This is a genomic window from Streptomyces sp. BA2 (genome assembly GCF_009769735.1).
Lineage (GTDB): Bacteria > Actinomycetota > Actinomycetes > Streptomycetales > Streptomycetaceae > Streptomyces.
The window spans coordinates 171980-226706 of sequence record NZ_WSRO01000002.1 but is presented as its reverse complement, the minus strand read 5'-3'; the positions used below and the strand labels follow the sequence as shown (position 1 = coordinate 226706).

General features: G+C 68.3%; 58 protein-coding genes and 6 pseudogenes (1 of these 64 only partly in view). 26 read left to right on the top strand and 38 right to left on the bottom strand.

From position 1 onward, the window contains the following. Positions 1-182: 182 nt before the first annotated feature. On the bottom strand, positions 183-749 hold the full coding sequence (locus tag E5671_RS46910; RefSeq protein WP_160502405.1) for a cytochrome P450: 567 nt from the start codon (positions 747-749) through the stop codon (positions 183-185). 778 nt (positions 750-1527) lie between these two features. Between E5671_RS46910 and E5671_RS03630 the strand changes: the two genes are divergently transcribed. The 3 genes from E5671_RS03630 (at position 1528) to E5671_RS03620 (ending at position 4817) form a co-directional block, all read left to right on the top strand. Next, positions 1528-2421: an NAD-dependent protein deacetylase gene (locus tag E5671_RS03630; RefSeq protein WP_160502404.1), complete on the top strand. Its 894-nt coding sequence runs from the start codon at positions 1528-1530 to the stop codon at positions 2419-2421. Between the two features lie 414 nt (positions 2422-2835). Beyond that, a complete protein-coding gene (locus E5671_RS03625) occupies positions 2836-3660 on the top strand; it encodes a PP2C family protein-serine/threonine phosphatase (protein WP_160502403.1) in 825 nt (274 codons plus the stop codon). A 92-nt stretch (positions 3661-3752) separates the two neighbouring features. Beyond that, a complete protein-coding gene (locus E5671_RS03620; RefSeq protein ID WP_160502402.1) occupies positions 3753-4817 on the top strand; it encodes an MASE1 domain-containing protein in 1065 nt (354 codons plus the stop codon). Between the two features lie 184 nt (positions 4818-5001). Here E5671_RS03620 and E5671_RS03615 read toward each other — a convergent pair whose 3' ends face one another. The 4 genes from E5671_RS03615 to E5671_RS03600 all read right to left on the bottom strand — a co-directional run bounded on the left by E5671_RS03615 (position 5002) and on the right by E5671_RS03600 (position 7693). After that, positions 5002-5346 (bottom strand): hypothetical protein, encoded by a 345-nt coding sequence (locus E5671_RS03615; RefSeq protein ID WP_160502401.1) that lies wholly within the window; start codon positions 5344-5346, stop codon positions 5002-5004. A gap of 280 nt (positions 5347-5626) precedes the next feature. Beyond that, positions 5627-6409, bottom strand: coding sequence for an SDR family NAD(P)-dependent oxidoreductase (locus E5671_RS03610; RefSeq protein WP_160502400.1), 783 nt, complete (start codon positions 6407-6409; stop codon positions 5627-5629). A 147-nt stretch (positions 6410-6556) separates the two neighbouring features. Continuing rightward, positions 6557-7315, bottom strand: a complete 759-nt coding sequence (locus tag E5671_RS03605; RefSeq protein ID WP_160502399.1) for an SDR family NAD(P)-dependent oxidoreductase — start codon at positions 7313-7315, stop codon at positions 6557-6559. Between the two features lie 111 nt (positions 7316-7426). Continuing rightward, complete coding sequence (locus tag E5671_RS03600) at positions 7427-7693, bottom strand: Atu4866 domain-containing protein (protein ID WP_160502398.1); 267 nt, start codon at positions 7691-7693, stop codon at positions 7427-7429. Positions 7694-7832: 139 nt separating this feature from the next. Here E5671_RS03600 and E5671_RS03595 point away from each other — a divergent pair, with 139 nt between their 5' ends. The 4 genes and pseudogenes from E5671_RS03595 to E5671_RS46905 all read left to right on the top strand — a co-directional run bounded on the left by E5671_RS03595 (position 7833) and on the right by E5671_RS46905 (position 10482). After that, positions 7833-8669 (top strand): helix-turn-helix transcriptional regulator, encoded by an 837-nt coding sequence (locus tag E5671_RS03595; protein ID WP_160502397.1) that lies wholly within the window; start codon positions 7833-7835, stop codon positions 8667-8669. 344 nt (positions 8670-9013) lie between these two features. Continuing rightward, positions 9014-9192, top strand: a pseudogene (locus E5671_RS46000) (MmyB family transcriptional regulator); the annotation flags it as partial. 346 nt (positions 9193-9538) lie between these two features. Continuing rightward, positions 9539-10066 carry a secondary thiamine-phosphate synthase enzyme YjbQ gene (locus E5671_RS03585; RefSeq protein ID WP_160502396.1) on the top strand — a complete coding sequence of 176 codons (528 nt, stop codon included), beginning with the start codon at positions 9539-9541 and terminating at the stop codon, positions 10064-10066. Positions 10067-10347: 281 nt separating this feature from the next. After that, positions 10348-10482: a hypothetical protein gene (locus E5671_RS46905; RefSeq protein WP_272902814.1), complete on the top strand. Its 135-nt coding sequence runs from the start codon at positions 10348-10350 to the stop codon at positions 10480-10482. Between the two features lie 390 nt (positions 10483-10872). Here E5671_RS46905 and E5671_RS03580 read toward each other — a convergent pair whose 3' ends face one another. The 4 genes from E5671_RS03580 to E5671_RS47700 all read right to left on the bottom strand — a co-directional run bounded on the left by E5671_RS03580 (position 10873) and on the right by E5671_RS47700 (position 13629). Beyond that, complete coding sequence (locus E5671_RS03580) at positions 10873-11373, bottom strand: lasso peptide biosynthesis protein (protein WP_160502395.1); 501 nt, start codon at positions 11371-11373, stop codon at positions 10873-10875. After that, positions 11370-11672 (bottom strand): PqqD family peptide modification chaperone, encoded by a 303-nt coding sequence (locus tag E5671_RS03575; RefSeq protein ID WP_160502394.1) that lies wholly within the window; start codon positions 11670-11672, stop codon positions 11370-11372. Before E5671_RS03575 ends, E5671_RS03580 begins: the two co-directional genes overlap by 4 nt. A 64-nt stretch (positions 11673-11736) precedes the next feature. Further along, positions 11737-13449 (bottom strand): asparagine synthase-related protein, encoded by a 1713-nt coding sequence (locus tag E5671_RS03570; RefSeq protein WP_160502393.1) that lies wholly within the window; start codon positions 13447-13449, stop codon positions 11737-11739. A gap of 66 nt (positions 13450-13515) precedes the next feature. Then, a complete protein-coding gene (locus tag E5671_RS47700) occupies positions 13516-13629 on the bottom strand; it encodes a lasso RiPP family leader peptide-containing protein (protein WP_443032774.1) in 114 nt (37 codons plus the stop codon). 188 nt (positions 13630-13817) lie between these two features. Here E5671_RS47700 and E5671_RS03560 point away from each other — a divergent pair, with 188 nt between their 5' ends. Further along, positions 13818-14864: an ATP-binding cassette domain-containing protein gene (locus E5671_RS03560; protein WP_160502391.1), complete on the top strand. Its 1047-nt coding sequence runs from the start codon at positions 13818-13820 to the stop codon at positions 14862-14864. Continuing rightward, the gene (locus tag E5671_RS03555) at positions 14861-15730 is read left to right on the top strand and encodes an ABC transporter permease (RefSeq protein WP_336605650.1); all 870 of its coding nucleotides are present in this window, start codon (positions 14861-14863) and stop codon (positions 15728-15730) included. Before E5671_RS03560 ends, E5671_RS03555 begins: the two co-directional genes overlap by 4 nt. A gap of 2 nt (positions 15731-15732) precedes the next feature. Here the strand turns inward: E5671_RS03555 and E5671_RS47695 are convergent. The 4 genes and pseudogenes from E5671_RS47695 to E5671_RS03540 form a co-directional block, all read right to left on the bottom strand. After that, positions 15733-15837 (bottom strand): annotated as a pseudogene (locus E5671_RS47695) (IS982 family transposase); the annotation flags it as partial. Positions 15838-15925: 88 nt separating this feature from the next. Beyond that, the gene (locus E5671_RS03550; RefSeq protein WP_160509963.1) at positions 15926-17227 is read right to left on the bottom strand and encodes an RICIN domain-containing protein; all 1302 of its coding nucleotides are present in this window, start codon (positions 17225-17227) and stop codon (positions 15926-15928) included. 100 nt (positions 17228-17327) lie between these two features. Next, a complete protein-coding gene (locus E5671_RS03545; protein ID WP_160502390.1) occupies positions 17328-18770 on the bottom strand; it encodes an endo-1,4-beta-xylanase in 1443 nt (480 codons plus the stop codon). 247 nt (positions 18771-19017) lie between these two features. Continuing rightward, complete coding sequence (locus E5671_RS03540) at positions 19018-21168, bottom strand: glycoside hydrolase family 9 protein (RefSeq protein WP_160502389.1); 2151 nt, start codon at positions 21166-21168, stop codon at positions 19018-19020. Positions 21169-21982: 814 nt separating this feature from the next. Between E5671_RS03540 and E5671_RS03535 the strand changes: the two are divergent. Continuing rightward, positions 21983-23467, top strand: a pseudogene (locus tag E5671_RS03535) (non-reducing end alpha-L-arabinofuranosidase family hydrolase). A 437-nt stretch (positions 23468-23904) separates the two neighbouring features. Here E5671_RS03535 and E5671_RS03530 read toward each other — a convergent pair. Together E5671_RS03530 and E5671_RS03525 are read right to left on the bottom strand one after the other, a co-directional pair. Next, positions 23905-25983 carry a SpoIIE family protein phosphatase gene (locus tag E5671_RS03530; protein WP_160502388.1) on the bottom strand — a complete coding sequence of 693 codons (2079 nt, stop codon included), beginning with the start codon at positions 25981-25983 and terminating at the stop codon, positions 23905-23907. Positions 25984-26292: 309 nt separating this feature from the next. Further along, a complete protein-coding gene (locus E5671_RS03525) occupies positions 26293-27201 on the bottom strand; it encodes an alpha/beta fold hydrolase (RefSeq protein WP_160502387.1) in 909 nt (302 codons plus the stop codon). Between the two features lie 112 nt (positions 27202-27313). Between E5671_RS03525 and E5671_RS47320 the strand changes: the two genes are divergently transcribed. From E5671_RS47320 to E5671_RS03510, 3 genes are all read left to right on the top strand, one after another. Continuing rightward, positions 27314-28594, top strand: coding sequence for a nucleotide disphospho-sugar-binding domain-containing protein (locus E5671_RS47320; protein WP_160502386.1), 1281 nt, complete (start codon positions 27314-27316; stop codon positions 28592-28594). A gap of 4 nt (positions 28595-28598) precedes the next feature. Beyond that, positions 28599-29003 (top strand): hypothetical protein, encoded by a 405-nt coding sequence (locus E5671_RS03515; protein ID WP_160502385.1) that lies wholly within the window; start codon positions 28599-28601, stop codon positions 29001-29003. 73 nt (positions 29004-29076) lie between these two features. Next, a complete protein-coding gene (locus tag E5671_RS03510; RefSeq protein WP_160502384.1) occupies positions 29077-29472 on the top strand; it encodes a transposase in 396 nt (131 codons plus the stop codon). A 209-nt stretch (positions 29473-29681) separates the two neighbouring features. On the opposite strand, the gene E5671_RS03505 is transcribed toward E5671_RS03510, so the two are convergent. Continuing rightward, positions 29682-31163 carry an MFS transporter gene (locus tag E5671_RS03505; protein WP_160502383.1) on the bottom strand — a complete coding sequence of 494 codons (1482 nt, stop codon included), beginning with the start codon at positions 31161-31163 and terminating at the stop codon, positions 29682-29684. 618 nt (positions 31164-31781) lie between these two features. Here E5671_RS03505 and E5671_RS03500 point away from each other — a divergent pair. The 4 genes from E5671_RS03500 to E5671_RS03490 all read left to right on the top strand — a co-directional run bounded on the left by E5671_RS03500 (position 31782) and on the right by E5671_RS03490 (position 33962). Continuing rightward, positions 31782-32885: a DNA alkylation repair protein gene (locus E5671_RS03500; protein WP_160502382.1), complete on the top strand. Its 1104-nt coding sequence runs from the start codon at positions 31782-31784 to the stop codon at positions 32883-32885. A 111-nt stretch (positions 32886-32996) separates the two neighbouring features. Then, positions 32997-33125: a hypothetical protein gene (locus E5671_RS46900; RefSeq protein WP_272902938.1), complete on the top strand. Its 129-nt coding sequence runs from the start codon at positions 32997-32999 to the stop codon at positions 33123-33125. Further along, entirely contained in the window at positions 33122-33322 is a 201-nt protein-coding gene (locus tag E5671_RS47315; protein ID WP_336606033.1) for a zinc-binding dehydrogenase, read from the top strand. The genes E5671_RS46900 and E5671_RS47315 overlap by 4 nt, the downstream gene beginning before the upstream one ends. 154 nt (positions 33323-33476) lie before the next feature. Beyond that, entirely contained in the window at positions 33477-33962 is a 486-nt protein-coding gene (locus E5671_RS03490; protein WP_336605649.1) for a LysR substrate-binding domain-containing protein, read from the top strand. A gap of 73 nt (positions 33963-34035) precedes the next feature. Here the strand turns inward: E5671_RS03490 and E5671_RS03485 are convergent, their stop codons facing one another. The 6 genes from E5671_RS03485 to E5671_RS03460 all read right to left on the bottom strand — a co-directional run bounded on the left by E5671_RS03485 (position 34036) and on the right by E5671_RS03460 (position 39069). Beyond that, positions 34036-34638, bottom strand: a complete 603-nt coding sequence (locus tag E5671_RS03485) for a hypothetical protein (protein ID WP_237330086.1) — start codon at positions 34636-34638, stop codon at positions 34036-34038. A 192-nt stretch (positions 34639-34830) separates the two neighbouring features. Next, positions 34831-36174 carry a diacylglycerol kinase family protein gene (locus tag E5671_RS03480; RefSeq protein ID WP_160502380.1) on the bottom strand — a complete coding sequence of 448 codons (1344 nt, stop codon included), beginning with the start codon at positions 36172-36174 and terminating at the stop codon, positions 34831-34833. Between the two features lie 235 nt (positions 36175-36409). Next, positions 36410-37126, bottom strand: a complete 717-nt coding sequence (locus E5671_RS03475; protein WP_160502379.1) for a GAF and ANTAR domain-containing protein — start codon at positions 37124-37126, stop codon at positions 36410-36412. A gap of 85 nt (positions 37127-37211) precedes the next feature. Then, positions 37212-37970: an ANTAR domain-containing protein gene (locus E5671_RS03470; protein ID WP_160502378.1), complete on the bottom strand. Its 759-nt coding sequence runs from the start codon at positions 37968-37970 to the stop codon at positions 37212-37214. Further along, positions 37970-38584 carry a hypothetical protein gene (locus E5671_RS03465; protein ID WP_237330085.1) on the bottom strand — a complete coding sequence of 205 codons (615 nt, stop codon included), beginning with the start codon at positions 38582-38584 and terminating at the stop codon, positions 37970-37972. Before E5671_RS03465 ends, E5671_RS03470 begins: the two co-directional genes overlap by 1 nt. Positions 38585-38631: 47 nt before the next feature. Further along, entirely contained in the window at positions 38632-39069 is a 438-nt protein-coding gene (locus E5671_RS03460) for an STAS domain-containing protein (protein ID WP_160502377.1), read from the bottom strand. Positions 39070-39429: 360 nt separating this feature from the next. Between E5671_RS03460 and E5671_RS03455 the strand changes: the two genes are divergently transcribed. Further along, on the top strand, positions 39430-39855 hold the full coding sequence (locus E5671_RS03455; protein WP_443032562.1) for an Asp23/Gls24 family envelope stress response protein: 426 nt from the start codon (positions 39430-39432) through the stop codon (positions 39853-39855). A gap of 115 nt (positions 39856-39970) precedes the next feature. On the opposite strand, the gene E5671_RS03450 is transcribed toward E5671_RS03455, so the two are convergent. The 5 genes from E5671_RS03450 to E5671_RS03430 all read right to left on the bottom strand — a co-directional run bounded on the left by E5671_RS03450 (position 39971) and on the right by E5671_RS03430 (position 42583). Then, the gene (locus tag E5671_RS03450) at positions 39971-40153 is read right to left on the bottom strand and encodes a hypothetical protein (protein WP_160502375.1); all 183 of its coding nucleotides are present in this window, start codon (positions 40151-40153) and stop codon (positions 39971-39973) included. A 540-nt stretch (positions 40154-40693) separates the two neighbouring features. Beyond that, positions 40694-41074 (bottom strand): hypothetical protein, encoded by a 381-nt coding sequence (locus E5671_RS03445; RefSeq protein ID WP_237330084.1) that lies wholly within the window; start codon positions 41072-41074, stop codon positions 40694-40696. 35 nt (positions 41075-41109) lie between these two features. Beyond that, a complete protein-coding gene (locus tag E5671_RS03440; protein WP_160502373.1) occupies positions 41110-41736 on the bottom strand; it encodes a hypothetical protein in 627 nt (208 codons plus the stop codon). A 130-nt stretch (positions 41737-41866) separates the two neighbouring features. Further along, complete coding sequence (locus E5671_RS03435) at positions 41867-42040, bottom strand: CsbD family protein (RefSeq protein WP_160502372.1); 174 nt, start codon at positions 42038-42040, stop codon at positions 41867-41869. Positions 42041-42325: 285 nt separating this feature from the next. Beyond that, positions 42326-42583 (bottom strand): hypothetical protein, encoded by a 258-nt coding sequence (locus tag E5671_RS03430; protein WP_160502371.1) that lies wholly within the window; start codon positions 42581-42583, stop codon positions 42326-42328. A 278-nt stretch (positions 42584-42861) separates the two neighbouring features. Between E5671_RS03430 and E5671_RS03425 the strand changes: the two genes are divergently transcribed. The 4 genes from E5671_RS03425 (at position 42862) to E5671_RS03410 (ending at position 44849) form a co-directional block, all read left to right on the top strand. Beyond that, positions 42862-43131, top strand: a complete 270-nt coding sequence (locus E5671_RS03425) for an MFS transporter (RefSeq protein WP_160502370.1) — start codon at positions 42862-42864, stop codon at positions 43129-43131. A gap of 85 nt (positions 43132-43216) precedes the next feature. Then, positions 43217-43543 carry an ANTAR domain-containing protein gene (locus tag E5671_RS03420; RefSeq protein ID WP_237330083.1) on the top strand — a complete coding sequence of 109 codons (327 nt, stop codon included), beginning with the start codon at positions 43217-43219 and terminating at the stop codon, positions 43541-43543. A 46-nt stretch (positions 43544-43589) separates the two neighbouring features. Further along, the gene (locus E5671_RS03415; protein WP_160502368.1) at positions 43590-43946 is read left to right on the top strand and encodes a PRC-barrel domain-containing protein; all 357 of its coding nucleotides are present in this window, start codon (positions 43590-43592) and stop codon (positions 43944-43946) included. Between the two features lie 66 nt (positions 43947-44012). Continuing rightward, positions 44013-44849 carry a DUF1206 domain-containing protein gene (locus E5671_RS03410; RefSeq protein ID WP_336605648.1) on the top strand — a complete coding sequence of 279 codons (837 nt, stop codon included), beginning with the start codon at positions 44013-44015 and terminating at the stop codon, positions 44847-44849. A gap of 514 nt (positions 44850-45363) precedes the next feature. Here E5671_RS03410 and E5671_RS03405 read toward each other — a convergent pair. The 8 genes and pseudogenes from E5671_RS03405 to E5671_RS03370 form a co-directional block, all read right to left on the bottom strand. Then, positions 45364-45603, bottom strand: coding sequence for a hypothetical protein (locus tag E5671_RS03405; RefSeq protein WP_160502367.1), 240 nt, complete (start codon positions 45601-45603; stop codon positions 45364-45366). A gap of 261 nt (positions 45604-45864) precedes the next feature. Then, positions 45865-46434 carry a hypothetical protein gene (locus E5671_RS03400; protein ID WP_160502366.1) on the bottom strand — a complete coding sequence of 190 codons (570 nt, stop codon included), beginning with the start codon at positions 46432-46434 and terminating at the stop codon, positions 45865-45867. A gap of 160 nt (positions 46435-46594) precedes the next feature. After that, positions 46595-46954, bottom strand: coding sequence for an ANTAR domain-containing protein (locus tag E5671_RS03395; protein WP_160502365.1), 360 nt, complete (start codon positions 46952-46954; stop codon positions 46595-46597). A gap of 262 nt (positions 46955-47216) precedes the next feature. Continuing rightward, entirely contained in the window at positions 47217-48584 is a 1368-nt protein-coding gene (gene dctA, locus E5671_RS03390) for a C4-dicarboxylate transporter DctA (protein ID WP_160502364.1), read from the bottom strand. Positions 48585-48782: 198 nt separating this feature from the next. Further along, positions 48783-49835, bottom strand: coding sequence for a tartrate dehydrogenase (locus E5671_RS03385; protein WP_160502363.1), 1053 nt, complete (start codon positions 49833-49835; stop codon positions 48783-48785). Positions 49836-49907: 72 nt separating this feature from the next. Then, entirely contained in the window at positions 49908-50795 is an 888-nt protein-coding gene (locus tag E5671_RS03380; protein ID WP_160502362.1) for a LysR family transcriptional regulator, read from the bottom strand. A 159-nt stretch (positions 50796-50954) separates the two neighbouring features. Further along, positions 50955-51155 carry a zinc-binding dehydrogenase gene (locus E5671_RS03375; protein ID WP_160502361.1) on the bottom strand — a complete coding sequence of 67 codons (201 nt, stop codon included), beginning with the start codon at positions 51153-51155 and terminating at the stop codon, positions 50955-50957. Continuing rightward, positions 51070-51420 (bottom strand): annotated as a pseudogene (locus E5671_RS03370) (ATP-dependent DNA ligase); the annotation flags it as partial. The gene E5671_RS03375 and the pseudogene E5671_RS03370, both read right to left, overlap by 86 nt. Here E5671_RS03370 and E5671_RS03365 point away from each other — a divergent pair. From E5671_RS03365 to E5671_RS45985, 3 genes are read left to right on the top strand one after another with little or no spacing between them, the layout of a single operon-like run. Continuing rightward, positions 51419-51619: a hypothetical protein gene (locus E5671_RS03365; protein ID WP_237330082.1), complete on the top strand. Its 201-nt coding sequence runs from the start codon at positions 51419-51421 to the stop codon at positions 51617-51619. The pseudogene E5671_RS03370 and the gene E5671_RS03365 sit on opposite strands and share 2 nt — an antisense overlap. A gap of 29 nt (positions 51620-51648) precedes the next feature. Further along, positions 51649-51903 carry a hypothetical protein gene (locus E5671_RS03360; protein WP_237330081.1) on the top strand — a complete coding sequence of 85 codons (255 nt, stop codon included), beginning with the start codon at positions 51649-51651 and terminating at the stop codon, positions 51901-51903. Then, entirely contained in the window at positions 51858-52127 is a 270-nt protein-coding gene (locus E5671_RS45985; RefSeq protein WP_237330080.1) for a transposase, read from the top strand. Before E5671_RS03360 ends, E5671_RS45985 begins: the two co-directional genes overlap by 46 nt. Here the strand turns inward: E5671_RS45985 and E5671_RS03355 are convergent. From E5671_RS03355 to E5671_RS03345, 3 genes and pseudogenes are all read right to left on the bottom strand, one after another. Continuing rightward, positions 52057-52827, bottom strand: coding sequence for a trypsin-like peptidase domain-containing protein (locus tag E5671_RS03355; protein ID WP_160502360.1), 771 nt, complete (start codon positions 52825-52827; stop codon positions 52057-52059). The genes E5671_RS45985 and E5671_RS03355 overlap by 71 nt on opposite strands. Before the next feature lie 583 nt (positions 52828-53410). Continuing rightward, positions 53411-53530: pseudogene (locus tag E5671_RS03350) on the bottom strand (IS5/IS1182 family transposase); the annotation flags it as partial. A gap of 233 nt (positions 53531-53763) precedes the next feature. Then, entirely contained in the window at positions 53764-54603 is an 840-nt protein-coding gene (locus E5671_RS03345) for an SDR family oxidoreductase (protein ID WP_160502359.1), read from the bottom strand. Between the two features lie 92 nt (positions 54604-54695). Here E5671_RS03345 and E5671_RS03340 point away from each other — a divergent pair. Beyond that, positions 54696-54727 (top strand): annotated as a pseudogene (locus E5671_RS03340) (winged helix-turn-helix transcriptional regulator) (its annotated part continues 130 nt past the right edge of the window); the annotation flags it as partial.

Below are 54727 nucleotides of genomic sequence, written 5' to 3'. Positions count from 1 at the left end.
ACCATCAGGCTCTCCGTGGTGTGCGGGACATGCGCGGCCGACTCCTGGGTCAGGCCCTCAGCGATGGTGACGCCCGCCGCGGCGCCGGGCGCCGGGTCGTCGAGGACAGCGCTGCGTACGAAATCTTGTCATTCTCCATCTCGGCGCGGTTCCAGAAGGCACCCGACTCGTCGCTCATTCACTCACGCCCATCTGCGCGGCCTCTTAACGCGCCGAGAGCCGAGGCGTTGGGCGCCGGTCGTGTGGTCCCATTTGACGGGCAACTTCTGGGGGCCGCGGACCGTGGCACTGGCACTCCAGGTCACGGCGTCGTCGGCAGCAGCCAGCCGAAGACCCGGTAGGCGGTTGAACAGGACAGTCAGCGCCGTGCGAAGTTCTGCGCGGACGAGCTCGGCGCCGAGGCAGTGGTGAGGGCCCCGTCCGAAGGACAGATGGTGGGGTGCGGCGCGCAGGGGGATGAAGCGGTCGGGCTCGTTGAACACGTGCGGGTCTCGGTTCGCTGTGCCGAAGGCCACCGCGGCACGGGACCCGGTATGTGTCAATCGAGTCATGCCTATGGTGATGGACGGGCTGTAGCGCAGCGTCTCCTCGACCGTCGCGTCCAGCAGCGCAGGGTCGGCCAGCAGGCGGGCCAGGTGGCTGGGGTGGACAAAAAGGCAAAGCAGCGCGTTGGCCAGCTGATTCGAAGCCAGGATGTGCCCGTCAAAGAACAAAGAGGCGGCCAACCCCGTCAGCTCCTGCCCGCTCACAGCACCACCTTTGTGAGCTTCGGCCAATTCCCCCAAAAGTCCGCCAAGGCGACGGGAAGAGAGAAGCAGGTCGCTCACAGCGCGATGTAGACCCGTCTCCGCCCGATACAGCTGCGGTCCGCTCGTGTCGGGGCCAGCCGATCTCGCACACGACCAGCGGTACAGCTCCCCTCGCACTTGTTCCGGTACTCCGAGCACGTCGCAGTGCGTCGCGTAGGCGAAGGGGATACAGAATTCGGTCATCACGTCACAGTTGGCCCCCGACCTGCGCATGCGTTCGGTCAGAGCATGCGCACGCCGTTGCAGCATCGGAACGCGCCGCGTGATCGCGCGGGCAGAGAAGGCGGAGCTCACCAGGGTACGGATGCGCGTGTGTTGCGGTGGGTCCATCTCCGTCACCGACATCGCGGAAGCCGGTCCGGACGGTACTTGCAACAGACGGGCGCGGCTGTTCCGCGGGTCGACCAGGAACCGGCGTGCCTCGCCATAGGAACTGACGAGCCGGCGGTCCGCCGGAGCGGGCCCGTCCAGGGCACTGTGGCAGGAACCCGAGGTGTACGCGTGCCCCCCGCTGCCGTGCACCACAGATCCCACGTTGCCTCCCATTTCGTTGTCACCGTCCACTGCGCTGACGTCCAGTCGGAAATCGGAGACCCGCCCCTGTCGATGCTGGATTGAACGCCAACAGTTCCACAGCGCGCATCAGCGGCCTGGTGGGATTCGCGCTGATGTCCGTGTGATCGCCGTACGCGGGCGTCCGAAACGTAGGCTGGCAGTCATGCGGACACGCCCCACGCTGACCTGGGAGCCCACTGGCGGCTTGCCCCCGGCCCTGACCGACCTCACGGCCGTCGTCGAGGCGGTGCGCGGAGGCGGGGTCGCGGTACTGAGCGGGGCCGGGCTGTCCACCGAGTCCGGCATCCCGGACTACCGTGGCGAGCACGGCTCCCTGCGTCGGCACACTCCCATGACGTACCAGGAGTTCGTCGGCGCCGAGCAGGCCAGGCGGCGGTATTGGGCTCGCAGTCAGCTGGGGTGGCGGGCCATGACGCGCGCCCGTCCGAACGCCGGTCATCGGGCCGTGACCGCCTTGGCCGAAGCAGGTCTGGTCACCGGTGTGATCACACAGAACGTCGACGGGCTGCAGCAATCCGCCGGGGCCCGGGATGTCATCGAACTCCATGGAAGCCTAAGCAGGGTGGTATGCCTGGCCTGTGGGCAAGGCAGCGCCCGTTCGGAGCTCGACCAACGGCTGCGTGAAGTCAATCCGGGGTTCGAGGCTGCCGCCGAGCGTTACCGTGCGGCGCGGGTCAATCCGGACGGTGACGTCGAACTGCCCGAGGAGGCGGTGCGCGAGTTCCGGGTGGTGGCGTGTTCGGCCTGTGGCGACGGGGTCCTCAAGCCTGACGTCGTTTTCTTCGGAGAGAATGTGCCCCTCGAGCGGGTTGCGGCGTGCCGACACCTTGTCGAGGAGGCTGCCGTCCTGCTGGTGCTCGGCTCCTCCCTCACCGTCATGTCCGGGCTGCGTTTCGTGCGCCAGGCGGCGGATTCCGGCACGCCGGTCCTGATCGTCAATCAGGGCCCGACCCGAGGTGACCGTTGGGCCACCCAGCGAGTCGAGTTGCCCCTCGGGGAGGCGCTGCCCGCCCTGGTGACGCGGGTGTGTCCCTGAGGGCGACAGGCCTGGTGGCCATGGCATCACCTGCCGCGCGGCACAGCTCCGCACAGTCGCCGGCGTGCCCACAAGATGCCGTCGGCGGCTTGGATGAGGTCGGCGACGGTGCGCAGCGCATGGGCGATCCCCCGCCGCTCGGCTCGGCCGGGGCGGCGTAGCGCGTCTGCCGGGGCAGGAGCATCAACAGGATGCCGCTGCGCAGGAACAGCGGCACCGGTCACCACGGCCGGGCCGTGACGATCTGGTGGCACGCCGCTCGCTCAGGGAGCCGTATGGATTTTCGGGGGAGGCGTGACAGGGTGCGATGGTCGCCCTTTGCGGGCAGACTTGAGCGCGAGGTTGTGCCAGTGGTGCATGTGGCGGAGACCAGCTGAACTGACGCGGGGTGCTCTCGCGGAACCGGGGCGATCAATGTTCCGTACGCAGGCGGCCGACGACAGTGACGAGCTGCTCGCCAGGCTCGGGGCGCTGACTGCCCGGGCTCGGGAGCTCGCTGAGATGCAGCGCTCCCGGGTTGAGCTGGCAGTGGCGCTGCAGCGCGGCATGCTGCCTCATGATCTTCCGCAGCCTCCTGGCGTCCGGCTGGCCGTGGGCTACATGCCCGCCAATCACGGGCTCAACGTCGGGGGAGACTGGTACGACGCCTTCACGATGCCCGACGGCCGTATCGGCCTGTCCATCGGTGACGTGCAGGGGCACAACATCAAGGCCGCCGCGTTCATGGGGCAGGTCCGTGTGGCCTTGCGTGCGCTGGCCTCCGTCACGGGCGACCCAGGGGAACTGCTCATGCGTACCAACGATCTCCTGGTCGCCCTGGGCGCGGACCTCTTCGCGACGTGTAGTTTTCTCCGGCTTGATCCGGCCACCGGCGCCTTGGAGTGCGCTCGGGCCGGCCACATCCCCCACATCTGGGCCACGGCCGACGGCCGGTCTGGTATCGACGAAGGTGAGTGCGGCCCCCCGCTCGGCGTGCTCGAAGGCGCCGAGTACCCCGTGGTGTGCCGCCGTCTCACCACGGATGGTGTCGTCGTGCTGCTGACCGACGGAGTGGTGGAAGGGCCGTCACTGAGCCTCGATGACGGCCTGCGGCGGGTGATGCGCCTCGCCGAGATCACTACCGCTGCCGGGCTGGGCATCAACGCTCTTGTAGGCGGTGTAATGCGGCTGGCGGACACGGTGGGGCATGAGGACGATGCCGCCGTCCTCGTCGTCGGCCACGACGCCGGCGCCCTGTAGTGGTGCCCCCCCACCGCACGCCCGTGGACTGAGGCGAGGGGGGAAGACGCCCGAAGACTGCGGACGCGCTCGGACATGGGCAGGGCCTTCGCATGGCCGAAGCGCGCCGGTCGGTGTCTGATGGCTCTGTGTTGGTGACTCGGCGGTTCCGGCAGTCCTCGGAGATAGTCCTCAAGGCGCTGGCCGTGGCTGCCTGCTATTACGTGTCCGGGCGTCTGGGCCTGCACGGTCGACTCACCGTCGAAGGAGTGATCGTCACACCCATTTGGCCGCCCACCGGCGTCGCCGTCGCCGCACTGTTTGTCTACGGCGTGGCGGTCTGGCCCGGGATCGCTGTTGGTTCCTTCCTCATCATCGCGTCCCTCACCACCCCTCAGCTCACCACACTGGTCACCGTGGCGGGCAACACCATCGCCCCGCTCTGCGCCTATCTGATGCTGCGACGGGCTGGTTTCCGGGTCGGAATCTCACGTCTGCGGGATGGCCTTGCCCTGGTTTTCATCGGCGGGCTCGGAGCCATGCTGATCAGTGCTACGGCGGGGGTCGGGCTGCAGGTGCTGACCGGTGGACTGGGGACAGGGCAGTTCTGGTCCGTGTGGCTGGCCTGGTGGGTGGGCGATGCGATGGGTGTCCTGCTGGTCACTCCGCTCCTGCTCGTGCTGTTGGGCGCCGCTGGACCACTGCAACTGAGGCGCTGGAAGGAGATGCTGTTCCTGGGCCTTGCGGCCTTGATCGTCGTGCCTGTGGCTGTGGTCGGCGAATTGAGCCTGCTTTTCCTCGTCTTCCCGCTGCTCATCTGGGTGGCTTTGCGCTTCCAGCTGGCAGGGAGCATGTTGTGCGCGTTGTTCGCTTCGGTGCTGACCACATTCGAGGCAAATAGGCAGCAAGGGGCCTTCCTCCACCTGTCGCCCATCGAGGTCATGACCAAACTTCAGGCGTTCAACGGTGCCACCGCGCTGACGGCGCTCTTGTTGTCTGCCATGGTCGCTGAACAGCGTGCCACCCGACGATCGGTGCGGAGTGCCTGCCGGGAACTCGCAGAGGTACTGGAGCACCTCGCCGCAGGGAAGACCCCGCCTGAACTGTCCGCCAGGCACGCCGCCGGCCTCAGCACCGACGACACGGCGTCGGCGACGGACAGCCCTCGGGACGTTTGACGCGCTCTGCGGCCTGAAGTACGTCGCCGACAGACCTCTGCCCTTCGTGAACGGTCAGTCGGCGGACCCGCACAGGCTCGGCCACCACACATCCAGCGGTCGGAACGAACGTCACCGCCCAACCAACCGCTCCACCCGCCGACCCGCCGTCCCGGCGTCCCGGCGTCCCGGCGAACCTATGCGGTCACAGCACCAGCTGTCGCCCCGGATGCGTGCCCGCGGCGGGTGGCGGTTCGGTCACTCGGGCGCGCCAGGACAGGTCTCCCGGCGGATCGATGCGGGGGACGTGGTTGTCCAGGGCCTCGCCGGTCTCCATTACGTGCGCGATCATCTCCAGGTACGCGGTCAGCAAGGGCCATTCCCCGCACTCGGAACCGAGTTCATCCATCCAGGTGCCCACTGCGCCGTGTCCCTGACCCGGACGCTGGTCGATGAAGCAGCAGGTCGGGGCGGTCGCCTCGGCGAAGTTGACCGCGCTGTCCTGGTCCAACGTGAACCCGTACGGCACCTTCCGCCTTGATATGGACAAGCGCCTCGACCTGGCGCCAGCCGCCGCAGCCGTGCCCCGCCCCCGCGCAGCGGCGGATACGGCCGATCGGTCGGCTGCGCAGACGCGATAGCGCAGAACTGTCCGCGATACCGCCGGTGGTGGTCCCCGTCGTGGAGTGCTGGAGCCAGCGGCTGCGGTCAGGCACCTGACTATGGCGCTGCGCGACTCGGGCACCTTCCGATTGCATCATTCGGTGGAAGGTGCCGACGACCGGGGCCTGGGGGCCGTGGTCGCCAGATGTGTGCTGCCTGATGCGCCGTTAGATCGCGGTGAAACCGCCGTCAGCGGCGACCACGGCCCCCGTGACGAAACTGGAGCGGGGCGAGACAAGGAAGCACAGGACCTCGGCGATCTCCTCAGGCTGCGCCACACGTCCCAGTGGCTGCGCGGCGGAGAAGGACGCCAGGTAGGCGCGGCTGTCGGGGCGGATCGTGTCGAGGAAGTCCGTCTCGATGACGCCCGCGGCCACGAGGTTCGCGCGGATGCCCAGCGGGCCGCCCTCCACGGCGAGCACCTTGGTCAGTTGGGCCAGAGCGCCCTTCGACGCACTGTAGGCGGCGCCTTCGGGCAGGGCGACGGTGGAGGCGTACGAGCCGGTGCTGACGATGGCGCCGCCGGCGCGGCTCTTCATGGCCCGGAATGCCTCGCGGGCCAGGAAGAAGGAGCCGCGGGCGTTGACCGCCATCACGGTGTCCCAGTCCTCGGCCGTGGTTTCGGTGACGGGCTTGTTCTGGGTGCGCCCGGCATTGTTCACAAGGATGTCAAGGCCGCCGAAGGCGTCCAGGGCCGTTGCCACCGCGCGGTGGGCGGTCTCCTCCTGGGTGATGTCACCGTTTGTCGCGACGACGCCGGGAAACTCCTCCGCCAGGTTCGTGACGTCGGAGCGGAGGTCGAGGGCGACGACCTGGGCGCCGCGGGCGTGGAGGAGCGCCACGGTCTCCCGGCCCACCCCTCGCGCGGCTCCAGTAACGAGGGCGATCTTCCCAGCGAACTCGGTGGATGCGGATGCGGATGCGGATGCGGATGTGGTTGCAGGTGTCATGGTGCGGTCCCTGGAGAAGGTGACTGTGAGTGCAGGTGTCGGTGCAGGACACCTGAAGTGCTGTGCAGTGGTGGTGCGCGGACCGGGCGGGCCGTGCCGTTGAGGCATCCACGGCAGGCCCACGTGGACGTCGTACGGCGGGATTGTTCAGTGCGCGGTGAGCCCGCCGTCGACCACCAGCTCCGCGCCGGTGACGAACGAGGAGTCGTCGCAGGCCAGGAAAAGGATCGCGGGGGCGACCTCGTCGGCGCGGCCGGCTCGGCGCATGGGGGTGCGTTGGATGTCCGGCTGCTGGTCGCCTTGGTCGTCCAGGAGATCCTGGATCATCGGCGTGGCGATCACCCCAGGGTGCACCGAGTTGATCCGTACTCCCTGCCGGGCGTACTCGACCGCGGCCGTCTTGCTCAACAGGCGCACGGCCCCCTTGGACGCCTGATAGGCCGCAGCCGCACCGCTTCCCACCAGGCCGAGTACTGACGACGTATTGATCACCGACGCGTTGCCGCTCGCACGCAGGAGCGGCATCGCCGCCTTCATGCCGAGCCATGTACCTTTCTGGTTCACGTCAATGACGCGGTCCCACGCCTCTTCCCGTGTGTCCTCGATACCTGGCCAGTCCACGATGCCCGCGAGGTTCACGAGCACGTCCAGCGTGCCGAACCGGTCGCGTACGACGGTGATCACTTCGTCCCACTCCCGCGCGGAGGAGACATCGAGGCGGGCAGCGACGACCTCCGCACCACGTGCCTCGATCCGGTGGGCCAGGTCCCGCAGGGGGCCTTCGGCGACATCGGTGATCACCAGCCGGGCGCCTTCGCTGGCGAAGAGCTCGGCGGTCGCTGTGCCGAGGCCGCCAGTCGCGCCCGTGATCAGCGCGACCTTGCCGTCAAGTCGTTGTCCTGTCATGGGTATCGTCCTTGCTTCTCGTTGATGCTGGTTGACTGGTGTGTGGGGACTCATGGGTCCGCCGACGGCGGCTTCGCCTTCCGGTGACCAGGCGCCGCGGCCCGGCCTCCTCTACGACGACTTCCGCTCCCGGCGGAGCACGAGGTGCTCGTGATAGAGCACTCCGTCCCGGATGTCGCCCGTGGCGGTGAACCCGGTGTCGTCGACGTAATCCAGGCGGCTGCCGGTCACCGTGTACCGGCCGGTGTACGCGCTGCGCCGCTCGCCGCGGGCTTCGTCGTAGCGGCCGTCCGGCAGCAGCTCCTGACGGATGTGACCATCCGCGGTCACCCACATCCCGACCACGTCGACGTGGTCGCCCTCAACGGGCCCGGCCATGGCGAACTCCTTTCCTCGAATGGTGCGGTCCTTCCCGCTCCACCGAGTCTGGGCAGGTCAGCGGCCACCAACCAGGACGCGTGCTGCCTGGGTGTGGCACACCCAGGCAGCACACCGGACCGCCGCCTAGCCTGAAGACATGGACGACAATCACCTGGGAGATTTCCTGCGCACACGCCGCGCCGGTCTGCAGCCGCAGGACGTCGGCATGGCGAGCTACGGGGCCCGCAGAGTCGCCGGACTGCGCCGCGAGGAGGTCGCCGTCCTGGCCGGAGTGAACGCCGACTACTACACCCGCCTGGAACAGGGCCGCGAGCGCAACCCCTCACCCCAGGTGATCGACGCGCTCAGCCGCGCGCTGCGCCTCGACGCGGACGCCCGCGCGCACCTGTACCGGCTGGCCGGGGCCACGTCGGACGACCGGCTCGCCGTCCACGCCGCCGAGCGGGTCAGCCCGGCGCTGCGACAGCTGATGGACGGCTACCCGAACACTCCAGCGTTCGTCATGAGCCGGACCCTGGACCTTCTCGCCATCAACGCCCTGGCCGATGCCCTCTACGCCCCGTTCGAACCGGCGGACAACCTGGCCCGCATGACCTTCCTCGATCCTGCGGGCCGCACCTTCTACACGGACTGGGACCGGGCAGCACAGGCCACCGTCGCCAACCTGCGCGAGGCAACCGGATTCGCCCCGGACAACCCACGGCTGCGCGAACTCGTCCGCACCCTCACTGAGCACAGCGCGGACTTCACTAGCCTGTGGAACTCCCACACCGTGCGCGGCAAGACCCAGGACGCCAAACACTTCCTCCACCCGGACGTCGGCCCCCTCACCCTCACCTACCAGGCATTCGACGTACGCGATGCGCCTGGCCAGCAGCTCGTCATCTATCACGCCGAACCAGGCAGCCCCAGCGCCCAGTCCCTCAATCTGCTCGGTTCCATCCACGCCACACGACGCCAGCCCCACCGCTGACCAGCCGACGGAACGTGGAGATCGGCGGCGATGGGTCGGCTTCGCCTCCGTGTGTTTCACAGGTGGTGGACGGGCGTCTGCGCTGGCGGGACGGCCGCGCTCTGCCGCCCGCCTCGCTGCGGTTCGACTCCCTTATGACAGTGATGCGCATTACTGCGTCAAACGCCATCCACGACGAGCTCGCCGAACGGCAGTTGCTGCCGGCATCCACACGGCTCTGGAGGAATGCCTGCATGAGTGGGGCAGGGGGCACTGCAGGCGACATGACCTGGGAGCCGAAGTGCACGACGACGAGGTCGAGTCGGGGTGAGATGAACAGGCGTTGATCGTGGATGCCGCTGGCCAACGCTGTCGGTGACCTCACCCTCGCTTACGAGGGGGCTGGAGACGGCCACAGAATCCGGCCTCACCCTCACCGTCTACACCGCCGAACCCGGCTCATCCCACGAAGAGGGCCTTCACCTCGTTCACCTCCTGGGCCGCCACCCAATACGCTGACGCTGCCCGGACCACACCCACGGGCCAGCGCGGCCTGCCCACACTTCAGCGGGACACCTGCCCCTGCGTCGTGCCACGCAAGTGTGAGCACCGCAGGCCACAAACTCGGTGTGCCCACACCTATTTGGCACAGGACATCTAGGTGACCCGCAGGGAAGCGACGCGGTCAACGGTGAGCTCACCGCGCGAGGCATTCCGTTCGGACGCGCGCTGCAGGCGTTGACGCGGCACAGGTGCGCCCGCGTGCCGTTGTGCGCCGCCACGCGCCCCCCTGACCCCGTGAAGGGCGCCCGGCATGCTGAGTACGTACCTGCGCGCCCTGCACCGCCTCATGGACAAGCACCACCGTGCTCTACCTACCTGGAGGCAACATGACGACCGCATCAGGCACACGCGTGGAGATAGCATCGCGCAAGGTTCCAAATGAAGGCTCGATCGCGTTGTCGGCGCGGCTCGCGGTCACCATTGAAGCGGCGCAAACCGTCGTTGATCTCACACCCTGGGTGCGGCAGCTCGTCCAAGAAGCGAAGGTCACCGAAGGGGACGTGCACATCTACTGCGCACACACAACGTGCGGCCTGATCATCAACAAGTACGAAGACCTGCTGGCGTCGGACATCAACGACGCGTTGGAACGGCTCATACCGAACACCAGCATTCAGTACTACGCACACGACAAGCAGCGCAGCGAGACCATCCGGGCAACGCACGGTGACCGCCCCAACGGCCACACACACGCCCGTGCGTGGCTCGTCACCCACCCCGAGCTCACCATCCCAGTCACCGACGGCGCGCTCTACCTGGGAACGTGGCAGTCCATCATGCTCACCGAGTACGACGGGCCCCGCGACCGCGAGCTCCTCGTTCGCGTGCGCAGCGGCACCTCGGCCACGGCCTGAGGCTTTACCGCATTCTCCGCACACACGGATGAGGGCAGCAGGTGTGACTGAGCGCTTCAGTTGGCCCGTTTGGCCAACTGAAGGGGGACTCTGAGGTGGGGCGGCGACGGTCGTTGGCAGCCTGTTGCGGTACCGAGGTTGTTGAGCTCGTCGACGGCGTTCTGCGGCGCAGTTGTAGTGATGCGGCGGCGAGGCGGATCGGCTTGGAGATGGCGCTTGGGGGAGGCTTGCCACGCCCGAGACCATAACTCTCCGCACTTGACTGTCACTCATGGTAACTAGTGGGTTACGCCGCGGGCCCGGACGACGACAACGTCGTCATCAGCAAGCAGACCTGGGGACCCGGCACCATGGTCGACAACTTCACCCGCGTCACCAACAACTCTTCCAATCTCGGCGACATGGATCTCGGCTGATCACGAGCCGGACCTGGAGCAACGCGCCCCTCCTGACGATACGGCGACCCCCTCACACTCAAAGGTGAGAGGGGGTCGCCAGCTCACTCCAGCACGCCAGGCTCTGCGCCTGGCTGGCAGCGCGGATGGACAAGTACGGCGCTAAAGGGCCAAGTAGAGCGCTAAGTCTCACCTGCTGCGACCAGCCACGGCTCTGCTGTGCCCGCGTACCGGGCGCCCCCGCTGACCTAGAGGCCCTCGGCTGTCCCGGGATGCAGGGGCGCAGCCGCCCGAAAACTCTCGCGAGCAGCGCCGCGCCCTGGCCGACTTCCTGAGACTGGGACGCGGCGGGCAGGACGTAGACCCTCCGGCTCCTGCATGCCACGCCGCACGAAGCAGCGAGGGAGCGGGTCACACGAGGGCGGCGCACCTTACCCGGTGGAGTACCGTATGGCCGCTCTGGACGGCCGGGACGTCGTTGAGGACCTCACCGTGCAGTTCCGTCCAGGAGTGGAAGGCGAACCGTGCGCCGATCGACGAACGCTGCCGGGCGATGACAGTCTCGGCCGGAAGGCCGAGTGCCGACAGGTGGACAGCCAGTGCGAACGACCTGGACAGGCAGAGCGCGTCGGGGTCCAGTAGCCGCACCACGAGCTGGCAGCGGGGCAGTTCGCGGCGGGCGAGGCGGATCGCTGTGGCCTCCGGCAGGTCGCGGTGGGCGCCCTGGGGGAGTTGCAGTTCCCTCAGATGGGACTGCGCCACTCCCCAGCCGCGCTTTCTCAGGGTCCGCAACGCGCGTGCCGTGTGCGTGGCGGCGGCCAGCCGCGCCGTGAGGGGCGTATGGGGCACGGGCCCGGCCGCGTCGTCGCCCCAGAGCAGGAAGGCCCAGCCCGCGGTCGCCGCGGACCTCATGGCCCAACCCTTGGTTGATTGCCGCCCGGGTCTGTGAGACCGCGCTCGGTGAGACCGCTCTCGGAGAGCTGGGCGGCGAGCGACCGTATGCCCTCCCGCAGTTCGCCGTCGGCGGCGTCGATGCGTGCGGTGAGGTCGCGGACGGCCTCGTCGTACGTCTCGCAGTGCAGGGCCGCCGCCAGCATGAGGGTCGCTGTGGGGTTCAGCTCGAAGTAGACGCCTTCGGCGGTGTCCAGGAGGACTCCCGTGCCGTCGGCGGGGTCAAAGACTGTCTGCTCTGCCAGGTGAATCAGCGGCATTTCGGTCTCCTCTCGCGGGGTACGGGCCACGGCACCCGCCCATCGGTCCATGGGCGCGGGGCGTTCACTCCCTGGGGACCGGAGTGAGCTTGTGCGCCAGGTCGCGCAGGAACAACTCGACCATGGCCGTGCACAGCAGGTTCTCCGCGTTGCGTCGCAACGCGCGCGGGTCGGTGATGACCGCGGCCAGGCGGCGCGGATCGACGACGCCCAAGGCGGGCAGTCGTGCGTCGGGACCGCCGAGTACGTCCGCGACGGCGTCCGGATGGCGCAGGCACCACGTCTCGTCCGGCGCACCGAGCCAGTCCCGCCCGTAGTGCCGCCACACGAGGGAGGGAACACCCCGGCGGGCGGCGGCGAGACGCAGCACGGGCTTGTCGATGGTCCGGCCGGCGTAGGGGATCACCCGGTAGGCGTTCGGGAGCCGGGCTGCAAGTCGGCGCAGCTCCCGGCCGCCCCAGGGCTTGGCGCAGTGGATGCCGTAGGGCCTCCAGACCGTCAGGTTCAGGGTGTGTTCCTGGGCGGCGGAGTCCGGTTCGTAGCGTTCGGCACCGGCGCCGGGGACCGGGACGAGGAAGTCACTCGCGCGCTCGGTCTCCTCGGTCGCTTCGGGGTCGTCGTAGAGCGAGTGGCCGGGGCGGACACTGCGAACGATCCGACTCAGCTCCCAGCGGGAACTGAGCAGGCCGTTGACCATGGCCCACCGTTCGCGCCACGGCACGCCCGCGACGGCGACGTCGTACAGGCCATAGCGCAGCGGTCCGAAGACGATATCCCCGTCCAGGCCACTGAGTACCGTGCGCACCCCGTCTTCGGCGATCCGGCGGGCCGTCAGGTCGAGGCGGCGGAACCAGACATGGTTGAAGGGCAGTGGGTGGTCGTGCCCGACGGGGAAGTAGGACTCGTCCTCACCGGGCGGGTCCACTGTCACCAGCGGGACCGACAGCGCACGGCACACCTCACGCGCGCGTGGCAGCTCATCGGCGAGGGGGTCGGGGCTGTGCATGTGATACGCGGTCACATCGGCCCCGTGGTCGGCGAGTCCGGCCAGCACGACGGCCGAATCGACGCCTCCGGAGAGCAGGACACCGATGCGGCCGGCGGACGCGTAGGGGCGGGTCTCCTCCAGCAGCAGTTCGTAAGCGAGGTCGGCGTACCGGTGCAGCGGGGTGCGCTGCGGCAGGGGCAACGCGCTGATGCCGTCATAGGTCTCGGCGCGCGCGGACGAGCCGTCCGCGACAGCGAGCCCTCCGGGAGGCAGCCGGTCCATGCCCGGGAAGACGAAGACGTCCTCGCCACGGCAGGCCCGCCACAATGTTTCGCGGTCGAACTCCGGTGGGCCGTCGAGCAGATCGCGTGGGTCGCTCGACCACTCCGTGAGGCCCTCCGATGTACGGAAGAAGAGCTGGTCGGCGCTGCACACACCGCGGAAGAGGACGACTCGCCGGGGCGTCACGACGGCACCGGCGAGTTCGGGGGGCAGTTGCCGGAGTACGGCGTAGTGCCCGCGCTCGACGTCCCGGATCACCCGCTCTGCCAGACCCGGCGTCAGCTCGCACGGCAAGGGGCCGGCGAGGGCGAGGACGGCGTTGGGTACTGGCTGCGGGACGGCTGCCGCGGGGGCGGTGCCCGCCGGAGTCCACTGGCAAACACGGTTGCCGGGACGGCGGTTGGCCTGCCGGGCGTCGAAGGGTGTGTAAATGTGGTCCACGGTGCCCGTACCGGCGGTGATCCGCCCGGAACACCCGGGGAACTCCGTGAGGTGCTGGTCGGCCATCGCGCTCCTGAACTCGCCCCATGACATGGGCGGAGCCGGGCAGGCTCCGCCCTGTACTGAGATCGGTCAGATGATGTTGCCGTGGCCGAGCAAGTCGGGAACGCCCCGACGCAGTTGCCCAGTCAGCTTCTCCACCCGTCCGATCCGGACGACCTTCGGAGGTGTGTAACGCAGGCGCATCATGGCTCACCTTCCTCCTGCTCCCGGGTCGTCGCCGCGACGACGACAAACGGCATATAGGGTGTTTTTTCCCTTCCTCTTCCAGCTTGCGGGGTGGAGCGTGCCACGTCAAAAGAGAGCAACCACATGAACCCCGGGGCCCCGAATGGCATGCCGCCGCACGCCGACCGCCCACCGGAGACGGAGCGGTGACCGGCGCCGACCGCACCGGCTGCCACGCCGGTGACCCGGGTCCGTACGCGATCTGCGCCCATGACCTGTCCAAGCACTATCCCGGCACCGAGGCGGTCCGCGGGGTCGACCTCCACGTACGGGCCGGGGAGACGTTCGCCTTCCTCGGGCCCAACGGCGCGGGCAAGACCACCACCATCGCGATGCTCTGCGCCCTGGCCCGCCCCACCTCCGGGCACGCGCGCGTGGCCGGAGCCGACATCCGTACGCAGCCGCAGCAGGTGCGGCGCGGCGTCGGCCTGCTGTTCCAGCACAGCGCCGTCGACCCGGACCTCAGCGCGGAACGCAACCTGTATCTGCACGCGCGGCTGTACGGCCTTTCCCGTGCCCGCGCCCATACCCGCAGCGCGGCACTCCTGGAACTGACGGGCCTGACCGATCGCCGCCGGGACCGCGTACGGACACTCTCCGGAGGGCTGCGCCGTCGCCTGGAGATCGCCCGCGCTCTGCTCCACGAACCCGGCGTGCTTTTCCTCGACGAACCCACCGTCGGCCTCGATCCGCACGCCCGCGTCCAGGTCTGGGACCATCTGGCGCGGCTCCGCGCCGACCGGCGCACCACCGTCTTCGTCACCACGCACTACCTGGACGAGGCCGAGCACTGCGACCGCCTCGCCATCCTCGACCGGGGCCGTGTCGTCGCCCACGGCACCCCGGCAGCGCTGAAGGCCGCGATCGGCGACGACCATGTACGTGTACGCACCGCCGACGACGCCGCGGCGGCGGTCGTCCTGAGGCAGGATCTCGCCCTGCGGCCGGCCACAGGGCCGAGCGGCCTGACCGTCGCCGTGGCGGCGGGCGCACAACAGGTTCCCCGGCTGTGCGCGGCCCTGGCCGCCCGGGACATCCGCGTGCACGCCATCACCCTCACGGAACCCACCTTGGACGACGTCTTCTTCCACCACACCGGCCGCCTCATCACCCACACCGGCCCCCCACCCGGCCACGCCGACACGGCCTCCGGCGACGGTCATGACACGCCCGGTGCCGGGGACTGCCGGTGACGGCCCCCGCGGAACGCTCAGTACCGCCGGCGGCCGCGACACCTCCCGCCTCCGAAGCCGCATCCCCGCTGGTACGGGAACTGCGTGCCGTGCATGCCCTCGTGCTGCGGGATCTGCTGCGCATGCTCGCCCAGCCCGCGCAGACGGTGCTGATGCTGGTGCAGCCCCTGCTGTTCCTGCTTCTCCTCGGGGGAGGCTTGGCAGCCCTGGTGCCCGCGACGGCCGTTGGCGGCGACTACCGCGTCTATCTCTTCCCCGGCGTGCTGGTGATGACCGTGCAGACCCCGGCGGTGACGGTCGGCATGCGCCTGATCTCCGACCGGGAGAGCGGCTACCTCCGAGAGACCCTGATGGCCCCCGTACGCCGCTCCACGCTGCTCTGCGGAAGCTGCCTGGGCGGGACCGCGGAGGCCACCGTCCAGGGCGCGGTCCTGCTGGCCACCGCGGGCGTCGTCGGACTGCCCTATCACCCCGTGCTGCTCCTGACGTTGCTCGCCATGATGGTGCTGACGTCGTTCGTCCTCACGGTGCTGGCGGCGGCGCTGGCCCTCGGTATCCGCAGCGTGGAGTCCTTCCACATCCTGCTCAGCCTGGCCCTGATGCCGTTGCTCTTCCTCTCCGGGGCGTTCTTCCCGCTGACCGCCCTGCCGGGCTGGCTCGCCCAGTTGACCGCCGTCAACCCCCTCGCGTACGCCGTCGACGTGCTGCGGCGCAGCATCGCGCAGTACGTCCCCGGGGGTCCCGCGGCCGCCGAAGTGCGCTGGGGCGACTGGCCGGTCCCGGCCGCGGTGGAGATCGTGGTCCTCGCTTTCTTGGGCGCGGGCGTGCTGCTGTGGGCCGCCCGCCGTTTCGGCCGGCTGGAGTAAGGCGAGGTGCAGCCGAGCATGGCCTGCATCATCGCCGGGGTCACCAGCTCGGCGTAGCTGAGCTGCGGTGCAATGGCCACCGCCGGCTGCCATGGCTCGAACTGCGGCCATCGCCCTGCGCCCTGAAATATCTGAAACAGAAGTTGACGGAGTGGAGCCAGGATCATCCTGGCTCCACTCCATGGCGCGGGCGTGTCACTGGAACTGTGCGAAGAACCTCCAGATCTCTGCCTTGGTCCAGGTGGTGATGCCGCTTTCGTTGGGGGAGCCGTCGACCGGGCCGGGTATGTGGCCTCCGTCGAACGCTGCCCATTGGACCGGGTACCCGGCACGGCAGCCCGAGTAGGTGGTGGTGATGTGCGTCCGGCTGCCCGGGGCGGGCTCGCGCGGGTTCTGGGCAGTGCAGCCGTTGTTGGCGACGAACTTGTCGCGCAGGGAACGTCCTTGCCCGATGGTGAGGACGTTGTCGCTGATGCCGTGGATTCCGAAGTAGGCGATGGGCTGGGTGCCGCCGCTGCACCCGCTGATCTGGCCGCCGGCGATGACCGCGACGGCCCTGAAGACGTTCGCCCGGGTGCAGGCGAGTGCGTAGCTCATACCGCCGCCCCAGCTGAATCCCGTGGCGAAACGCTGTGCCGGGTTGACGCAGAGGCCGCCCTCGATACGCCGGATCATGTCGTCGACGAAGGTGACGTCCTCACCGCCCGAATTGGCCCAGCCGTTGCCGAGGCCCTGGGGGGCGACGAGGATCGCGCTGTTGTTCGACTGCTCCTGTTGGCCGTAGTAGGACCAGGCGCTCCCGCTCGTGCCGCCCGAGGCGACGTCTCCGGCGGTTCCGCCGCGCCAGTGGAACGCGAAGATCAGCCGGTAGCGGTGGCTGTTGTCGTAATTGGCGGGAACCCTGAGGGTGAAGCTGCGGCTCTTACCGCTGCTCTGAATCGTGTGCGTACCGCTCGCCAGAGTCGGGGCGCTGCCGCATCCGCCGCCACCACCGGACGACAGCTTGACCAGCTGCCATTGCTGGTTGGCGCCCTCCCAGTCGCGGTACTGGACGACGTTGCGGCCGTCGGTGGTGGAGGCGCCCTGCACCTCCACCGCCTTGCCGCTGCTGCGGTTGATCAGCCGGACGTGGCCCGCGTCGGAGTCGGCCAGGCGGAACTGCTGGTTGGCCCCGTTGTGGTCGGCCCACTGCTGGATCGCGGCACCGTCGGCGGTCGAGGCGCCGGCCACGTCGAGGACCTTGCTCGAATGCCGGGCCTTGAGCCGGTAGAAGCCACCGCCGGAGTCCACGAACTGCCACTGCTGGCTGGTTCCGTCGCTGCGCGTCCGCTGGGTGACCCGCGAGCCGTCGGCGGTGGACGCGTCATGGACGTCCAGCGCCTTGCCGCTGTTGCGATTGACCAGGACGTACCAGGCGTTGGTGTCCACCGTCGCCGCCTCGGCGGGGGTCGGATTGACCGCGCCGAGCAGGCCGATCGCGAGGGCCGCGGCCACCACAGCGGCGACCCGGGACCACCAGCGATGTCTTCGTAGAGGGGCGGGGGAAGCCGCACCGTAGGTCTTCATCGATTCACGCTTTCGTTGGTGGCAGGCGCCATCAGGTGCGGGTCCAGCGTTGGTTGCTGCCGTTCGAGCAGGAGTAGAGCTGGATCAGGGTGCCGTTGGCGGTGCCGCTCGCGGCGGCGTCGAGGCAGAGGCCGGACTGGACGCCGACGATGGATCCGTCGGAGTTGAGGCGCCATTTCTGGTTGTCGCCGCCCCAGCAGCTGTAGATCTGGACTTTGGTGCCGTTGCCGGTGCCGGCGGCGTCCAGGCACTTGTTGCCGTAGACCTTGAGCTCGCCCGCGGCGGTGTAGGTCCACTGCTGGTTGGTGCTGTTGTGGCAGTCCCACAGCTGGAGCTGGGTGCCGTCAGTGGTGCCGGCGCCGGGCACGTCCAGGCAGCGGCCCGAAGCGACGCCCTTGATCTGTCCGGAATCCCCAGGGGGAGTAGTGGAGCCGCCGTTGAGTGCGTTGAGGACGGCGGTGTAGGCGGGCTTCTTGCTGCCGTCGCCGTTGAACAGCAGCGGCGAGTGCTCCGGCCGCCAGGAGTCGCTGTCGCGTACACCCCAGACGGTGATGCCGAGGCAGCGAGCGACGGCCAGGCAGTCGTTGGTCACGTTGGCGTAGGTCGTGCCCGAGGCGCCCTGGATGTCGAGTTCGGTGATGGCCACGTCGACGCCGAGGGCGGCGAAGTTCTGCAGGGTGGTGCGGAAGTTGCTGTTGTAGGGGCTGTCGCTGTTGAAGTGCGACTGGAAACCGACGCAGTCGATCGGCACGCCGCGCTGCTTGAAGTCCTTGACCATGGCGTACATGGCCTGCGTCTTGGCCCAGGTCCAGTTCTCGACGTTGTAGTCGTTGTAGCAGAGCTTGGCGGCCGGGTCCGCGGCGCGCGCGGTGCGGAAGGCGACCTCGATCCAGTCGTTGCCGGTGCGCTGCAGGTTGGAGTCGCGCCGGGCTCCCGAACTGCCGTCGGCGAAGGCCTCGTTCACGACGTCCCACTGGGCGATCTTGCCCTTGTAGTGGGACATCACGCCGTTGATGTGGCCGATCATCGCCTGGCGCAGGTTGCTGCCGCTGAGGCTCTGCATCCAGCCGGGCTGCTGGGAGTGCCAGGCCAGGGTGTGGCCGCGCACCTGCTTGCCGTTCTGCACCGCCCAGTTGTAGACGCGGTCACCGGCGGTGAAGTTGAACTGGCCCCGCTGGGGCTCGGTGGCGTCGATCTTCATCTCGTTCTCGGCCGTCACCGAGTTGAACTCGCGGTTCGCGATCGTCGTGTACGCCGAGTCGCCCAGCCTGCCCGAGGCGATGGCGGTGCCGAAGTAGCGGCCGCTCTGCGCCGCCGCGGCGCCGAGTGTGCTCTCGGCCGCACTCTCGGCGGCGTGTGCGGTCGGCGGCGCGACCGGTGCGGCGACCGCACCGAGGACGCCGACGATCAGCGCTATCAGCAGACCGCCGAACTTCCGGCGGGCGGCGGGTGGGGAAATGGCATGCGAAGCCATGACTGTGCCTCCAGGGTAGAAATCACGGAAGGACTGAAGAGCAGCGAAATCCGTCGTCCGCTCTCACTTGGCAGACGGACGGGCCGGGCCGGAACCCGGGCAGCACGGGATCACCGGTCACCGCGGTCATGGAACCGGGACGATGCCGGCCGGTACGGACAGCACCCGGTCGATCGCCGGGTGACGTAGGGGGCCTTGCAGAGTGAGCCCGGGCGGGATCGTCTGCCCGGGTCTGGCCGAGCCTGGATCAGGTGCAGGCATGCCCGTTGAGCGTGAAGGCCCTGGGGGAGGGGTTGGTCCCTTTGTACGTCCCCCGGACACCGAAGCTCGCGGTCGCACCGGGTTCGATGGTCCGGTTCCAGTCGGCGTTGCGGGCGACGACGGCGGTGCCCTCCTGGGTGACGGTCGCGTTCCAGGCGTTCGTGACGCGCTGGCCTGCCGGGTAGGTCCAGCTCAGCTTCCAGCCGTCCATGGATTTCGAGCCCGTGTTCTTGACGGTGACCGTCGCGGTGAAGCCCGTGCTCCAGACGCTGTCGCCCTTGTACGTCACCGCGCAGGCACCGGTGGGTTCGCCGGTGGAGCTCCGCTCGGCGGCGTAGGCGGCGAGCCAGGCCAGCGGGGCGTTCCAGTTGACCGCCACCTCGTTGGTGGAGTACGAGCCGATGTCGTCGATGTAGCAGGCGGCGGGCGCACAACCGGCCAACTTCTCCTGCGCCACTGGGTCCTGGAGCGCGCTGTTGGGCCCGCCCGCCAGGGACCCCGCCGGAGGATTGGGCAGCGAAGCGTCCAACTGGTGTGCCCAGAAGCGGTGATGCTGGTTGCGCGATGACTTCTCGCCGTAGCCGGATACGTAGGACTGGCCGATGGCATTGCGGCCCAGCAGGTAGTCCATTGTCTCCAGCGCGCCGGTGCGATAGCGCTCGTTGCCGGTCAGCTCCCCGGCGACGGCCAGGACGATCGCGTCGCCTGCGACCGCGCCGTTGGAGCCCCAGAAGTAGCCGTCCGCCGGGACGGGCACCGCGTAACCTTGGTCGGCCATCCGGGACAGGTAGCCGTCGGCGGCTGCCGTTACCGAGGCCCTGACCCGGTCCCGGTCGGATGCGGGGAGGCCGTTGGGGACTGTGGCCAGGGTGAGCCGGCCGAGCGCGGCCGTATCCGCCCAGCCGAACCCGTAGTCGGAGAAGGCAGTTGGGGAAGTGTGCCAGGACGAGTCGGTGACCGCGTCCCGGTAGTCGCTGTCACCGGTCGTGGCATACAGCTCGGCCGCTGCCCAGTAGAACTCGTCGGTGACCTTGGTGTCGCCGTAGGCGCCGCCGCCCGTGCTGTCCGAATCCGGCGCGTACAGGGCCGGGTTGGCCCTGGCCGCCGTCCAGGCCCGGCGGGCGGCCGACAGGCAGCGGTCGGCGAGGGCGGCGTCGTAGGGCCTGAAGACGCGGGCGCACTGCGCCGCGGCTGCCGCGAGGTTGAGGGTCGCCGCCGTGGACGGACGGTGCAGCTCGCGGGGCTGAGCGTCCTGTTCGGGGCGGGTCGGCATGCCGGTCCAGTCCGCGTCATGGATCTTGTGGAACGCCATGCCCGCGTACGGCTTGTTCTCGGGCACCTGCATCCGCATCAGGAAGTCGAGCTCCCAGCGCGCCTCGTCCAGGACGTCGGGTACGCCGTTGTCCCGCTCGGGGACCCGCAGGGTCGAGTCGCCGAGCGCCGCGTCCTTGCCCGCCCGCTTGGCCCGCTCGAAGGAGTTGACCATCAGCCAGGTGGAAATGCCGCCGTTGACCACGTACTTGCCGTGGTCGCCCGCGTCGTACCAGCCGCCCCTGACGTCCTGGGTGTAGTCGCACACGGTGGCCTGGCACGGGACGGAGGTGTCGCCCTTGTTGGGCGCGACACCGAGGTGTCCGGCCGGGCGCGCGTAGGCGGATCCCGCCAGGGATGCGTCGATGGGGATGCCGCTGCGCTGGTGGTAGAAGAACGCCATCGCATCGGAGCGCAGAGCGTCGTACAGGTTCGCGCGGATGTCGAAGGGCACGCTGCCACTGCCGTCCACCGCCAGGACGTATCCCGATCCGGTCCCTCGGTACGAGGAGAAGTCGGCCACCTGGACGGACTGCCCGGAGGGGGTGTCCGCGCCGCGTGGGACGGTCGCACCGGAGGCGACCACCGTCCCGGACGCGTCGCGCAACTGCCAGGTGAGCGACTGCGTCGCCGTGGTGACCACGGTGGCGCGCTTGGGTCCGTCAGGCAGGTAGCCGACCTGGTTGACGCGTACGGCCGAGGTCGCCGCCGCGGAGGGGGCGGCTGCCGCGGTGGGCGCGGTCAGGAGGCCGCCGACGAGGAGGGAACTCGTCAGCAGGGTGGCGGCGAGGCGTCTGGGGTGGCGTAACGAAGGGGTGGGGGGCATGAGCGGCTCCTGTGGAGATGGTGGTCAGCAGGGGGAGTTGGTCTGGGGGAGCAGGCCCATGCGCCAGGGCAGGCGGAGGTAGTCGCCCCCGGCGCGGACCGTCTCGACCGTGGCTGATGTCTTGTGTCCAGGTACTGGTTTGTCCTGGTGACCTTGTAGACGTTGGTCGCCTTGGACACCGCGACGACCGCTGAGCCCTTGAGCGGCTGAGCCCTTGAGTGTCCGTGACCGACGTCTCGGAGATCGGGGTCGCACCGACATGATCGTCCTTCTCTCTCTGGGAGCGCTCCCAGTCGAAATCTCGAACAGCGGTCGGCGTATCGAAGATTCGAGGCGGACAGTAATGACGCGTAGAGCAGTCGTCAACAGGTGTGGACTCGTAAGGGAGTTGAAGATGTGACGGCGGGGGCCGGGCGCTGCGTGCTCAACTTCTCTCCTCTGTGGGACGCCTGGGCTGGCGAACTGTGCCGCAAACTTTCGAAGAGTTTCCGGTCGGCCCGACATGCTGGTCAAGCCCAAAGGAGGCGCTGTTTGTGGACAGATCGGCGACAGGTCTTGACCCGGAGGCCCCACGTTCCTAGCTTATGGCGTCAAGGAATTCGAGAAGTTTCCGAAAAGTTTTCGGGATTGAACCGACGTTCCCACCCCGGAGGCCCATGGTCAGCGAAGTGCTCCGGCTGGAGCGCCCAGAGCACCAACTCTTCGGCATGAGCGGCCGCCTTCACACCTATCCCGTCCGTCCCTGAACCCCGGCGCGGCCGCTCCGTGGTTCATCGGGGTCACCTAACTCCCGCCCTCCCAAGGAGTCCTTCTGATGTGGTTCCGCCATCCGCCCCCGGTCCACCTGAGACGCTTAGTCCCCCTGAGGCGCTTGCTCGCCGTCCTTGCGCCACTGCTGCTTGTGGCTACCTTCCTCGGTGCCCCGCCCGCGGCCGCGGCGACCGTCGACACCAACGCCTGGTATGTGCTGGTCAACCGCAACAGCGGCAAGGCCCTGGACGTCCACAATCTGGCGACCAACGACGGCGCCCGCATCACCCAGTGGACCAGGAACGACCAGAACCAGCAGCAGTGGCAGTTCGTCGACTCCGGCGGCGGTAACTACCGCATCAAGTCCCGCCACTCCGGCAAGGTACTGGACGTCCACAACAGGTCCACCGCCAACGGCGGGTCGATCGTTCAGTGGGCCGACCAGAACGGCACCAGCCAGCAGTGGCGGCTGGCCGACAGCTCGGACGGCTACGTGAGGTTCATCTCGCGCCACAGCAACAAGGCCCTCGAAGTACAGGGCGGCTCCACCGCCGACAACGCGAACGTCGTCCAGTACGACGACTGGGGCGGAACCAACCAGCAGTGGCAGCTCGTCAAGGTCGGCGGCGGCAACCCCGGTCCGTGCGATCTTCCGTCGACATACCGCTGGAACTCAACGGGCGCGCTGGCGCAGCCCAAGCCGGGGTGGGTCTCGGTCAAGGACTTCACCGTCGCCCCCTACAACGGCAAGCAACTCGTCTACGCGACGACGCACGACACGGGGACGAGGTGGGGTTCGATGAACTTCAGCCCGTTCACCAACTGGTCGGAGATGGCCGCGGCCAGCCAGAACACGATGTCCTCGTCCACTGTCGCGCCCACGCTCTTCTACTTCGCGCCGAAGAACATCTAAGTGCTCGCCTACCAGTGGGGTGGGACCGCCTTCTCCTACCGGACCTCGAGCGACCCCACCAACCCGAATGGCTGGTCGTCCGAGCAGGTGCTCTTCTCCGGAAGCATCCCCGGCTCCGGAACCGGACCCATCGACCAGACACTCATCGCCGACGGGTCGAACATGTACCTGTTCTTCGCCGGTGACAACGGCAAGATCTACCGGGCCAGTATGCCGATCGGGAACTTCCCGGGCAGCTTCGGCTCGAACTCGACAGTGGTCATGAGCGATACGACGAACAACCTGTTCGAAGCCCCGCAGGTCTACAAGCTCCAGGGCCAGAACCGCTACCTCATGATTGTCGAGGCGATCGGCTCGCAGGGCCGCTACTTCCGCTCGTTCACGGCCACCAGTCTGAACGGCTCATGGACACCCCAGGCCGCGACCGAGAGCAATCCCTTCGCCGGCAAGGCCAACAGCGGCGCCACCTGGACCAACGACATCAGCCACGGCGAACTGCTCCGCACCAGCGCCGATCAGACCATGACCGTCGATCCGTGCAATCTGCAGATGCTCTACCAGGGACGCAGCCCCAACTCCGGCGGTGACTACGGCCTCCTGCCCTACCGTCCGGGTCTGCTGACACTGCAGCGCTGACGGCGTGACGCGGTCCGGCTCCGGTATGGAGCCGGCGTGGCGGGCTCGGCGAAAGTCCGCTGCTTGGTCGCCGGGCAAGAACGAGGCGCGCCATGCATGGGGCGGGAGAACCGGACCGGATGGCGGCTCGGGCATGACCCTCACCGTTCTACTCCTCGTCCTGCTGCTTACCGTGGCCACCCTGCTGGTCGGCGGCACCTTGTGGGTCATGTCGTAAGGCTAAGTCCTGCCTCTGGCAACGGAGTTGGTTGCCGCAGTGGGGCTGGCCGGTGGCGGTGCCTCTGCCGATGAGGAATCCCGTCCCCTGAACGCGCCGCTTGCCTTCGTGCAAGAAGATGCTGGGCTGTCGTGGTCATCGAGCTGGACATGGCGTTCCGGCAGCGCAACAACGACCCCTCCCTGGGCGCCCGGATCGCCGGGGCTGCCCACGGGGAGGGTCAGCGGCGGACGCGGGCGATGAGGAGAGCGACGTCGTCGTGGTCGCCGGGCTGTCGCAGTGCGGCCAGCAGGTGGTCGCAGGTGTATTCGAGGTCGCGGTGAGGGCCTTCGAGGAGGGCGAGGAGGACGCCCAGGCGAGAGTCGATGTCCTCATCGCGGGTCTCGACCAGACCGTCGGTGTAGAGCAGGAGCTGGTCGCCGGGGTCGAGGTCGACGGCGGTGGTACGGAAGGGCACGCCGCCGACCCCCAGCGGGGCGCCGGTGGGGAGGTCGAGGAGTTCGGGCGGGTGTCCGGGCCGCATGCGGATGGGGGGCAGGTGTCCGGCGGTGGAGATGTGGCACTGAGCGTGGTGGGGGTCGTAGAGCGCGTAGGTGCAGGTGGCGATGTAGGGGTCCAGGGAAGCGGTGATCCGGTCCAGGTTGCGCAGTACCTCTGCGGGCGCCAGGTTCAGCCCGGCGAGTGTCTGGGTGGCGGTGCGCAGCCGTCCCATGGTGGTGGCGGCGTTGATGCCGCTGCCCATGACGTCGCCGACGACGAGCGCGGTCCGGTTCTCAGTGAGAGGGAGGATGTCGTACCAGTCGCCGCCGACTTCGATGGCCGCGCTGGCGGGCTGGTAGCGGGAGGCGACCTCGAGGCCGAACAGGTGCGGCGGTGGTTGGGGCAGGAGGCTTCGCTGGAGGGTGAGTGCGGTGTCGCGCTGTTGCTGGTACCAGCGGGCGTTGTCGATGCACACGGCGGCGCGGGCGGCCAGTTCACCGGCCAGGGTGGCGTCGTCATCGGTGAAGGCCAGAGGGTTACGGGCCCGTACGAGATCCAGGGCGCCGAGGACTTCGCCGCGGGCGATCAAGGGGGCGGCCAGGTAGGAGTGGACCCCTGCCTTGGCCAGCAGAGCCGCGGCCCTGGGGTCGCGGGCGATGAGAGACAGGTCTGCCTCGTCCGCGTGGGGCACCATGACCAGCTGGCTGGTGTTCACACATCGGGTCACCAGGCGATCGGCGTCGTAGCGGGCCACCTGGCCCGGAGGGTCAGCTGCCGCGGCGGCGTCGGTGGGGTAGGCGGTAGCGACCGCCAGGGCTCTGAACACCGCCGGTCCGTTGGCGGAGGCAGGGGCGCGGTGGCCGGACAGAGCGGAGTCGAGGATATCCACGGCGGCTATGTCGGCGAGTTCGGGCACGGCGACATCGGCCAGCTCACGGGCGGTCTGTTCCAGGTCCAGGGTGGTTCCGATGCGTACGGAAGCGTCGGCGACAACGGCGAGCCGGTGCCGGGCCCGGTCCGCGTCCATGTCGGCCCGGTGCCGGTCGGTGACATCCACGATTGAGGTCGCCACCCCGAGTACCTTTCCGCCAGGGTCCTCCAGGCGGTAGAAGGACACCGACCAGGCGTGCTCGGTGTCCGGGTCGGCAGGGGTGCGGGCGACGGTTTCCTGATCGAGCAGCGGCGTTCCGGTGACCAGGACCTGGCGCATCGCGGACTCGATGCTGTCGGCGTCCAGGAAGGGCAGCACGTGCCCGACGCGCCGCCCCAGGTGCTCGTCAGCGGACAGGCCGTTGATCCGCTCGAGCGCCGGGTTGACCATCACATACCGCAGATCGGTGTCCATGACGGCCAGCCCGATCGGCGACTGGTCCACCAGCCGTACCGACAGCGCCAGATCCCGTTCCACACGCCGCAGGACAGCCTGGTCCGTGGCAAGACCCAGCGCATACAGATCGCCGAGATCGTCCTCCAGCCGCATATTGCGGAACTCCAGCAGCCGCGTCCGGCCGTCCTTGTGCCGCACTGGAAAGGTGCCCGCCCAGCTCCCCTCGCCGCCCATCACCTCGGCGAACAACCGGAGCACAAGATCGACGTGCTCGTCCGCCACCAGAAGCTGAGCGGCATACCGACCGAGCGCCTCCCCGGCGCTGTAGCCCGTCAATGTCTCAGCCTGCGGACTCCAGAACACGATGCGCCCATCCGCATCCAGCACGATCGCCGCCACACCCAGCATGTCCAGCAGCCCGCCCCGTGGTGAGCCTCTCAGCTCCGCACTCCCTGCGGGTCCAAGATCGGCCTGAAGCCCGTCCTTGTCCATGGCCAGCCGCTCCTCCCACCCGTCGGCACGGTGACAGCAGCACCAAGTCCACATTCCTTCGGCAGGCGACACCGTGACCACCATCGTCTCTCCCGGCCACGGCTCCCGCAGCCGCTGCGTAAGCGGTGCCGCCGGGCAACGGTGGTCACCGAACTCCTCACGAAATGATCTTCGAGGTGTTTGGATCACTCCGGGAGCGCTGGCCTGGGGGGCGGGGTGGCCCGGCCGAAGCCGTGGGAAGTCGATGACGCGTTGTGGGCAGCGATCGAGCCGCCGTTGCCCAGGGTGAGCGTATGACTTCACCGCAGATCAGCGAGAGCCACTGACGGGTTGTGGGAAGCGCTCGACGGGGTTGAGGTAGGAGAGCGCCTCGAGCGGCTGATCGGTGAAGAAGCGGGCCATCAGGTCAGCCAGGTCGGTATCGCGTTCGATCTGGACCAGGTGGTCGGCCTCCTTGATCGTGGTGAACCGCGCCCGGAGCCCCTGTGCGACCCGCCGCCCTACGGGAGGTGGGGTGATGGTGTCGTGTTCGCCGGTGAACACGAGGACGGGAAGGGTGACGGCCGGCTCGGGCAGGCTCCACGGGTGTGACAGGAGACGCTCGTGATGGGTGATGTCCATGGCGAGTTCGCGCTCGGTGAGCTGGGCGAACCTCTGCCCCATGAGGCGTGCTACAGCAGCCCGTCGCCGCACCAGTCCGTGGTCGGGCGGGGCCATGAACTGCTCGACCATGTCCCGGGCCAAGTCGTCGAGCAGGCCCTCGTCCACCATGCGGCGCCAGCGTTTGGCGGAGGCGGTGTACTCGGGGGAGATCTCCACGGCGGTTCCTCCCAGCATCAGACGCGCGATCCGGTGCGGGTGCCGTTGTGCGTACCGCAGGGCGACGGAGGCTCCGAAGCAGGCTCCGAACACATTGACCGGTCCGAGCGAGAGTGTGTCGACGGCATGGCGGACGGTGTCGGCGAGGAAGTCCATGCCGTGCTCGACGGGGAGGGGGTCGGCGTCCCCGTAGCCGGGCAGTTCCAGGGTCAGCATGCTGGTGTGCGACAGGATCAGCCGCTCGTACCGCGTCCAGGAGAGGCGGTCTTGCGAGGAACCGCCGAGGACGACGAGGGGCTCGGTGGCCGCGTTACCCGCAGTGGCTGTGCGGGCCACGAAGCGGAATCCGCGGTAGTCCAGCTCGTGATCCGTCGCTTGAATGCAGGTGCTCTGAGACATCCCGTCTCTATAGCAGCGGCCGGTTGGCCGATGAGGGTGTTTCCCGGCGGGTTCATCCGTGCGAGTGTCACGCCGTGCTCCCTTGGGTGCGGGGAGACGTTCCGTGCCGTGCGTGCCGGTCGATCTGTTCATACTCGGCGGCATGCGGATGCTGCTGGTGACGTGGGGCTCGACGGGGGACGTGGCCCCGTACGTGGGGCTGGGGGTGCGGCTGAGGGCCGCGGGGCAGGAGGTGGTGGTCGCCACTTCGGAGCGCCACGCACCCAGGTTCCGCCTCCACGACATACCTGTGCATGTCCTTCCCCTGGCCCGGCAGGAAGAGTCCGCGCTGGCCGCGGACCGGTTCGACCGATGGCAGAGCCCCAGCCGGATCCGGCGCAGGGTGAGCAATGCCCAGGACATTGCTCAAGTGATCGCCCGCGGCGTTCTCGACGCGGTCGGGCAGGGCACGGACGTGATCCTCGCCCATCCTCTGGCCCATCCCTTGTGTGCCGTGATCGCCGAGCGAACGGGCCTGCCCTGCGTCGGGATCTACACGGCCGCACCAGGGATGCTCCTGCCCCGGCTGAGTGCACCCCCTGTGATGTCCCGCCACGGCTACCGGCTCGCCGAAACCCTGGCGCGAGCGGCCATGAGCCCCTTGTACGCTCCGGCTCTTTCCTGGATCAACCAGGAACTGGGGACGCGGCGGAGAAAGGCCGGCGCTCTCGGCGACGTCCTGCGCGGTCAACGTGTCCTGCACGGGTACAGCGGCGCCCTGTTGCCGAAAGATTTCCCTCTGTCCGACGGTCACGCGTGCGTGGGGTACTGGTGGCCGGCCCGGGACCCTGGCTGGCGCCCCGACGAGCGCCTGGTTGATTTCCTCGCCGCGGGGCCCGCTCCCGTGTACTTCGGGTTCGGCAGTGTCTCTCCGGGCGACGCGGAGCGTCTGGGCACCACCATCAAGGAGGTCGTCCGCAGGCTTGGCGTACGAGCGGTGGTACAGGCCGGCTGGCAGGGCCTCGATGTCTCCGCGGATGACGTCCTGACGATCGGCGAGTGCCCTCACGACTGGCTCTTCCCCCGCATGACCGCCCTGGTGCACCACGCCGGTCCCGGGACTGTGGGTGCCGGCCTGAAGGCCGGGGTCCCCACCGTGCCTGTGCCCCTCTCCCTCGACCAGCCCTTCTGGGCCCGCCGCATGACGGCCCTGGGCCTGGCCCCCACCTTCCTCGCCGCACGCCGGCTGACGGCACGGGAGCTGGCCGACGCCCTGCACACAACACTGCATGACCGGCAGTACCGTGACCGGTGTGCCGAGCTCTCAAAGATCATCGGCAGCGAAGACGGAGCGGCAACCGTCTTGAGCTCGCTCTTGAGTCCTGAGTACCAGACTCCTTCCTGCAACTCCTGACGAAATGGCCTTCGCGTCCGCCGGGCCGCAGACCAGGCAAGTGGCCGACCTTTGGCACCTGCTCCACAACCTGGCCGAGACCGTGGAGCGCATCGTCGGCCGACACCGAGCTGATCTGCGTGAAATCCTGGCGTTGTCAGCCATTGCCCCACCTGCGGACCAGGCGTCCGCCGATGAGCTCGACATCCACGGCCGACCGCGCCCGCTGGTGTCACGGACCCGCGAGCGCTACCAGCAGATCCACGAGCGGATCGAGCGCGGCGACAGCCTGCGTGCCATCGGCCGTGAACTTCACCTCAGCCGCGGCACCGTCCTCCGCTTCGCCGGGGCTGCAGATGTCGAGGAGCTCCTCGGCGCGGCTGTCCGCCGCCCTGGCCCGGGAGATCCAGTAACTGGGCTAACGCCGTGACGTCAACACCGTCCGCCGCTACGTGCGGCCCTACCGCACCGGAGCGATCCCGCCGGACGCCCCGCTGTCCTATATGACTGTCCGTCGCGTCACCGGCTGGATCATGCGCAGGCCCGAACAGCTCACGGGGACCGAGCGCAAGTGTCTTGATGACCTGTGTGATCGCAGTCCTGCACTGGCCACGACCACCGAGTACGCCCGCCGCCTGGCCCTGATTCTGCGCGAACGGCGCAACGAGCACCTGGTCCTCGAGGTCTGGCTCGCCGACGTCCGCCTAGAGGACAACGAGAACTCCGCACCCTGGCCAGCGGTATGCGCCGCGACCGAGCAGCCGTCCTGGCGGCACTCACCACCACCTACATCAGGAGCGGCCGAGGGCAACGTCACCAGGATCGAGCTGCTGAAAAGGCAAATGTATGGCCGGGTCAACTTCGACCTGCTGCGGCGCCGCATACTGCTATCGCCGTGATCACGCTCCCAAATCAGTGACAGAGCCCAGGAGTTGAGCCAGATCTACTACTCATGAATAAAGCCAACCCGCCGAGCAGCCCGCGACTGGAACGCCTATGTGGCCACACGCACCTGACCGGTAGTCGGCGGGAGGCGCGACGTACAGACCCTGGAATAGGAGGGGGCGGCGGTGCCCGGGGTGCGGGCACCGCCGCCGTGGGAAGTTGCTCAGCCGGCCTGGTATTCCGCCTGTTTGGGCAGGCAGAACATCAGCGCCCACATCACGGCGAGGAGGCCGCCGACCCACCACAGCACGGTGACGAACGCGTCGCGGTTGACCGACCCGTCGGGAGAGCCGCCGGTGATGGCGAAGAACACCACGGCGGTCAGCGCGGTGCCCAGCGCGATGCCCAGGTGGATGGCGGTGTTGAACAAGCCCGAGGCCGAACCGGCGTCCTCGTGCGGGACCCTGGCCAGCGACAAATCGGCGAGCGGGCCGGAGACCATGCCCAGTCCGAAGCCGATCAGCACCACCGGAGCGGTCATCGCCAGCAGGGTCAGCTCGGCCTGGTGGCTGCCGATCTGGAGCCCGTAGGTGACCATCGCAGCGGTCGCGATGAGGGCTCCGGCCTGCGGCAGACGGCGGGCGAAACGTCCGGCGGTCTTCGCCGCGACCGTTGCGCCGCCCAGTTCTCCCACGGAGAGCAGCACGAAGGCCAGGGCCGCGTGGAACGGACTCATACCCAGTCCGCGCTGCAGGTACAGCGTCCAGGTCATGAAGAACAGGCCGCACAGCAGGCCGTGCAGCAGGTCCGCGGCCATGCCCCCGGAGAACTGCCTGACCCGGAAGAGGGACAGGGCCACCAGCGGGGCGTTGCTCTGCCTGCGCAGCTGGTGGCGCAGGAAGACACCGAGGACAAGGACGCCGGCGGCGAGCATGACGAAGCACCACAGCGGCCATCCGTGGGCGTGGCCCTCGGTGAGCGGGAAGAGGATCAGGACGATGGCCAGGCCGGACAGCAGCATGCCGACCAGGTCGAGCCGGTCGGCCTTGCGGACGGTCGATTTGGGGATGAACTTGCGTCCCAGGAGGAGTACGGCCAGCCCGACGGGCACGTTGACCAGGAAGATCGGCCGCCAGGACAGCCCGAACAGGTCGGCCTGGGTGAGCACGCCGCCCAGGACCGGGCCCAGGACGTTGGCGATGGCCAGGACGGCCCCGTACAGGCCGAACGCCTTGCTGCGGTTCTGGCCTTCGAAGGTGACGTGCATGGTCGCCAGGACCTGCGGGATCATCACGGCCACGCCGACGCCCTGGAGCAGGCGGGCGCCGATCAGCACGCCCGGGCCGGTGGCCAGACCGCACAGCAGCGAGGCGGCAGTGAACACGACGGTGCCGATGAGCAGGATCCTGCGCCGGCCGTAGATGTCACCGAGCCGTCCGCCGGTGATCAGCCCGACGGCGACCGGCAGGGAATAGGCGGTGGTCAGCCACTGCACCGCGACCGGTCCGGCGCCGGTCGACTCCTGGATGGCGGGCAGGGCGGTCAGGACGACCGACTGGTCGAGCATGTTCATCAGCTCGGCGGTCAGCAGCACCAGGAGGGCGATCCAGGTTCCCATGGCCATCTTCGAGGGTCCCGGTGATGGGTGGGTCGGGGTCTGGGTGGTGGTGTGCTGCGGCTCGTTGCCGAGCGCGGAGGAAGACAAAACGGGAACTCCTGATCCAAAGGAATCGGGGGAGCCCTGCCGACAGCCGCACCGGGGCCGGGAAACACGGAACCCGGGGCAGACGGCAGAGCTGCACCCGGGAAGGAAAACTGCGGGGATGGGTGACGCAACTCAGGCCAGCGCGACGTCCGCCCCCGGAAACGTGCGACACAACAGCACGCGGGGAACACGGACGACTACATGGCCTGGTTAATAAGACGTCACCCCAAGATCGAAACAGAAGGAACAGGAGGTCCAGTCACTGCCACCGAAACCTGGCGCAGGAACTCGAACACACTACAACACCCCCACGCCGCACAGCAGAACGGAGCCGCCCCCTGCTCGGCCGCGACGCTCAGCCTCCACTGTCAGAAACGATCCTTGGTCCAGCATGGCAGGCTGGCTGCGCGAAGCGGGGTGTCGTCGCAGCTCAGAGCGCCTGAGGTACCGGCCGTGTGTCAGTGGTCCGTGGCAGACTCGAAATCATGATGCCCAGGTCGAGATTCACACCGCTCCCGAACGAACAGTGGGAGCGCATCGAGCCCCTCCTCCCGCCGGCCGAGTGCTGTACGGGGCGAGCGGTCGGGGGCCTCGACGTGACCGCGGGCGGGCGTTGAGATGGCCGATTTCAAAGATGAACTGTCGCCGGAGCTCATCGGGCGTCTCGCGGATGACCTCGCCGGTGCCTCGGCCTCGTTCGACCGGACGGCATTCGAGCAGCTCGCGGGCACCGGTATCGGTGACCTGGAGCTGAAGGCCCGTATCGACTGGATCGCCCGTGCCCTCGCGGCGACGATGCCGACGTCCCCCGAGGAAGCCGGCCGGGTGATCCGTGGTGCCCTCGACAGCGGGGGCCTCACGGGGTGGGCTTCCATGCCCGTCAACGCCTACGTCGCCTCGGCGCTGCTGGACCGGCCCGACGTCGCGCTGCCGCTGCTGGCCGCGCTCACCTCCCGCTACACCGCCGAGTTCGCTATCCGCCCCTTCGTCGAAGCCCACTACGAGGTCACGATGGACCAGCTCAGGGCGTGGACCACCGACCCGGACGAACACGTTCGGCGGCTCGTCTCGGAGGGCACGCGCCCGCGGCTGCCCTGGGCATCGCAGCTCTCGCGGTTCGTCGCCGACCCCGCTCCCGCGCTGGCGCTCCTGGAGCCTCTCGTCAACGACGAGTCCCTTTACGTGCGCCGTTCCGTGGCGAACCACCTCAACGACATCAGCAAGGACCACCCCGACCTCGTCCTCGTCACCGCCCGGCGATGGTTGCGCGGCAGCACACAGGGCGATTTCGTCGTACGCCACGGCCTGCGGACACTCGTCAAGCGAGGACACCCGGAGGCTCTCGCGGTTCTGGGGTTCGATCACCATGCTCCGATCGAGATCACGGACCTCGCCTGCTCGCCCTCCACCATCTCCATCGGGGAGGCGACCACCGTCACCTTCACGCTGCACGCCACCGACGCGACGAGAGCGGCGATCGACTACATAGTCCACTACCAAGGGGTTCGCGGCCCCAAGGCGGGCAAGGTGTTCAAGCTGACCGCCCGGGACCTCCCCGCGGGCCAGGCGGTCGGCTTCTCACGCCGGCACCGGTTCGAGTGCCTCTCGGTCCGCACGATCCACCCCGGCCCGCACCGCATCGAGGTCCAGGCCAACGGACGCGTCCTCGGCGCGACCGAGGTCCACATCACCGCCGCCGAAACATCGCAAGGCCCAGCCTGAGCCTGCTGAACGATGGTGTTGCGAGAGACACCGAGCAGCTTCGCGATTGAGGTGACACTGCTCTCCGGGCGGGCGAGCAGGTCGCGGGCGTGCCGTACCTGTTCGTCGGTCATGGCCGTCGCACGTGCCGGTCGCCTCACCGGCGAGGACCGCCGTGGACTCATCCTGCTGTTCTGGATGCACGTACGGCCCTCCAGCCGCCTGAAGATCTCCGCTCCCTCCACCGCGGATGCAGCCTGACCAACCCGGACCGCCTGCATTGGAATCGGCGTCGCGGTGGTCAGACGGTCAGCTCCAAACTGTGGCTACAAAAGCGCCTGGCCACCGGCACGCTCACCATCCGCGTCGCTGATGTCCTCCCCCTGGAACAGGCCGCCGAGGCCCACCGCCGGACTGAAGCGGGTGGCCTGCCCGGACGCCTCGTACTGGCCGTCTGACCAGCACGGCGCCCAACCTGCTTCGGTGCTGCGCAACTCTGCATAACGGCCGTCAGCGGCTGGCACGCCACCGTTGAGCACGGTAGTTGGCCAAGCTGGCCAACTACCGTGCTCAGTCACACCGACCAGTTCCCCGCTGGTCGCCTCCGAGCGTGTGCGACTGTCCGAGCTCGCGGACCAGGAGTGGATCATCCGCGCCGAGAACCATTCGGTCGCGGAGGTGCTCCGGGGTGCCTGCCGTCAGGCGGGCTTCGAACCGCGCATCGCCTACGCCTCCCACGACTACCAGGAAGCGCAGGCCATGGTCGCCGTCGGCCTCAGCCTGGCCCTTGCGCCCAGCCGTGCCGTGACTAACCGGCGTAGTGACGTGCGCCTTCTCTCCGTGTACCCCGACCAGTCGTCCGAGCCCAGGCGATGGCCCGCGTCCTGCACGTCGTTGCGAGAGGATTTACCGACCCCGGTCTTGACCGCCCTCAGCTGGGCGCGGTGCCAAAGCGCTGACGCGTCGCGCAACCATGCGACGAACGGCGGGAGTTGCGAGCGGGGGAGTGGGGGTGGTGCGCGGGCGGCACCGGGAGCTGTGTCCCCAACCCTCCGGTGCCTTCGCCCGGGTCGACCGTCGGACGCCCCGCTCGGGTAGCCCGGCGTGCGGATCCCAAACAAGGGCCCTGCAGCATCTCCGCACGCTCCGCGTGCGGCTGCCGGATGCGGGGCTACTCGGGCCGCTGGGTCCGGGCGTTGTGAGCCAGACCGTCAGGGTTCTCTGTCGTGCGCGCTCCGAGCCGAAGGACTAGTACGCGCAGGGTTGTCGGGGCAGGTGGCTGCCGGCGGATCTGTCCGATCTCCTGCCAGCCCCAGGCTTCGAAGGCGGCGAGCGCCGGGTGATCGGCCTGGGCGGCCAGGGTGACGCCGAGGGATGCCTGGTGGTCGGCGAGCAGGCGTTCCTGCAGACGGCGGGCGAGTCCGCGGGCCTGCTCGTGCGGATGGACGAGGGTTTCGGTGATCGCGAAGACGTGTCCGGACGCGGTGAGTTGCTCGAGGTTCTGGGGCAGAGGACCGTCAAACCCTTGCCACCAGGAGCCGTCGCGCGCCACGGGAAGTCCGTACGCGCAGCCGGTCAGTGTTTTCGCCTCGGCGACCAGCATGTCGAATCCTGGCTGTTGTACGTCGTGCGCCAGGCGGTGCAGGAACTCCTGTCGGCCGTGGAACTCCTCACCGGAGTCAACTGTGGAGGATTCCACGTACAGGTCCGCGAGGTCCTCTCGAAGTTCCTCGGCCTGCCAGCGGTTCAGCCGGCGCAGACGCACGGCGTCCATGGCGGACGGCTCTGAGCTGTCGGGTTCGTGTGGGTGCTGCGGGGTGTGCATGGGGCGCCTCGGTTCAGAAGACCGGAAGACACGCAGGACGGCATCGTGTCCAATTGGCGGTGCGCGGCCAGGGTCTGGGGCGTCTGCTTCGCAGCATAGTCCCGGATCCGTACTGCGTTGCTGTCCGCTGATGGCACAGGCTCACTGGGGAGCGGGCAGGTAGACGGTGAGGGCGTGGCCCCTCTTGTCGAGGACGAGGGTGTCGGCGGCGGGGCTCACTTCACCGTCACGGGTGTAGTCGCCTGCCGTGCCCACACCCTCGATGCGCAGGCGGGTGGCGGTGGTTTCCTGGTAGACGCGGGAGCGGGCGAGGGTTCCGGTGAGGAAGGCCGCGACGAGGCGGGTGCGGGCGAAGGGGTGTTTTCCGTCGACGATGCGCAGGTCGAGGAGGTCGTCGTCGAGGGTGCGGCGGTAGGAGGGGGCGAAGCCGGGCGGGTCGTAGCGGCTGTTGCCGGCGAAGAGCAGCCACAGCCGCCGGGGCTGTCCGTCGAGGGTGACGTCGATGGGGGCGCCGTCAGCGAGGACGCGGAGCAGGCCGATGGCGAGGGCGGGCCACTTGCCTAGGGCCCTCTCGCGGGCCTCGCGGGCCCGGACGAGTTCGGGGTAGACACCGATGCTGAACGTGTTGAGGAAGTAGGTGCAGGTGCCGTCGCCGGTGATCCGGCCGAGGTCGACGGCACCGCCGCGGCCCGCCTCCACCGCGTCGGCGGCCTCTTTCAAGGTCGGCAGTCCAAGGTCGGCGGCGAAGTGGTTGAGGGTGCCGCCGGGGAACACCGCGAGCGGCAGCCGGTTGTCGACGGCCAGCACGGCCGCCGCGTTGACCGTGCCGTCGCCCCCGACCACGCCCAGTGCGCCGCCGCGTGCCTGTACCTGCGCGGCGGCCTGCCGAAGCACGGTGTGCAGATCCTCGCCTGCTTCGCAGACCCGCAGGTCCGCTTTCGGTAGCAGAGTGCGTAGTTCGACGTCGGCCGGCACTTCGCCACCGGCGTCGCTGTTGACGACCACGACAAGACCCTCGCCGGACGGAAGAGCGGGAACCGGGAGCTTCGGCCGGGCGCTGTCGGCGGGCTCGTCGCGGTGCAGCGGCCACCAGCGGCACGTCGCCACGGCGATCCCCACGCCGAACGCGGCGTCCATGAGAACCCGGCCGGGCGTGTGTGCTCCGGCACGGAGGCGGGAGACGGCGATGCCTGCGGCGAGGGGAATGAGGGCGGCCCCCAGCCGGGGTGTCTCCAGGGTGGCAGCAGTTGCGAGGGCGGCGGCTCCGGCCGTGCGGAAAGAGGTCGCCACCCCGCTCGGCGGATGCCGGAGCGGTCGACGCTTGTCGAGCGCCTTGGTGGTGGCCTGGATGGCGGCGGAGACAAGGGCCAGCGAGCCGGTACCGCGCAGGGCGGCCCGGCGTGCGCTGCGGTTGCCGGTCAGGCCCTTCGTGGCCGGGGAGGCGAGGCTCGTGCGTACGCCGGGACGCGGTTCGAGGGTTCGCATGCCGGGCGGGTACCCCTGCCGGTGGGGAACAGGCTGCTGCTTTCGCTGCCGAAGGCCGCACCGGGCCGGGAGACAGATCCATCCCTGCTCGGAACTGCTCGGAACCGGCAGCCAGGACCAACCGGCCGCATCTCCCTCGGGAGGCCGGACCCAGATCCCGCGCTCCCGGCGCAGAGACCCTGCTCGTACCCGGAGCGGTCATGCTGGGAAGTCTGGCCACTCTTTGGGGTATGGGTCAGGACACCAGATCAGCGAAAGGCTCGGTGTCGTCGATGAAGGCGCGGGCCACGTCGGAGAGACGGCGGTTGTGGGCGCGGGCATAGCTGCGCAAGGCGGTGAACGCCTGCTCCATGTCGATGCCCTGGCGTTCGGCGAGTTTTCCCTTGGCCTGTTCGATCAGTACGCGGCTGTTCAGCGCGGTCTGCAACTGCTCATTGAGGACCGTGGTGCGTTGGGTGGTGCGCTGTTGCAGGAGGCTGATGGTGGCGACGTCGGCCAGGGCCTGGGCGATGGGCGTGCCCACCGGGTCGAAGGGGCCGGGGGCGACACGGAAGAGGTTCAGCGCGCCGACGACCTCGTCCCGCAGGCGCATGGGCAGGGCCTGGACCGCGCTGAAGCCGTGAAGCTGGGCCCGGGCGGCGAAGCGGGGCCAGCGGACGGTCTCCCTACGCAGGTCCGGGACGGCCACGGGCGTTCCGGTGCGGTAGCAGTCCAGGCAGGGGCCCTCGTCGTTCTGGAGCTGGAAGAGCTCCAGGAGGCGCACCTGTTCGTCGGAGGCGGCCATCACCCGCAGTTCGCCGTCACGGTCGGCGAGCAGCACTCCGGCGGCGCTCGCGCCGAGCATTCCCACGCAGCGGTCGGTCAGCAGGCGCAGGAAGTCGATCAGGTCGAAGTCGGCGACCAGATTGTCCGCCAACTCGACGAAGGTCTTGGCCAGTAGTCGCTCATCCATCATTTACACCTCTATGAAGACGGGCCCTGCCCGAATGGGGAGGGAAGCGTGGCGCATCGTGCGTTCACTGGATCGAGCGAGGGCGTCATGTGTCCTCGTCGCTCCGGGTCGGCTCCGCGTCGGGGGAGAAGCGGAGCCGGCCTGCCACCACGTCGTCGGACACGCCGGTGAGCCGACGCCCGTGGGCATAGGCATGGGCGCGCAGCCGCACGAAGGCTTCCTCGATACCGACACCGAGCTGGACGGTGAGCATGCCGGTGGCCTGGGAGATCTCCGCCCGGTACCCGCCCAGATGCTCGCTCTGTCCCTTCGCTGCGCCGTCGTTGGGCGACGCGCCTGTCTCATCGACCCGGGCGTCGAGCAGCACCAGCGTCGCGAGATCGGCGAAGGCCAAAGCGTCGGCCAGCTCCTCCGTGTTCAACCGGACCGGGACCTGGGTGTACAGATCCAGAACCCCAGGGCTGATCGCCCCTATCTGCAGAGGGAGCGCGAAGACCGCGAGCGCCCCGGCCTCCAAGGCCGCGCCGGCGAACACGGGCCAGCAGTCCTGCAGTTCACCTACCCGCAGGTCGGGCGTCAGGACGGCCGCACCGTGCGTGAAGGCATCCACACACGGCCCTTCGCCCAACGTGAGCTGCAGCTCGTCCAACTGCTCACTGATGTCGTCGGTGCTGCACAACGGATGGCTCGCCGCGGTCCGGGACATCGCCGACACCCCCGCCCCGCCGACCGGCAGAGAGGCCACCGCCGCGGTACACACGTCCATCACTCCGACCCGGGCACCACGCCGGGCCGCCTGCTCGGCGACCAGCAGGCGGATCCGCGACGGCCGGCTGTCGGGCATCACCCGGGCCGCCGCGTCCAGGCGTGGTGAGCAGGTTTCTCCAGCCTCGCCACGGTTCGGTCTCCGACAGGAAGGACCAGCACCCGGAACATCGTGGGGCTGGCGGGCCTCCAGATTTCTCCGATGTCCTGCCAACCCCACGAGCGGAAGGCATTGAGGGCCGGGCGGTCGGCCTGGTCCACCAAGATGGTGCCGAGCGACGCCTGATGGTCGGCCAGCAGTCGCTCCTGCAGACGGCAGGCCAGGTCCTGATCCTGTGAGTGTGGCCGGATCAGGATGTTGGTGATCGCGAAGACGCCGTCGGACTCGGTGAGTTGCTCGACGCTGCGCGGTAGCGTGCCGTCGAAGCCGAACCACCAGAAGCCGTCGCTGCGCACCGGGAAGCCGAAGGCACATCCCACCAAGGCGTCCGTCTCCGCGATCACCATGGCGAACCCCGGCTGACGGATGTCACCGGCCAGACGGTTCAGGAAGTCCTGCCGACTGCGACTGCGGTAGTCCTCGCTCGGCTCCCTTTCGGAGGACTCCACGTACAGATCCGCCAGATCCTCAAGCAGGTCCTCCGCCAGCCAGCGGTTCACCCGGCGCAGCCGCTCCCCGCCGATGCCGGGCAACTCGTCGCCTGCGGGTTTACGTGGCTGCTGCCGCGGGGGCCAGGCCATCACAGCGCACCGCCCGAGACAGTAGGAGCGAGCTGATGCACTGCCTCGAAACACGCCGCGGGGAGTGGAGCCGGGGCAGCGGAGAGGGGGCTCTGGAGGGGGGTTGGTCCTGGAACAGCAGGCAGGCCCATGAGCATGAAGCCGCAACCGCTCAGGTCGATCATCCGCGCCAGCATGGGAGGCGGGTAATGCAGCCGTAGCGTGCCCCCAGCCGCGGTGGAGTGCAGGTACGCCTCGATGATGGTGTTGAGGCCGCTGCAGTCGCAGAAGGTGACAGGGGTGAGATCGACGTCGATGATGCGCACGCCGTCCCGGAGGCACCGCTCAAACGTCGCGCGCATCAGCGGCACCGTCTCCAGATCGATCTCACCGGCCAGGGTGATCAGCGTCCTGGTCCTTCTGTCGTGCCGGTAGATGTTCAAGTGCGGTAAAGGCATGACGCCTCAGTTCCAGAGATCCGCCGGACAGAGTCACGCAGGGGAATCGGGCTCCCGGTTCCTCTTGGGACGGGCCCGGCAGAGGCAGAGATTCGGCGGAGGCAGGTGAACAGGCGGTCCAACACAATCTGTCCACCAGGACAAGGGAACCGCTCAGTCCCTCCAAGGGATGCACCGGGGGACCGGACGACGTGGTCCGCTCCTCGCAGCCATCTGTGTCGAGCAGCAACAGGTCCGCCGGGGTCCGGGACGTCCGTACTTCAGGATAGTCCCCATCCCGCTCGAGTAGGTGTCCGGAAGCTGCCCATTCTCAAGGGCTGGTCATCGGCCAGGTTCAGCGGTACCTGGTGTGCATATCCGTTGTGCCACAAGGTACTTGGAGGCTGGTGCGAAATGCGGCGACCGATGGTTGCCGGCGTACGGAAGCCCGTGGACCCCCGAGGAGGTGCCGGGATCGCCGCACGCGAAGTGCCTGGAATCCACGCACTTGGAGGCGGATTCAGCCGCACCGTGGGTGCGATGCGCGATCGTGTGCCTGGCGGACGCTCCAGCGCGGGCCGCGGCGTCAAGGTCGAGGTCGGCGAGAAGCAGACCGCCATCGATCTGGAAGTGGTCGTGGAGTACGGAGTGCGCATCACCGAGGTCGCCGCGGAGGTACGCGAGAACGTGATCGGGGCGGTGGAACGAATGACTGGTCTCGAAGTCGTCGAAGTGAACATCTCCGTCAACGACGTGCGCCTGCCCGAAGACAACACGTCAGAGACTGGCGAGGGCCGGGTGCAGTGACACTACGCTCAAGGCGACGCGCGCGGCCGCCCGGAATCACCGGGCGCGCCGCGCGTGTGCCGGACGACGACGGGCATGCCACGCGCTCGACAGTCCAGTCGGAGACCGAGAACACTCAGCGCCGGCGACCGCGGCTGCGGGGGGACCATCCGGACCCCAGGCCGCCCGAGTGCAGGGCGAGGAGGGCGAGCCCGACGAGCATGAGACTCGTCGGGCTGAAGACTGCCTCGGTCGACGTCTCGGTTGCGTGGATGACGAAGGCGATGACGAAGAGCACGGCCGCCACGAATGCCAGCATCTGTCTTCTCCTGCCGATGAGCGGCGAACCACAGGCGATTCCGGTGGCTACGCCGACAGACGAGTGCCCCACTCAGCCCTGATCACGCGTGCGCAGTGACCGACACGGCGTGGGAGCGGATCAAGGATCTGCTCCCACGCCAGCCTGCACGGGGCGGCCGGTTGCACAGCCACCGCACGGTGATCGAGGCCGTAGCGTGGAAGTACCGCACCGGTGCCGACGACGACCCGCATGGCCCACCCTGCGCCCTCGTGAGCGGTGGACCGTGGACGACGCTGTCGAGCGGTATGGGGCATACGACCTGGACCGCTGTGCCGAACGGGGATGGCGTCACGCTGCAGCTGGCGGGCCACGATCTTTGGATCGAGGCGGAGGATCCGTTGACGAACCCTCCGCAGTTCCTCATCGCGGCCGCCGGTCGAGCAGGGACCTCTTGCGGTACCTGCTTGCTGGACCGTGCGGCCGGTGGACGAAGGACCGTGACACGCGCAGCCCGCGCTGGGCCTGCATGAAAAGGATGTGCCAGTGGCCCGTCCTGGATCAGATGCGCAGCAGCCGCTCGGTGGTCTCTTGGTACTGGCGCAGTGCGAGGCGTAGTTCTTCGGTCTGTGTTTCGGTGTCCGGGTCCTGCCAGCTTGCGCGCAGGGTGTGGCGTCGTTCGGTGAGGACGTTGGTGAGGTGGGCGGCGGCTTCCTCGAAGACGCTGTCGGCCTCTTGGACCGCCTGGTGCGGGTTCTCGACGAAAGTGCTCAGGGCCTGCTGGAGGCGCATGGTCATCTTGTCCCGGTCGCCCTGCGTGATCAGCATCTCCGTCGGGGTCTGACCAGAATTGACGGCGCTGATGCCGGACTGGTGTGGTGCGTGGGCCGGTTCGGCCGGAGGCGCCTGTGGGGCGCGCTGCTTCGCGGATTCCGGGCTCATGGTTCCAGGCTGCTGGGCGCGCTCTTGGTCGTACCTCATGAGGTACCACTTCCCTTGGCGTGCCGCCTCCCGGGTGTCCGCGACGGGTGGCCGTGGTCTTCGGGGGTCTGCGTATGGTGCCGGTCGTTGTGGGTGGGTTGTGCGGTGACCAGTGCTTCGAAGAGGCCGCGAGCCTCGACCATGGCCTCTCGCATCTCCTCGGTCCCACTCTGACCACGAGCCGCGGTGTGCATGCTGCGATAGCCCTGCACGTAGTGGGCGTGGTGGACGGAGAGCGCGGCGATCCGCTCCTCGAACTGCTCCCCGACGGGGTATCCCCGGTCGCTGGCCAGCCGCGCCAACAGCATGTCGGCCTCGGCGACCGCCTTCTGCGGCGATGTGACGAACTGTTCCTGAACGTCGGCCCATTGAGCCACGTAGTACTCGCGCTCCTCGGGTGACAGCGGCTGTTCCCGGAGCGAACCGTGCCGCTTCACCCGCTCGCCGAGTTCCCGTTCGGCCGCTTTGACGTCACCGTCGTGGTCAGTGATCGCGCGCTGGTACTCGGGTCCGAAGCGGCTCTGCAGGCCGCGCTTGCCGCCGCCCGGAGTCCGCGTCCGTTTGAGGAAGAAGAGGGCGGTCGCTGCGATGACGACCACGGCGATGATCACGATGATGAACATGGCTGCCTTCTCCGCCTCATGCTCTGTTCGGTGCTCTGCTTCATTTCCATCAACCTCTATTGAGTTGTTCTCTGTTGATGCCGGCCGGGTGGCGGCCACGTGGCGTGAGTGCCACCCGGGGCGTTCGTGGTCAGCGTCGGAAGGCGCTCTTGGCCTTGTCGCCGGACTGCTTCAGGTTTCCCGACACCCGGTCGGTCCTGCCTTCGCGCTCAAGTCGCCTGTTGCCGGTGCCTCGACCGACGCGCTGAGTGATCCGGCCCTTGAGCGCCTGCACTTTGTTCCGGAACGTGTTTCCAGTAGTCACGGCTGTCCTCTGTTTGACCTTGGTGGGTGGGGCGCCGGGCTATCCGCGGCTGCGGCTTAACCGGCCTCGACCACCGCCGCGGCTCCGGCTACCGCCGCTGAGGAATCCATACGAGCGTGGCCGGGCCACCAGAGCGCGCGGAGAGGTCTTGACATCCGCGGGGTCCGGGCGAAGCGGGAAGGTGAAATGCCGCACCTCAAGGGTCCGGAGTGGCACAGCCCTACACCGTGCCGTCAGTCAACGCCTGCCCATGGCTCCTGTCAACGGCCGTTGAGCGGTGTGGGGTCAGGAGTGGCGTGTGGGCCCGCCGGGGGTTGTCGGAGCCGTGCGGGAAGCGTCGGTCGGGTCGGCCGGCGTCGGCAGGATGCGGTCCTCCCACCAGGACAGGCTCATGAGGGTGGCGAGCAGGATGAAGGGGACGAGAGCGACCAGCGCGTACATGAATACCGCCTGCTTGGGGGCATGTGCGGCGAGGCGGGCAGTGGTGGAGATGCCCGCGTGGAGCGCATCGAGCCGCTGCCGTGGTCGCTGTGGGGGAGGCAAGGGCGAAGGCGGCAACATGCGTGATGCGGCGGTGCCGTCTGCGGTGCGCGAGTGGCGCCTGTGAGGGGCGCGGCAACCAGTCGATGCTGCCGGGGGCCGGGGCGGCACCGCAGACGCTAATCGCCGCCTCATTTCCTGACAAGCTGTCAAGTAGCCATGTGTGTACGGTGATATGCGGCGGCGTCGAAACGTATCCGCGACCCCTTGACAGGGCTAAGCTGCGAAGTGAGGCCCCAGTCCCCGGCAGCGATGATCTGTTCCGCCCCGGGAGGCCTGCCGTGATCGTCTTATTCGCCATCCTTGTCGTGGCTCTGCTCGGCTTCGGATTTCTGAATCCCATGTGGTGGGTGGCCGCAGCCGTGCTGATCTTCGGGGCTTTCCACTACGGCCGGGGTGGCAGGGGCAGCCGGGATCAGTTCGGCAATTCCGAGTACCGCGGCTATCGGGACTACCGGGACCGCCAGAACCGCTGGGACCGCCGCTACCGACGCCAGCGCCAGGGGCGTTGGAACCGCCAGGACCGGCGGGACGAACAACATCACCGGTGACAGTTTTCCGGCATCCGATACCCGAGCGTTTCGGGGTGAGGCAGGTTTCATGGGCCAGACAGTCAGGACCCAGGAAGACGAGAGGATGCTGGCAGAAGAGGTGGCCTGGAGTGACGACGCGTCCTTGGAACTCGCCGTCGTCGAACTGCGGGCCGCCAACGATCAGTTACAGCGGGCGCTGGCCAGCCGGGCAGTGATCGACCAGGCGATCGGCATGGTGATGGTCCTGGCTCCGTGTGCGAACGGGACGGCCAGAAGTCTGCTGGTAGACGTGTCGCAGCACAGCAATGTCAAACTCCGCGAGGTGGCCACAGCTTTGGTCGCCACCGCCGACGGCGAAGCGCTCCCCGAGCCACTGCGCAACGAGTTGCGCCGTGCACTGCGACGACTTCATGCGGAGAACCGGCGGTGACATCCCCCACCAGCCACCAAGGCAACCGCCCAGAGAGGGCAAGCCCATGATCCAGTCAGCAGATGTCCGCGAGTGGCGCGACCGGGACGTCCTCGACATCGAAGGCCACAAGATCGGCATCCTCGAAGCGGTATACGTCGACACCACCACCGACGAGCCGTTCATGGCCACGGTGCGCACCGGGCTGCCGACCCGCCACCGGCTGCTCTTCGTCCCTCTGGACGAGGCGATCGCCGGACCGGGCTACCTCAAGATCCGTTACGCCAAGTCGCTGGTGCGCAAGGCCCCTTCGATCGGTACGGACGACGTGCTGCCGGCCACGCAGGAGGCGGCGGTCTTCCAGCATTACGGCCTGACCTACGAGCCGGGCGCCCGCGGCGAGCGACAACTCGCCCGCCGCTGATCACACCAAGCGGCCACTCGGCGGGCCCAGACGCTCACCGCCGGCCATGCTGTAAGGAGAGACATCGTGACGTCGTCCCAGGTATCTGGTCGGAAGCGAACCGGCGGTGCCGCGACCCGGCGCTCGGCGGAGAACCATACGCTGTCCACTGCGGGTCGGGCGGGCTTTTCCGCGCGGGGAGTCGTGTACGTCCTCATCGGCGCCCTGGCCATCCAGCTGGCGCTCGGCAGCGGCGGGAAGTCAGCCGACCGGCAGGGCGCGCTGGCGAAGATCGCGGAACAGCCCTTCGGGAAGATCATGCTGTGGGTGCTGGCCGTGGGTTTCGGCTGCATGGCCCTGTGGCGCGCCTCCCGAGCGGTGCTGACCCGCGGCCCTGACCGTAAGACTCCCTCCCGACTGCTGGACGGCGGCCGGGCGCTGTTCTACGGCTTCATCTGCTGGGCCACCGCCACGTACGCCGCCGGCGGCGGCCAGGGATCCAGCGGCAACGCGCAGTCCAAGGACTGGACGGCATCCGTACTGAAACTGCCCTACGGGCAGCTCCTCGTGGCCGCTGGAGGATGCCTCCTGATCGGGATCGGCACGGTGCTCGCGATCCGGGCGGCCATGCGCAAGTTCCTGCGACAGCTGGACACCGCCGCCATGAACCCCCGCACGAAACAGATCGTCACCGGCCTCGGCGTCAGCGGTGGCGTGGCACGTGGCATGGTGTTCGCCGCGGCCGGGATCTTCGTCCTGACAGCGGCCATCCAATTCGATGCCGACGAGGCCAAGGGCGTGGACGGCACACTCCGCAGCTTCACCGACACCCCGATGGGGCCGTGGCTGCTGGTCGCCGTCGCCATCGGGCTGATCCTCTTCGGCGTCTTCTCCTTCGCCTCGGCACGCTGGCGCCGACTGTGAACGATGACTGGAACCCGCAACGATTACGTTGTTGGCCGTGGTCCCCAATAGACAGGGACTGAGCCGATGGAGGCCGGTCGACAGCCCTTCTGGCGTCGGCTGAACGGATCACAACGACGATAACCTGCTCAGTGTGTGGATCACCGCCCAAGGTCATACGGCCTCCGTCGCCATCGACGGCGAACCGGTAGATCCACATGCCGATGGCGCCTACCGCATCAGCCAGCTTCCGGGTGAGCCCGCGCACGTCGCCCTGCATTTGGCAGCCTGCGGGCCACCCGCTTCGAGGGGATGGCCCGCCTCTCCGTCGCTGCCCCCCCCGGATCCGGATTCGGGTTCTGACGGAACGGCCGACCTAGCCGTGGGCTTCCCGTCGGACCAGGGTCTGGCAGTGCGCGCGCAATTGTTGAGCCAGCGGTCCTGCCAGGCCCGCCAGATTTGCACGTGCAGGATCACCAGGAGGAACGCGGGGGAGGTGGTGCCGAGCGTCAGTGCGAGCATGGTCACGACCTGCTCAGCGCCGCTTGGGGATCCGGCGCCGGGAGTGCCGAAGATGCTCTTCGCGAGTGAACTGTCGCGCCTTCAGAGTCAGCGGGTGCTCCGGAGGCATCGCCGCGCGTCGGCCCTCGGCGGCGACAAGCTCGCGGTACCGGATCGACGTCCTGGCCCCGCGGTACCCGCAGCGGGTCAGCCTTGCCGCGTGGTACACGTCCAGCTCGCCCGAAGCGATCAGACGCTCCGTGATCGCCGGCACGGTGACTCCACAGGGCCAGGACGCCGGCCCCCGTGTTCAGCAGCATCAGGAGCCGGCTCGTGTTCAGCCCGAGCCACTTCGCGCCATCGTCCGGGCAAGGCTCGGAGCATGCGCGCTGCCCTGAACAGAGGGTGTCCCGTCAGGCCGTGCGAGAGTCCGCCAGAGCATCAGCCGTCGGTGACCGTTGGGGTGCGCTACGTGCAGTGGCCCATGCGTGAGGACTACGGCGACGTTGCGAACTGAGGCGCCGGGCGCCGGCGTTCACGCGTCGGCGCTGCGGGGGTGGGTGGAGTCCGCGCCCAGGGTGAATGTCCGGGGCGGCAGCGGCTCCAGCCACGGGTCGCCGGTCTTCTCCTGGATCTCCAGGCCGAAGATGAGATCGGTGAAGTCGGCTTGTCCCGTGCCGTCGCTGCAGCTGAAGCGGTAGGAGGCGCCGGGGTTGAGGTCGACGAGCAGGCCGGCGTTGCCCCTCCACATCTGGGCCTCCCCGTCGCCGCCTCGCCAGCAGTTCCAGACCTGCAGCGTCGAGGTGGAGGTGGGCTTGATCAGCGGCTCCAGGTAAACCACCGGCGGTGCCGAGTCGGCCCACAGGCAGACGCCCGGCGTCCGGGAGCCGTTGACGAGCAGATCGCCTTCCGACAGTTCCAGGCAAACGCCCTGCGGCGGTTTGCTTACGGATGAGGTGAAGGCGATCGCCAGCCTGGCCGTCGCCCACTTCATGGAAATGCCGAAGGCGAGGTGCACCGTCTTGCCCTCGAACTCCACCGGTTTACCGTCCGAAACGCGGAACGCCCGGTCGATCTTCAGCGGACGGATCTGATCTTCAAACATGTGAACCTCCCGTGGTCCAAATCCCCGCTGCAACGGCGGGTGTGGCCTCTGCGTGGCGGCGAGTGCCCGTCCGACGCAGGGTCGTCGTGTCTGATCCGTGTCGTGCGTCGTCGGCCGACGGAGCAGGAGCGCGCGGTCTGAAGGAGGAGCGGCGGCCCGCTCAGGCCGGAGCGCCGTCCTTGAGGCGCACCACTGCGCTGCTGAGCTCGCGTTGCATTCTCGCCGTGAGCGGACGGCCCTCGAACGTGCCGACGAGGGCCCGGGCGACGTCCCGCACCGTGAGGCCGCAGTGGTCGGCCAGATCAGCGAGAAAGTCCTTGGCGTGTTCGCTGGAACAAGGCCCGAGCGCCATGACTATGCCCTGAGCCCGCATGGCGACCGCACGCCTGCGCAGCCGTCGGCGCAGTTCCACGTTCTCCGCGAGAAGATCCTCGATCTCGCCGGCAGGGCGGCTCTCATCCCAGACGAGCGACACTTCTCGAGACCAGCGCTCCTCGTACGTCCTCAACGTGCGCTGCATGACACCCCTTGCTCGGTCATTTCTCGCGGAGCCGGGGGCCGGGGCCAGTCCTCCCACCGTAGTCCTGTCGGTCGCTCAGCGGCTACCTTCGGGCAGAGGTCCCGATGAGGGACCGCCGAACGAGCCCTCGGTACATCCGGATTGAGCCCGGCCCCTGATCGCGGAACAGGTTGACGCCCGCCCTGGGGTACTTCGGGGCCGCGGCGGGTGGCTTGGTGTGCATCACCCGACCCGACCCGGGACGGGCGGGGCGTTTTGGTGGTCAGGTCTTTGCCAATGCCGAAATGGGGCCGGTGTCCTTCTCGAGGGTGGGACTGGTGGATTCCGGCTCAGGTTCGGGAGTGCCGGTGCGCAGGACCCGGTTGACACGGTCGGTGTCAAGGACGCGTTCCCAGCGGGCGACGACGAGGGTGGCCACGCTGTTGCCGGCGAGATTGGTCAGAGCACGGCATTCGGACATGAATTTGTCGATACCGAAGATGAGCATGATGCCGGCGGCGGGGACGGTGCCGACGGTGGAGAGGGTTGCGGCCAGGGCGATGAAGCCGGCGCCGGTAATGCCGCCGGAGCCTTTGGAGGTCAGGATCATGACTGCGAGCAGGCCGAGTTGCTGACTGAGGCTGAGGGGTGTGTCGGTGGCCTGGGCGATGTAGACGGCAGCGAGGGAGAGGTAGATGGAACTGCCGTCGAGGTTGAAGGAGTAGCCGGTCGGTACCGTCAGGCCGACGATGTCGCGGCGGAGGCCGAGTCCTTCGAGTTTGGCCATGACCCGGGGCAGCACGCTCTCGGAGGAGGAGGTGCCCAGCACGATGAGGAACTCTTCGCGCAGGTAGCGCAGCAGCCGGAAGATGCTGATCTTCAGCAGGGCGAGGACGCCACCGAGGATGACGACGACGAAGAAGAGTGAGGTGGCGTAGAACAGGCCGATGAGCTGGCCGAGGCTGGTGAGGGTCGAGATGCCGTACTCGCCGATGGTGTAGGCCATCGCTCCGAATGCGCCGACGGGCGCGGCGAGCATGATGTAGTGGAGGATCTTGAAGACGACGGTACTCAGACGGTTGATGCCGTCGACGAGGGGGACTCCGACGGGCCCAACGGCTTTCAGGGCGATGCCGAACAGGACGGCGAAGAAGATGACCTGAAGGATGTTGCCTTCGGCGAACGCTCCGACCGCGCTGGAGGGGACGATGTCCGTGAGGAAGTGCCACCAGCTCTGGTTCTCGCCGTCCTTGACGTACTGTGCGGCGTCACCGGACAGTTGAAGGTCACCAGGGTGGGCGTGCACTCCAGCACCGGGCTGGAAGAGGTTGACCGCTATCAGTCCGACGGCGAGAGCGACCAGGGTTCCGGCCTGGAAGTAGACGAGAGATTTGAGGCCGACCCTGCCGACGCGGCGCAGACTGTCGACACCGCCGATGCCGGCGACGATCGTCAGGAAGACGATCGGAGTGATCAGCATCTTGATGGCGGACACGAAAGTGGTGCCGACCGGTTCCAGAGCGACACCGACAGAGGGCCAGAGCCATCCGGTGAGGATGCCGGCGACGATCGCTGTCAGTACCCAGAAGTAGAGCTGCTTGTACCAGGGTTTGCGCGGCGTTGTGGTGGTGGGAGACGCGGGTGCTGCCATGGCGTTTCTCCTCGTCGAGGAACGTGGATGCAGCCGGGACGCGGTGTGGCCTCGCATAGGGGGAGACCGTGGGGATTGCGCGGCTCGGTGGGGGACAGGTGCGGAAAGATCCCAGCGCGCGAAGCGGCGGGGCCTTCGGTCGGCGGTGTGCGGGCTGTGGGCGGCGTCGTCCGCGCTGCTCACAGCCCGCAAGGGAGGTCAGAGCAGTTCGAGAAGCTTTTCGGTGAACTCCGCGGTCGTGGCCCGGCCTCCGAGGTCGGGGGTGCGCACGTCGGTCTTGGCGAGTACTGCGGCCATGGCATCGGTGATGTCGGTGGCCGCTTCTGGGTGGCCGAGGTGGTCGAGCATCATTGCGGCCGACCAGATCGCCCCCAGTGGGTTGGCGATGCCCCGGCCTGCGATGTCGGGCGCGGAACCGTGGACCGGCTCGAACATCGATGGGAATTCCCGCTCCGGGTTGAGGTTGGCCGCGGGGGCGATGCCGATGGACCCTGCTACGGCGGCGGCGAGGTCGCTGAGGATGTCGCCGAACAGGTTGGAGGCCACGACCACGTCGAAGCGCGCCGGGTCCAGGACGAACTTGGCCGCGAGAGCGTCGATATGCTCCTGGTCCCAGCAGACCTGCGCGTGCGCGGCGCCGCGCTCGGCGACAAGCTCGTCCCAGAACGGCATGGTGTGCACGATGCCGTTGGACTTCGTGGCCGAGGTGAGTGTCCCGCCGCGCCGGGCGGCCAGGTCGAAGGCGTAGTCCAGAACGCGGGTCACCCCTGCCCGGGTGAATACGGCCTCCTGCACCGCCATCTCTTCGGGGAAACCTCGGTTGAGCCGGCCCCCGATCTCGCTGTACTCACCCTCGACGTTCTCCCGCACGACGACGAAGTCCACTGCGCCCACAGATGCGGCGCGCAGGGGGCTGTCGACCCCTTCGAAGACGCGGATCGGCCGCAGGTTGATGTACTGGCGGAAGCTGCGGCGAATCGGAATCAGAAGTCCCCATAGGGAGACATGGTCAGGCACACCCGGGTAGCCGACCGCGCCGAGCAGGATCGCATTCTTGTCCCTCAGCTTGGCGAGGCCATCCTCGGGCATCATCGCGCCTTCACGGGCATAGCGCTCGCAGGACCAGTCGTACGAGGTGTAGGCGAAGTCAAACCCATGCCGGGCGCCGACGACGTCCAAGACCTGCTGAGCGGGAGGCAGGACCTCGGTGCCGATACCGTCTCCGGGGATCAGTGCGATGGAGTAAGTCATGGCCCGATTGCAGCAATCAGGCAATGCGCGCGTCCAAGACGCTCTGCCGATCTGCCTTATAAGAATGCCCTATCAGCTGGCCTGTGCGGCCCCAAGCGCGCAGCTCAGAAAGGTCTGAGCGGCAGGAGACTGCTGGGCGCGGCGGGCGACGAGCGCAACCCGCAGAGTCATCTTCGGCTCGATGTCCAAGACGATGGCCCCCGCCTGCTCCGCTGTCGTGCGCCAGGACTCCGTGACCACGGCAAGGCCAACGCCCGCAAGGACGAGCGGCAGAATCGCCACCCGGTGCTCGGTCTCCGCGGCGATGTGGAAGTCGACACCCTCCTCCCGTAGCCCATCGACGTACGCGCGCATCCCGGTGCCCCGCTGCCCCACGATCAACCGGTGGCCTGCCAGCTCCCCACTGTTCACCGGTCGGCCCGCCGGAAAGGGGCCACAAGGAGGAGTGAGCAACACGAAGCGCTGCTCTCCGACGGCATGCGAGACCACTTCTTTGTCCGGCAGCGCCACTGATGTAGCAAGAAGCCCCAGCTCAGCGGCCCCGGTGCGCACCATGTCCACCACATCCCGAGAGGTGAAAGCTGCTCTGATGTTCACCGAAACGCCGGGGTAACGGCTGCTGAAGGTGCGAATCATCGTGGTCAACGGCTCCACCGCCTGAGATGGCATGGCCGCGATGTCCAGCCGCCCTTCGCGCAGTTCATGTACCGCTGCGACACTTGCGCGGGCGGTCTCCAGACTGCGTACAGCGGCCCGAGCCGGTTCGATCAACGCAGATCCCGCCTCGGTGAGTACCACGCGGCGACCGATCCGATGGAACAAGCTGGCGCCCAGGTCCCGCTCCAGACCTTGGACGGACTGGGACAGCGACGGCTGAGAGAGGTAAAGAGCTGACGCCGCACGATTGAAGCCACCGTGATCCACGATCGCGAGAAAGTACTCCAGTTGCCGGATGTCCATCCCGCCATCCTCGCCCAAGACCGCTGGGTCCCAAGAGCGTCGCTCAAGCAGCACGAAACTTCGCCTGTGCCGCCCATTGAGCCAGCGCCCGAGTGCGCGCCTTCCAGCGGCTCCTGATCAATCGACTTTTGCGACGCCGATCCATCCTCACCGTCGTGGTCAACCGTTGACAACGATCTTGCCGATTTGGCCGTTGGCCTCCATGTAGCGGTGGGCCGTGGTGATGTCGGTCAGGTCGAAGGTCTTGTCGACGACGGAGTTTGAAATGGGCTGGCCACTCCTGTGCCGCCCGGGCCGCCCTGGCACCACGCCGGGCAAGCCGGTTCTGCAGCCGCTTGAACGCGAGGTGGCCCGCGGCATCCCGTACGACCAGCTCGCCGTCCAGCGCGGTCGCGTCCGGCAGCTGCACAGCACCGGCCACGACCTCCGGAAACGCCGGCCCCATCTCGGTGCCGCGCCTGGAGCGCAGCACCACCTGGCCCGCTTCGACGGAGACGAGAGCCCGAAATCCGTCCCACTTCGGCTCCGCAGCACAGCCAGGCCGCAGATCGGGCACGGGCACGGGGGTCGTCAGCACCGGATCCGGCAGCGTCCATGTCACCTGCCAAACCCTTCCACCCGCCATGTCCGCCAGCCGATGGGAGCTGAGCGATGGCCTGTGGCAGCACTTGTCCCGAGCTGAGCAGGTTCGCTGGTCCGGTGCCCTGATGGGGCTGCCGGAACCGGACGCCCGCGAGGTCTTCGGCCGCCTCGAGCAGGATGCCGATGGGCTGATCAGCCGTGACGACATGCTTCAGGCGATGTTGGGCTGTTCTGTCCCTTGATCATTGGGTTCGGGGCCAGGCTGGTAGGCATGACGGTGCGGCCGCCCGAGCAGCCGGTCGGGCCTGATGTGTGGCTCATGTGCCAGGAGTTGATTCCTGCCGGGAGCGTGGTCGCGTTCCTGGCCGAGCACCACGAGGCGCTGATTCCGGAGGCGATGTTCGGGGACATGTACCCGTCGGCGGACGGGCGTCTGTCGGTGCCTCCTGGTGACCTGGCCAGTGCGATGCCGTCCAGTACTTGCGGTGTGACCTTCTGTGGAAGGCCGCGTGCGGGCTGGGTCTGAACGACCGGGGGTTCGACGCGTCGCTGCTGGCGTACTTCCGGCGCCGGCTGGCCCGCTCGACACACGATGACGAAGTCATGGAAATCGACGATCTTTTCATGTCTCTCCGCACGCAGGGCCGAGCAGCAGGTTCACACGCAGACCCGCGGACGATCACTGCTCGACCGGTTCAGAGCCGCTGCACGCCCGGCGCGCGTGCGCGGGCAAGGAGGAGAGAGGAGTGAGCAGCGCCCCGGTGAGGCGTTCATCCTCGCTGGCGGCTCCGTCGGTGAGCAGGCCGATGACGCGGCCGCGACGCGGGTCGAAGACAGGCGCGCCGATGAAGCCGGGCGGCGGTAGCGGTCCTGCGAGGGGAATTCCGAGAGGTAGACGGATCTCTTCTACTACGTATTCGAGGGTGAGCTGACGCGGCGTCAATGCTTGAGTGAGTGTCCACCCCACCGCGACGACTGCCTCTCCCGCTTCCGGTTCTCGCCAAGTGGCCTTCACATGCGGCGACCAGACAGAGGGTGTGTGCAGAATCGCGATGTTGGCTTCCTGGCTGCTGTACGCGGTCCGGGCCGGCACGTTTCCGCGGTCGAACAAGCGGACTTCCGTTCCCTGCTCTGTTGCCACCGTGGCCGCGGTGATCCACACCCCTGCTGAGACCTGCACCGCTGTGCCGCCTCTCCAGGCTTCGCCCTCGAGCCCGTAGCACAGGCGGGTGGCTCGGTCGAGAGTCTTCTTCCGCGCCGGCACAACCAGTTCGGCCCGCAGTATTCGGGCCCCTGAAAGAACCGTGATGAGCAGGGCGGCCCATGAGGCCCATTCGTTCCAGCCGACCAACGGCGTCAGGCCGGCGAGAATACCGGCCACCACCAAGACGACAGAGGCGATGGCGTCCCATGTGTCGCTCACCCGGGCTCTCAAGCGAAAGATGTGCATAAGAGGTCCCCCATGCCAACGGTGCCGTAAGTCGCTGAGGCAAGGAGGAGGTCTCCGGGTGCAGGCCGCGCATCCACTGGGGAGTTGCGCCGCGTCTGCGCGCACCGTTTCCACGACCGAGGGCAGGACTTCGCGTGCCTGAAAGCTGTCGGCCACGCCGGTGACGAGCTCCCGCGTGGTTTCGTCAGGTACCTCGTCGGCCGGGGTCAGCGCGAGCGCGGCCTGGTGGATCTGTTGGGCCAGTGCGGTGCAGGCTCCGCGACCGGGCCAGCGTGACCATGGCTGCCGCCGCCAACGCCATCCTGGTTGTGGCTGTGGCCATGCTTCCCTCACCTCCTTGCTTGCGGCAGCAACACGGCCAGTTGGATCCCACCTTGCTCCTGATCAGGCGCGATGGAAAGGCTGAGAACGCGGCAGCCCGTAACACCATGAGAGAGCTGACCCCGGGGCAACGCCTCTTCCCGGAGGAAAATCGCCAGCAGGGCGCGTCCTTCTCCGGAGCGCCGTGAGGCGACGGAACTGCTTTCTGCGTCCATCGTCTGAGTCCCAACGAAGCCTTGGGGGAGCCGCCCCCGCCGCCGCCCACAGCGCGGAAGCCCTTGAGGGCGTTGATCGTTCGCTCAACTTCGTTGCGGCGTTTGTAGATCGTCTTGGCGAAGCCGGCGGGTCGGCCGCCCGCGCTGCCGCGGCGCTTGCGGTTGGCGTGGGGGCGCAACGCACATGCCACGCTCGCCAGTCATCTGGAATGAATGCCCCAGGGCACATTCAGTCGAGTCCGGATGCGGTTCGTGAGCCCACCACGGGTGATGGATCGCCGTCACGACTGCGCTCAGCGGGAACGGCTCGGCCACGGTGCCGCATCCGGGTGGGCCGAAGTCGGCGGACAGCAGCCGTGGTTGGCAGGCGCAGCCGTGCGAGCTTCAGTTGAGTTGTGCCTCAGCGGAAAACGGCGATGTTGCGGGCGACCCAGTCGCTGAAGGGGCGCGGGGTGCGGCCGAGGACTCGTTCCACGTCCGGGCTGATCCGCAGTTCGGCCGGGTACGGAGCGGAGATGATGTCCAGGGTGTCGTCGGCGAGTTCCGCCGGCACGAACTGGGCCATCGTGGCCTTGGCCTCCTCGCGGGTGAGTTCGTGGAACCGTACAGGCGAGCCGAGCGCGGCGGCGATCGCTTCCGCCTGCTGACGCGGCGTGATCACCTCCGGCCCGGTCAGCTCGTACACCCCGCCGGTGTGCCGGTCGTCCAGCAGGCAAGCCGCCGCGACCTGGGCGATGTCCGCCGGGTCGATGACCGGCACCCCTACGTCGCCGAAGGGTGCGGCGACCGTCCCTTGCGTGCGGACGGACTCCGCCCACGCCAGGGCGTTGGAGGCGAAGCCGCCCGGTCGCAGGACGGCCCAGTCCAGGCCGGACTCCCGCAACGCGTCCTCCACCGCGCGCATCGCGACCCGCGACGGGCCGAGGGGCCTGGTCGCCACGCCCTGCGAAGACAGCAGGACGACCCGGCGGACCCCACTGGCCGCGGCCAGGCCGATGATGTCGGCCGGCCTGGCTTCGGGGGCGTGCAGGTCGCCGGACAGCAGGAGGAACAGCGCCTTCGCCCCGTCCAACGCGGGCATGAGACCAGCTGGGTCGGTCAAGTCGGCCGCCACATGCCGCACTCCGTCCGGCACCGTCACCGCGTGCCGCGACACCGCCGTCACCTGCTCGCCCGCCTCGGCCAGGGCCTGCGTCAAAGGCCGGCCCACATTCCCGGTAGCCCCGGTCACCACAATCATGTTCAGCTCCTAGTCCGTTGTGTACTGCGGCAATTGACGTTAGGAGCCGGGCTTACATTCCGTAAGGACATACCTAGAGGTAAGCCCCGGACATGACGGAAGGCTCGCAGCTGAAGCAGGCCGA

Excerpts from the sequence above, each read along its gene's own strand:
- E5671_RS03365 (WP_237330082.1), top strand. The coding sequence starts at position 51,419 with ATGTCCGCCAGCCGATGGGAGCTGAGCGATGGCCTGTGGCAGCACTTG.
- E5671_RS46900 (WP_272902938.1), top strand. The coding sequence starts at position 32,997 with ATGGCCGTCGCACGTGCCGGTCGCCTCACCGGCGAGGACCGCCGTGGA.
- E5671_RS03610 (WP_160502400.1), bottom strand. The coding sequence starts at position 6,409 with ATGACACCTGCAACCACATCCGCATCCGCATCCGCATCCGCATCCACC.
- E5671_RS03515 (WP_160502385.1), top strand. The coding sequence starts at position 28,599 with ATGGCCTTCGCGTCCGCCGGGCCGCAGACCAGGCAAGTGGCCGACCTT.
- E5671_RS47700 (WP_443032774.1), bottom strand. The coding sequence starts at position 13,629 with ATGCGCCTGCGTTACACACCTCCGAAGGTCGTCCGGATCGGACGGGTG.
- E5671_RS03470 (WP_160502378.1), bottom strand. The coding sequence starts at position 37,970 with ATGCCCGACAGCCGGCCGTCGCGGATCCGCCTGCTGGTCGCCGAGCAG.
- E5671_RS03445 (WP_237330084.1), bottom strand. The coding sequence starts at position 41,074 with ATGAGCCCGGAATCCGCGAAGCAGCGCGCCCCACAGGCGCCTCCGGCC.
- E5671_RS03440 (WP_160502373.1), bottom strand. The coding sequence starts at position 41,736 with ATGTTCATCATCGTGATCATCGCCGTGGTCGTCATCGCAGCGACCGCC.
- E5671_RS03620 (WP_160502402.1), top strand. The coding sequence starts at position 3,753 with ATGGCCGAAGCGCGCCGGTCGGTGTCTGATGGCTCTGTGTTGGTGACT.
- E5671_RS03395 (WP_160502365.1), bottom strand. The coding sequence starts at position 46,954 with ATGCAGCGCACGTTGAGGACGTACGAGGAGCGCTGGTCTCGAGAAGTG.
- E5671_RS03400 (WP_160502366.1), bottom strand. The coding sequence starts at position 46,434 with ATGTTTGAAGATCAGATCCGTCCGCTGAAGATCGACCGGGCGTTCCGC.
- E5671_RS03385 (WP_160502363.1), bottom strand. The coding sequence starts at position 49,835 with ATGACTTACTCCATCGCACTGATCCCCGGAGACGGTATCGGCACCGAG.
- E5671_RS03420 (WP_237330083.1), top strand. The coding sequence starts at position 43,217 with ATGCTGGCAGAAGAGGTGGCCTGGAGTGACGACGCGTCCTTGGAACTC.
- E5671_RS03525 (WP_160502387.1), bottom strand. The coding sequence starts at position 27,201 with ATGTCTCAGAGCACCTGCATTCAAGCGACGGATCACGAGCTGGACTAC.
- E5671_RS03460 (WP_160502377.1), bottom strand. The coding sequence starts at position 39,069 with ATGCCTTTACCGCACTTGAACATCTACCGGCACGACAGAAGGACCAGG.
- E5671_RS03570 (WP_160502393.1), bottom strand. The coding sequence starts at position 13,449 with ATGGCCGACCAGCACCTCACGGAGTTCCCCGGGTGTTCCGGGCGGATC.
- E5671_RS03530 (WP_160502388.1), bottom strand. The coding sequence starts at position 25,983 with ATGGACAAGGACGGGCTTCAGGCCGATCTTGGACCCGCAGGGAGTGCG.
- E5671_RS03450 (WP_160502375.1), bottom strand. The coding sequence starts at position 40,153 with ATGCTGGCATTCGTGGCGGCCGTGCTCTTCGTCATCGCCTTCGTCATC.
- E5671_RS03360 (WP_237330081.1), top strand. The coding sequence starts at position 51,649 with ATGACGGTGCGGCCGCCCGAGCAGCCGGTCGGGCCTGATGTGTGGCTC.
- E5671_RS03625 (WP_160502403.1), top strand. The coding sequence starts at position 2,836 with ATGTTCCGTACGCAGGCGGCCGACGACAGTGACGAGCTGCTCGCCAGG.
- E5671_RS03605 (WP_160502399.1), bottom strand. The coding sequence starts at position 7,315 with ATGACAGGACAACGACTTGACGGCAAGGTCGCGCTGATCACGGGCGCG.
- E5671_RS03580 (WP_160502395.1), bottom strand. The coding sequence starts at position 11,373 with ATGAGGTCCGCGGCGACCGCGGGCTGGGCCTTCCTGCTCTGGGGCGAC.
- E5671_RS03415 (WP_160502368.1), top strand. The coding sequence starts at position 43,590 with ATGATCCAGTCAGCAGATGTCCGCGAGTGGCGCGACCGGGACGTCCTC.
- E5671_RS03500 (WP_160502382.1), top strand. The coding sequence starts at position 31,782 with ATGGCCGATTTCAAAGATGAACTGTCGCCGGAGCTCATCGGGCGTCTC.
- E5671_RS03355 (WP_160502360.1), bottom strand. The coding sequence starts at position 52,827 with ATGCACATCTTTCGCTTGAGAGCCCGGGTGAGCGACACATGGGACGCC.
- E5671_RS03375 (WP_160502361.1), bottom strand. The coding sequence starts at position 51,155 with ATGCCGCGGGCCACCTCGCGTTCAAGCGGCTGCAGAACCGGCTTGCCC.
- E5671_RS03585 (WP_160502396.1), top strand. The coding sequence starts at position 9,539 with ATGACGACCGCATCAGGCACACGCGTGGAGATAGCATCGCGCAAGGTT.
- dctA (WP_160502364.1), bottom strand. The coding sequence starts at position 48,584 with ATGGCAGCACCCGCGTCTCCCACCACCACAACGCCGCGCAAACCCTGG.
- E5671_RS03600 (WP_160502398.1), bottom strand. The coding sequence starts at position 7,693 with ATGGCCGGGCCCGTTGAGGGCGACCACGTCGACGTGGTCGGGATGTGG.
- E5671_RS03475 (WP_160502379.1), bottom strand. The coding sequence starts at position 37,126 with ATGGATGAGCGACTACTGGCCAAGACCTTCGTCGAGTTGGCGGACAAT.
- E5671_RS03510 (WP_160502384.1), top strand. The coding sequence starts at position 29,077 with ATGACTGTCCGTCGCGTCACCGGCTGGATCATGCGCAGGCCCGAACAG.
- E5671_RS03345 (WP_160502359.1), bottom strand. The coding sequence starts at position 54,603 with ATGATTGTGGTGACCGGGGCTACCGGGAATGTGGGCCGGCCTTTGACG.
- E5671_RS03540 (WP_160502389.1), bottom strand. The coding sequence starts at position 21,168 with ATGCCCCCCACCCCTTCGTTACGCCACCCCAGACGCCTCGCCGCCACC.
- E5671_RS03630 (WP_160502404.1), top strand. The coding sequence starts at position 1,528 with ATGCGGACACGCCCCACGCTGACCTGGGAGCCCACTGGCGGCTTGCCC.
- E5671_RS03575 (WP_160502394.1), bottom strand. The coding sequence starts at position 11,672 with ATGCCGCTGATTCACCTGGCAGAGCAGACAGTCTTTGACCCCGCCGAC.
- E5671_RS03485 (WP_237330086.1), bottom strand. The coding sequence starts at position 34,638 with ATGGACGCCGTGCGTCTGCGCCGGCTGAACCGCTGGCAGGCCGAGGAA.
- E5671_RS03380 (WP_160502362.1), bottom strand. The coding sequence starts at position 50,795 with ATGGACATCCGGCAACTGGAGTACTTTCTCGCGATCGTGGATCACGGT.
- E5671_RS03595 (WP_160502397.1), top strand. The coding sequence starts at position 7,833 with ATGGACGACAATCACCTGGGAGATTTCCTGCGCACACGCCGCGCCGGT.
- E5671_RS03480 (WP_160502380.1), bottom strand. The coding sequence starts at position 36,174 with ATGCGAACCCTCGAACCGCGTCCCGGCGTACGCACGAGCCTCGCCTCC.
- E5671_RS03545 (WP_160502390.1), bottom strand. The coding sequence starts at position 18,770 with ATGGCTTCGCATGCCATTTCCCCACCCGCCGCCCGCCGGAAGTTCGGC.